At 67.8% G+C, this 56,622-nt stretch carries 57 protein-coding genes and 1 tRNA gene (2 of these 58 cut by a window edge); 31 read left to right on the top strand and 27 right to left on the bottom strand.

The genetic code is table 11. The features are described from left to right. Positions 1–327, top strand: the 3' end of a protein-coding gene (locus CEX88_RS08715; protein ID WP_094293182.1) for an aspartate aminotransferase type Ic. 954 nt of this gene lie to the left of the window's left edge; the window shows 327 of its 1,281 coding nt (coding positions 955–1,281); the start codon falls outside the window, past its left edge; its stop codon occupies positions 325–327. 62 nt (positions 328–389) lie between these two features. Here CEX88_RS08715 and CEX88_RS08720 read toward each other — a convergent pair whose 3' ends face one another. Continuing rightward, entirely contained in the window at positions 390–1,259 is an 870-nt protein-coding gene (locus CEX88_RS08720) for a hypothetical protein (RefSeq protein ID WP_094293183.1), read from the bottom strand. A 179-nt stretch (positions 1,260–1,438) separates the two neighbouring features. Between CEX88_RS08720 and CEX88_RS08725 the strand changes: the two genes are divergently transcribed. Further along, the gene (locus CEX88_RS08725; RefSeq protein WP_094293262.1) at positions 1,439–3,334 is read left to right on the top strand and encodes a DNA polymerase III subunits gamma/tau; all 1,896 of its coding nucleotides are present in this window, start codon (positions 1,439–1,441) and stop codon (positions 3,332–3,334) included. 14 nt (positions 3,335–3,348) lie between these two features. On the opposite strand, the gene CEX88_RS08730 is transcribed toward CEX88_RS08725, so the two are convergent. Together CEX88_RS08730 and CEX88_RS08735 are read right to left on the bottom strand one after the other, a co-directional pair. Beyond that, positions 3,349–4,662 carry a class I SAM-dependent methyltransferase gene (locus CEX88_RS08730; protein WP_094293184.1) on the bottom strand — a complete coding sequence of 438 codons (1,314 nt, stop codon included), beginning with the start codon at positions 4,660–4,662 and terminating at the stop codon, positions 3,349–3,351. Beyond that, the gene (locus CEX88_RS08735; protein WP_094293185.1) at positions 4,659–6,050 is read right to left on the bottom strand and encodes an FAD-binding oxidoreductase; all 1,392 of its coding nucleotides are present in this window, start codon (positions 6,048–6,050) and stop codon (positions 4,659–4,661) included. The genes CEX88_RS08730 and CEX88_RS08735 overlap by 4 nt, the downstream gene beginning before the upstream one ends. A 69-nt stretch (positions 6,051–6,119) precedes the next feature. Between CEX88_RS08735 and CEX88_RS08740 the strand changes: the two genes are divergently transcribed. Then, a complete protein-coding gene (locus CEX88_RS08740; RefSeq protein ID WP_094293186.1) occupies positions 6,120–6,557 on the top strand; it encodes an SRPBCC family protein in 438 nt (145 codons plus the stop codon). Positions 6,558–6,622: 65 nt separating this feature from the next. On the opposite strand, the gene CEX88_RS08745 is transcribed toward CEX88_RS08740, so the two are convergent. Beyond that, positions 6,623–7,396, bottom strand: coding sequence for an Rv3717 family N-acetylmuramoyl-L-alanine amidase (locus CEX88_RS08745; RefSeq protein WP_202931418.1), 774 nt, complete (start codon positions 7,394–7,396; stop codon positions 6,623–6,625). Between the two features lie 111 nt (positions 7,397–7,507). Here CEX88_RS08745 and CEX88_RS08750 point away from each other — a divergent pair, with 111 nt between their 5' ends. The 3 genes from CEX88_RS08750 to CEX88_RS08760 are packed head-to-tail and all read left to right on the top strand — an operon-like array spanning position 7,508 to position 8,864. Next, entirely contained in the window at positions 7,508–7,840 is a 333-nt protein-coding gene (locus CEX88_RS08750) for a YbaB/EbfC family nucleoid-associated protein (protein ID WP_064419215.1), read from the top strand. After that, positions 7,841–8,452: a recombination mediator RecR gene (recR, locus tag CEX88_RS08755; RefSeq protein ID WP_064397861.1), complete on the top strand. Its 612-nt coding sequence runs from the start codon at positions 7,841–7,843 to the stop codon at positions 8,450–8,452. 16 nt (positions 8,453–8,468) lie between these two features. Continuing rightward, positions 8,469–8,864 carry a hypothetical protein gene (locus tag CEX88_RS08760; RefSeq protein WP_094293187.1) on the top strand — a complete coding sequence of 132 codons (396 nt, stop codon included), beginning with the start codon at positions 8,469–8,471 and terminating at the stop codon, positions 8,862–8,864. 103 nt (positions 8,865–8,967) lie between these two features. On the opposite strand, the gene CEX88_RS08765 is transcribed toward CEX88_RS08760, so the two are convergent. Then, positions 8,968–9,684: a type 1 glutamine amidotransferase gene (locus tag CEX88_RS08765; RefSeq protein WP_094293188.1), complete on the bottom strand. Its 717-nt coding sequence runs from the start codon at positions 9,682–9,684 to the stop codon at positions 8,968–8,970. Then, on the bottom strand, positions 9,677–10,948 hold the full coding sequence (locus tag CEX88_RS08770; protein ID WP_094293189.1) for a Mur ligase family protein: 1,272 nt from the start codon (positions 10,946–10,948) through the stop codon (positions 9,677–9,679). The genes CEX88_RS08765 and CEX88_RS08770 overlap by 8 nt, the downstream gene beginning before the upstream one ends. A gap of 83 nt (positions 10,949–11,031) precedes the next feature. Here CEX88_RS08770 and CEX88_RS08775 point away from each other — a divergent pair, with 83 nt between their 5' ends. Continuing rightward, positions 11,032–12,072 carry a DEDDh family exonuclease gene (locus CEX88_RS08775; RefSeq protein ID WP_094293190.1) on the top strand — a complete coding sequence of 347 codons (1,041 nt, stop codon included), beginning with the start codon at positions 11,032–11,034 and terminating at the stop codon, positions 12,070–12,072. A gap of 13 nt (positions 12,073–12,085) precedes the next feature. On the opposite strand, the gene leuA is transcribed toward CEX88_RS08775, so the two are convergent. Further along, entirely contained in the window at positions 12,086–13,945 is a 1,860-nt protein-coding gene (gene leuA, locus CEX88_RS08780; protein ID WP_238382003.1) for a 2-isopropylmalate synthase, read from the bottom strand. Between the two features lie 173 nt (positions 13,946–14,118). On the opposite strand from leuA, the gene CEX88_RS08785 reads away from it, so the two are divergent. The 5 genes from CEX88_RS08785 (at position 14,119) to CEX88_RS08805 (ending at position 19,132) form a co-directional block, all read left to right on the top strand. Continuing rightward, positions 14,119–14,571, top strand: coding sequence for a hypothetical protein (locus CEX88_RS08785; RefSeq protein ID WP_231987826.1), 453 nt, complete (start codon positions 14,119–14,121; stop codon positions 14,569–14,571). Between the two features lie 21 nt (positions 14,572–14,592). Further along, a complete protein-coding gene (locus CEX88_RS08790) occupies positions 14,593–15,576 on the top strand; it encodes a linear amide C-N hydrolase (RefSeq protein WP_094293192.1) in 984 nt (327 codons plus the stop codon). Positions 15,577–15,678: 102 nt separating this feature from the next. Continuing rightward, positions 15,679–16,944 (top strand): aspartate kinase, encoded by a 1,266-nt coding sequence (locus CEX88_RS08795; protein WP_094293193.1) that lies wholly within the window; start codon positions 15,679–15,681, stop codon positions 16,942–16,944. Further along, a complete protein-coding gene (locus CEX88_RS08800; protein ID WP_094293194.1) occupies positions 16,944–17,984 on the top strand; it encodes an aspartate-semialdehyde dehydrogenase in 1,041 nt (346 codons plus the stop codon). Before CEX88_RS08795 ends, CEX88_RS08800 begins: the two co-directional genes overlap by 1 nt. 50 nt (positions 17,985–18,034) lie before the next feature. Continuing rightward, the gene (locus CEX88_RS08805) at positions 18,035–19,132 is read left to right on the top strand and encodes a DUF4185 domain-containing protein (RefSeq protein ID WP_094293195.1); all 1,098 of its coding nucleotides are present in this window, start codon (positions 18,035–18,037) and stop codon (positions 19,130–19,132) included. Between the two features lie 97 nt (positions 19,133–19,229). Here CEX88_RS08805 and CEX88_RS08810 read toward each other — a convergent pair whose 3' ends face one another. Then, complete coding sequence (locus CEX88_RS08810; protein ID WP_094293196.1) at positions 19,230–20,447, bottom strand: oxygenase MpaB family protein; 1,218 nt, start codon at positions 20,445–20,447, stop codon at positions 19,230–19,232. A 143-nt stretch (positions 20,448–20,590) separates the two neighbouring features. Between CEX88_RS08810 and CEX88_RS08815 the strand changes: the two genes are divergently transcribed. The 8 genes from CEX88_RS08815 (at position 20,591) to egtE (ending at position 27,751) form a co-directional block, all read left to right on the top strand. After that, positions 20,591–20,986: a hypothetical protein gene (locus CEX88_RS08815; protein WP_238382004.1), complete on the top strand. Its 396-nt coding sequence runs from the start codon at positions 20,591–20,593 to the stop codon at positions 20,984–20,986. Positions 20,987–21,192: 206 nt separating this feature from the next. Beyond that, positions 21,193–21,621: an organic hydroperoxide resistance protein gene (locus tag CEX88_RS08820; RefSeq protein ID WP_174523486.1), complete on the top strand. Its 429-nt coding sequence runs from the start codon at positions 21,193–21,195 to the stop codon at positions 21,619–21,621. A gap of 54 nt (positions 21,622–21,675) precedes the next feature. Then, a complete protein-coding gene (locus CEX88_RS08825) occupies positions 21,676–22,275 on the top strand; it encodes a sensor domain-containing protein (protein ID WP_094293264.1) in 600 nt (199 codons plus the stop codon). Between the two features lie 122 nt (positions 22,276–22,397). Then, positions 22,398–23,690 (top strand): ergothioneine biosynthesis glutamate--cysteine ligase EgtA, encoded by a 1,293-nt coding sequence (egtA, locus tag CEX88_RS08830; protein ID WP_094293198.1) that lies wholly within the window; start codon positions 22,398–22,400, stop codon positions 23,688–23,690. Next, positions 23,687–24,961, top strand: a complete 1,275-nt coding sequence (egtB, locus tag CEX88_RS08835; protein WP_094293199.1) for an ergothioneine biosynthesis protein EgtB — start codon at positions 23,687–23,689, stop codon at positions 24,959–24,961. Before egtA ends, egtB begins: the two co-directional genes overlap by 4 nt. Further along, on the top strand, positions 24,961–25,650 hold the full coding sequence (gene egtC / locus CEX88_RS08840; protein WP_094293200.1) for an ergothioneine biosynthesis protein EgtC: 690 nt from the start codon (positions 24,961–24,963) through the stop codon (positions 25,648–25,650). Before egtB ends, egtC begins: the two co-directional genes overlap by 1 nt. Next, positions 25,650–26,639, top strand: coding sequence for an L-histidine N(alpha)-methyltransferase (gene egtD / locus CEX88_RS08845; protein WP_094293201.1), 990 nt, complete (start codon positions 25,650–25,652; stop codon positions 26,637–26,639). The genes egtC and egtD overlap by 1 nt, the downstream gene beginning before the upstream one ends. Further along, positions 26,636–27,751: an ergothioneine biosynthesis PLP-dependent enzyme EgtE gene (egtE, locus tag CEX88_RS08850; RefSeq protein WP_094293202.1), complete on the top strand. Its 1,116-nt coding sequence runs from the start codon at positions 26,636–26,638 to the stop codon at positions 27,749–27,751. The genes egtD and egtE overlap by 4 nt, the downstream gene beginning before the upstream one ends. Positions 27,752–27,755: 4 nt before the next feature. Here egtE and CEX88_RS08855 read toward each other — a convergent pair whose 3' ends face one another. Together CEX88_RS08855 and CEX88_RS08860 are read right to left on the bottom strand one after the other, a co-directional pair. Continuing rightward, entirely contained in the window at positions 27,756–28,196 is a 441-nt protein-coding gene (locus CEX88_RS08855) for a hypothetical protein (RefSeq protein ID WP_238382005.1), read from the bottom strand. Between the two features lie 8 nt (positions 28,197–28,204). Further along, a complete protein-coding gene (locus CEX88_RS08860; RefSeq protein WP_202931419.1) occupies positions 28,205–29,689 on the bottom strand; it encodes a glutamate-cysteine ligase family protein in 1,485 nt (494 codons plus the stop codon). Between the two features lie 48 nt (positions 29,690–29,737). On the opposite strand from CEX88_RS08860, the gene CEX88_RS08865 reads away from it, so the two are divergent. Both CEX88_RS08865 and CEX88_RS08870 read left to right on the top strand, forming a co-directional pair. Next, on the top strand, positions 29,738–30,538 hold the full coding sequence (locus tag CEX88_RS08865; protein ID WP_094293204.1) for an MBL fold metallo-hydrolase: 801 nt from the start codon (positions 29,738–29,740) through the stop codon (positions 30,536–30,538). Positions 30,539–30,548: 10 nt separating this feature from the next. Beyond that, a complete protein-coding gene (locus CEX88_RS08870; protein ID WP_238382006.1) occupies positions 30,549–31,691 on the top strand; it encodes an acyltransferase family protein in 1,143 nt (380 codons plus the stop codon). Between the two features lie 127 nt (positions 31,692–31,818). Here CEX88_RS08870 and CEX88_RS08875 read toward each other — a convergent pair whose 3' ends face one another. Continuing rightward, positions 31,819–32,652, bottom strand: a complete 834-nt coding sequence (locus CEX88_RS08875; RefSeq protein ID WP_420799204.1) for a class I SAM-dependent methyltransferase — start codon at positions 32,650–32,652, stop codon at positions 31,819–31,821. Between the two features lie 96 nt (positions 32,653–32,748). Between CEX88_RS08875 and glpK the strand changes: the two genes are divergently transcribed. After that, on the top strand, positions 32,749–34,215 hold the full coding sequence (gene glpK, locus CEX88_RS08880) for a glycerol kinase GlpK (protein ID WP_238382018.1): 1,467 nt from the start codon (positions 32,749–32,751) through the stop codon (positions 34,213–34,215). Here glpK and CEX88_RS08885 read toward each other — a convergent pair. Then, a complete protein-coding gene (locus CEX88_RS08885) occupies positions 34,212–35,084 on the bottom strand; it encodes an oxidoreductase (protein WP_094293206.1) in 873 nt (290 codons plus the stop codon). The two genes, glpK and CEX88_RS08885, sit on opposite strands and share 4 nt — an antisense overlap. A gap of 29 nt (positions 35,085–35,113) precedes the next feature. Then, positions 35,114–35,671, bottom strand: a complete 558-nt coding sequence (locus tag CEX88_RS08890) for a PadR family transcriptional regulator (protein WP_094293268.1) — start codon at positions 35,669–35,671, stop codon at positions 35,114–35,116. Between the two features lie 79 nt (positions 35,672–35,750). Here CEX88_RS08890 and CEX88_RS08895 point away from each other — a divergent pair, with 79 nt between their 5' ends. Beyond that, positions 35,751–37,085 (top strand): carotenoid oxygenase family protein, encoded by a 1,335-nt coding sequence (locus CEX88_RS08895; protein ID WP_094293207.1) that lies wholly within the window; start codon positions 35,751–35,753, stop codon positions 37,083–37,085. A 16-nt stretch (positions 37,086–37,101) separates the two neighbouring features. Here CEX88_RS08895 and CEX88_RS08900 read toward each other — a convergent pair whose 3' ends face one another. Next, a complete protein-coding gene (locus tag CEX88_RS08900; RefSeq protein WP_094293208.1) occupies positions 37,102–37,965 on the bottom strand; it encodes an RDD family protein in 864 nt (287 codons plus the stop codon). 28 nt (positions 37,966–37,993) lie between these two features. On the opposite strand from CEX88_RS08900, the gene CEX88_RS08905 reads away from it, so the two are divergent. Next, positions 37,994–38,986: a stage II sporulation protein M gene (locus tag CEX88_RS08905; protein WP_066846973.1), complete on the top strand. Its 993-nt coding sequence runs from the start codon at positions 37,994–37,996 to the stop codon at positions 38,984–38,986. On the opposite strand, the gene CEX88_RS08910 is transcribed toward CEX88_RS08905, so the two are convergent. From CEX88_RS08910 to CEX88_RS08930, 5 genes are read right to left on the bottom strand one after another with little or no spacing between them, the layout of a single operon-like run. Continuing rightward, positions 38,983–40,305 carry a DUF58 domain-containing protein gene (locus CEX88_RS08910; RefSeq protein ID WP_094293209.1) on the bottom strand — a complete coding sequence of 441 codons (1,323 nt, stop codon included), beginning with the start codon at positions 40,303–40,305 and terminating at the stop codon, positions 38,983–38,985. The genes CEX88_RS08905 and CEX88_RS08910 overlap by 4 nt on opposite strands. Continuing rightward, complete coding sequence (locus CEX88_RS08915; protein ID WP_068195986.1) at positions 40,305–41,267, bottom strand: AAA family ATPase; 963 nt, start codon at positions 41,265–41,267, stop codon at positions 40,305–40,307. The genes CEX88_RS08910 and CEX88_RS08915 overlap by 1 nt, the downstream gene beginning before the upstream one ends. Beyond that, positions 41,264–42,409 (bottom strand): DUF4350 domain-containing protein, encoded by a 1,146-nt coding sequence (locus CEX88_RS08920; RefSeq protein ID WP_094293270.1) that lies wholly within the window; start codon positions 42,407–42,409, stop codon positions 41,264–41,266. Before CEX88_RS08920 ends, CEX88_RS08915 begins: the two co-directional genes overlap by 4 nt. Then, positions 42,406–43,059, bottom strand: coding sequence for a DUF4129 domain-containing protein (locus tag CEX88_RS08925; protein ID WP_094293210.1), 654 nt, complete (start codon positions 43,057–43,059; stop codon positions 42,406–42,408). Before CEX88_RS08925 ends, CEX88_RS08920 begins: the two co-directional genes overlap by 4 nt. Before the next feature lies 1 nt (position 43,060). After that, positions 43,061–44,287 carry a hypothetical protein gene (locus CEX88_RS08930; protein WP_202931428.1) on the bottom strand — a complete coding sequence of 409 codons (1,227 nt, stop codon included), beginning with the start codon at positions 44,285–44,287 and terminating at the stop codon, positions 43,061–43,063. A gap of 82 nt (positions 44,288–44,369) precedes the next feature. Here CEX88_RS08930 and CEX88_RS08935 point away from each other — a divergent pair, with 82 nt between their 5' ends. From CEX88_RS08935 to CEX88_RS26030, 3 genes are read left to right on the top strand one after another with little or no spacing between them, the layout of a single operon-like run. Further along, positions 44,370–44,834 carry a GatB/YqeY domain-containing protein gene (locus CEX88_RS08935; RefSeq protein WP_064399344.1) on the top strand — a complete coding sequence of 155 codons (465 nt, stop codon included), beginning with the start codon at positions 44,370–44,372 and terminating at the stop codon, positions 44,832–44,834. Between the two features lie 49 nt (positions 44,835–44,883). Beyond that, a complete protein-coding gene (locus CEX88_RS08940; RefSeq protein WP_094293211.1) occupies positions 44,884–45,870 on the top strand; it encodes an LLM class F420-dependent oxidoreductase in 987 nt (328 codons plus the stop codon). A gap of 11 nt (positions 45,871–45,881) precedes the next feature. Continuing rightward, positions 45,882–46,043 carry a hypothetical protein gene (locus tag CEX88_RS26030; RefSeq protein WP_164674022.1) on the top strand — a complete coding sequence of 54 codons (162 nt, stop codon included), beginning with the start codon at positions 45,882–45,884 and terminating at the stop codon, positions 46,041–46,043. Here CEX88_RS26030 and CEX88_RS08945 read toward each other — a convergent pair whose 3' ends face one another. Beyond that, the gene (locus tag CEX88_RS08945; protein ID WP_094293212.1) at positions 46,044–46,715 is read right to left on the bottom strand and encodes a phosphodiesterase; all 672 of its coding nucleotides are present in this window, start codon (positions 46,713–46,715) and stop codon (positions 46,044–46,046) included. 124 nt (positions 46,716–46,839) lie between these two features. Between CEX88_RS08945 and CEX88_RS08950 the strand changes: the two genes are divergently transcribed. After that, positions 46,840–47,535 (top strand): HemK2/MTQ2 family protein methyltransferase, encoded by a 696-nt coding sequence (locus CEX88_RS08950; protein ID WP_094293213.1) that lies wholly within the window; start codon positions 46,840–46,842, stop codon positions 47,533–47,535. Further along, positions 47,532–47,786 carry a CDGSH iron-sulfur domain-containing protein gene (locus CEX88_RS08955; protein WP_066847005.1) on the top strand — a complete coding sequence of 85 codons (255 nt, stop codon included), beginning with the start codon at positions 47,532–47,534 and terminating at the stop codon, positions 47,784–47,786. Before CEX88_RS08950 ends, CEX88_RS08955 begins: the two co-directional genes overlap by 4 nt. On the opposite strand, the gene CEX88_RS08960 is transcribed toward CEX88_RS08955, so the two are convergent. From CEX88_RS08960 to ponA2, 5 genes are all read right to left on the bottom strand, one after another. Next, a complete protein-coding gene (locus CEX88_RS08960) occupies positions 47,766–48,785 on the bottom strand; it encodes an iron-containing redox enzyme family protein (protein ID WP_202931421.1) in 1,020 nt (339 codons plus the stop codon). The genes CEX88_RS08955 and CEX88_RS08960 overlap by 21 nt on opposite strands. A 92-nt stretch (positions 48,786–48,877) precedes the next feature. After that, positions 48,878–48,951: transfer RNA gene (locus tag CEX88_RS08965), tRNA-Pro, on the bottom strand. A 344-nt stretch (positions 48,952–49,295) separates the two neighbouring features. Beyond that, the gene (gene cds1 / locus CEX88_RS08975; RefSeq protein ID WP_094293215.1) at positions 49,296–50,402 is read right to left on the bottom strand and encodes an L-cysteine desulfhydrase Cds1; all 1,107 of its coding nucleotides are present in this window, start codon (positions 50,400–50,402) and stop codon (positions 49,296–49,298) included. Then, a complete protein-coding gene (locus CEX88_RS08980) occupies positions 50,399–51,361 on the bottom strand; it encodes a metallophosphoesterase (protein WP_066847013.1) in 963 nt (320 codons plus the stop codon). Before CEX88_RS08980 ends, cds1 begins: the two co-directional genes overlap by 4 nt. Before the next feature lie 72 nt (positions 51,362–51,433). Further along, positions 51,434–53,896, bottom strand: a complete 2,463-nt coding sequence (gene ponA2, locus CEX88_RS08985; RefSeq protein ID WP_094293216.1) for a transglycosylase/D,D-transpeptidase PonA2 — start codon at positions 53,894–53,896, stop codon at positions 51,434–51,436. Positions 53,897–54,191: 295 nt separating this feature from the next. On the opposite strand from ponA2, the gene CEX88_RS08990 reads away from it, so the two are divergent. Continuing rightward, positions 54,192–54,548 carry a WhiB family transcriptional regulator gene (locus tag CEX88_RS08990; protein WP_066847020.1) on the top strand — a complete coding sequence of 119 codons (357 nt, stop codon included), beginning with the start codon at positions 54,192–54,194 and terminating at the stop codon, positions 54,546–54,548. Positions 54,549–54,569: 21 nt separating this feature from the next. Here the strand turns inward: CEX88_RS08990 and bagB are convergent, their stop codons facing one another. Then, positions 54,570–55,697 carry an ATPase BagB gene (gene bagB / locus CEX88_RS08995; protein ID WP_064425375.1) on the bottom strand — a complete coding sequence of 376 codons (1,128 nt, stop codon included), beginning with the start codon at positions 55,695–55,697 and terminating at the stop codon, positions 54,570–54,572. A 31-nt stretch (positions 55,698–55,728) separates the two neighbouring features. After that, positions 55,729–56,622, bottom strand: partial view of an ATPase BagA gene (bagA, locus tag CEX88_RS09000; RefSeq protein ID WP_094293217.1) — the 3' portion only. Its footprint extends 126 nt past the window's final position; only the last 894 of its 1,020 coding nucleotides appear in the window; the start codon falls outside the window, past its right edge; it ends in the stop codon at positions 55,729–55,731.

The raw sequence follows: 56,622 nt of genomic DNA on the forward strand, positions 1-56,622 counted from the left end.
GCCCCGAAGTTCGCCGCGGTGTTGGAGATTCTGTCCGAGCGTTTCGGCGATTCGAAGATCGCGTCGTGGACCGAACCCAAGGGCGGGTACTTCATCAGCCTCGACGTCCTGCCGGGGACGGCCAAGCGCACCGTGGCGCTCGCCAAGGATGCGGGCATCGCGGTGACGGAGGCGGGCGCCACGTTCCCGTATCGAAAAGACCCGGAAGACAAGAACATCCGCATCGCGCCGACCATGCCGCCCGAGCCCGAGCTGCGGGCGGCGATCGACGGGCTGGCCACCTGCGCACTGCTCTCGGCGACCGAGTCGTTGCTGAACGGCTCCTAGTCGGCCTCCGGGGCCCGTTTGGTGCATCTGACGACGGAATTCGCCGAAAAGCGTCGTCAGATTCACAACCGACACCCACGCGAGCGCAACACGCTTTCGACTCTGGCCACGTAGGTGGTGCGCCGGTAGCGCAGCAGGTCTCGGCTGACCCGGATGATCGACCAGCCGAGCTCGGTCAGGGCGAACTGTTTGTCGATGTCGCGCTGCCTCACCCTCGGATCGGTCCAGTGTTGCGGGCCGTCGTATCCGATACCGACCTGGAAGTCCTCATACGCCATGTCGAGCCGGGCGAGGAACTGCCTGTACCCGTCGAATACGCGAACCTGCGTCTGCGGCGGCGGAAGCCCCGCGTCGATCAGCGCCAGCCGGGCCACCGTCTCCTGTGGGGATTCCGCACCGGCGTCCATCAGCGGGAGCACGCGCCTCAGCCGAGGAAGGCCTCGGGCGCCCGCATGCGCGGCAATCACCGCCTCCACGTCGACGTGTTTGAGGCCGGTGGTGTTGGCGAGAGCGTCGAGACGCTGCACCGCGACGGTCCGGTCTTCGAGATGGCGACCGAGGTCGAACGCCGTGCGAGCCGCAGTTGTCACACGCATCGCAGACATGGTCAGGAGTTCGTTCGGCAGTACGCGTTCTGTCCGGACGACGAGTTTGGTTGGCGCCCTGCGGTTGTCGTGGATGAGTTCAGCGGGCTCCGACCCGTCGATGTACTTGGTGCCCAGTACCGCCGCTGCCGACAGGCCCGCGACGATTCCGCGCCGCTTCGACCACAGCCAGGCCGCTTGCGCCCGATCGCGCGCCGACACCGTGGCGTCGCGTGGGACGTAGACACCCGGATACATCGGGACGTACAGGCGGCGCATCGCGCGCTCGGAGATGGCGCCGGTCGCCAGCGCTTCGCTCCCGACGAAGGGCCACGGCAGCTCGGTCATGCTCGTACGGTGCATGCGGGGACCGACGGATCACGGCTGCGGTCGCGAGTCATCCACAGGGCCGCCACCGTTTGTGAACCTGACGACGCTTTGAGCGTCCAAACCGTCGCCAGATGCACAATCCAGCGACACCGTGGTGGCCCGTCGAGCCGTCACACCACGCCGGTAGCCTGCTGATCGTGGCGCTCTACCGCAAGTACCGGCCCGCGACCTTCGCCGAAGTCGTCGGCCAGGAACATGTCACCGAGCCGCTGTCGACGGCACTGACGTCGGGCCGGATCAACCACGCGTATCTGTTCTCCGGTCCGCGCGGGTGCGGCAAGACCTCGTCGGCGCGCATCCTGGCGCGGTCGCTGAACTGCGAGCAGGGCCCGACGGCCACCCCGTGCGGAGTGTGCGATTCGTGCGTGGCACTCGCACCGAACGGGCCCGGCAGCGTCGACGTCGTCGAACTCGACGCGGCCAGCCACGGCGGCGTGGACGACACCCGCGAGTTGCGTGACCGCGCGTTCTACGCCCCCGCGCAGTCGCGGTACCGGATCTTCATCGTCGACGAAGCGCACATGGTCACCACGGCGGGCTTCAACGCGCTGCTGAAGATCGTCGAGGAACCGCCCGAACATCTGATCTTCGTGTTCGCGACCACCGAGCCGGAGAAGGTGCTGCCGACCATCCGCTCGCGAACCCACCACTACCCGTTCCGGCTGCTGGCCCCGCGCACCATGCGCACGCTGCTGGAAGGCATCTGCGAGCAGGAGAACGTCACCGTCGACGACGCGGTGTACCCGCTGGTGATCCGCGCCGGCGGCGGGTCACCCCGCGACACCCTGTCGGTACTCGACCAATTGCTCGCCGGCGCCGAGGGCAACCACGTCAACTACACGCGGGCGTTAGCACTGCTGGGTGCGACGGACGTCGCGCTCATCGACGACGCGATCGACGCGCTCGCCGCCGGCGACGGCGCGGCGCTCTTCGGGGTCGTCGAGGCGGTGATCGACGCCGGTCACGACCCGCGCCGGTTCGCGACCGACCTGTTGGAGCGGTTACGCGACCTGATCATCCTGCAGTCGGTACCCGACGCCGCGGCGCGTGGAGTCGTCGACGGACCGGAGGATGTGCTCGACCGGATGCGCGAGCAGGCCACCCGCATCGGCATCGCGACGCTGACCCGCTACGCCGAAGTGGTACACGCCGGCCTCGGTGAGATGCGCGGCGCCACCGCACCCAGGCTGCTGCTCGAGGTGGTGTGCGCGCGGCTGCTGCTCCCGTCCGCTAGTGACACGGAATCGGCGCTGCTGCAACGGATCGAGCGCATCGAGACCAGGCTGGACATGTCGATACCGGCCGGGGAGGGCCAGTCGGTTCAGGCGGGTGGGCCGCCGCGGCAGTACGCCCGCAGGAGTAAGGCCGAGGCGCAGCCCGCCGATTCGTCGCCGCCGCCCCGTAGCGAGCCGTCGCCGCCCCGCAGCGAGCCGCGGCCCGAACCGAAACCCGAACCCAAGCCAGTACCCAAGGCCGAACCCAAGCCTGAATCCCCGCCGACAGCGCCGGCTGCCGAGAGCAAACCGCCGTCGCCGCCGCCGGTGCGGCCGCCGTCCGATCCGGTCGTGGCCGCGCCGCCGCCTGCCGCGGTGACCGGTGAGCCGAACGCCGCCGCCGTGCGCAGCATGTGGTCGACGGTGCGGGACAAGGTGCGCGAGCGCAGCCGCACCACCGAGGTGATGTTGTCGGGTGCGATCGTCCGCGCGCTCGAGGGTGACACGCTGGTGCTCAGCCACGACTCGGCGCCGCTGGCCAAGCGGTTGACCGAACAGCGCAACGCCGACGTCATCCGCGAAGCGCTGAAGGACGCCCTCGGGGTGAACTGGAAGATCCGCTGCGAGGCGGGTTCGGCCGCCGCGCCACCGCCGACGGAACCGGTCCCGGCCGGCCCGCCGCCCCGCAGCGACGACGACGAGGAAGCCATGCTGGCCGAGGCCGGCAGCGACACCTCGGACACACCGCGCCGCGATCCGGAGGAAGCCGCGCTCGAGCTACTGCAGAACGAGTTGGGCGCCCGGCGTATCGACGGCTGAAGCTACGGCCTCGACTATGGCGTCCACCACGGACGCAGCGGCAGCCCGCCGTCATAGCCGTCGCGATCCAGCTTGACCGCCAGGACCTGGTGCAGCTGAACGACATTCGTCTCGAAGCCCAGGCGCGAGCCGGCCATGTACAGACCCCACACCTTGGCCGTCGCCAGCCCGACCTCGGCCACGGCCTCGTCCCAGTGCTCCACCAGGTTGCGGCACCAGTCGCGCAGCGTCAGCGCGTAGTGGTGACGCAGGTTCTCCTCGTGGACCACTTCCAGGCCGACGTCCTGCGCCTCGGTGATGATGCGTCCGGAACCGGTGAGCTCCCCGTCCGGAAAGACGTAGCGGTCGATGAAACCGCCTGCGGTGGAGCCGGTTCGGTTGTCCGGTCGGGTGATGCAGTGGTTGAGCAGCAGCGCGCCGTGACGCATCTTCGACTGGAGGAATTCGAAGTAGGCGGGATAGTTGTGCACGCCGATGTGCTCGGTCAACCCGATCGAGGACACCGCGTCGAAATCGGATTCACGCACATCGCGGTAGTCGGCGTGACGGATTTCGGCCAGATCCTCGAGCCCGTCGCGAGCGATCGCCTCTCGTGCCCAGGACGCCTGCTCCTTCGACAGCGTGACCCCGAGCGCCTTGACCCCGTGCCGTGCGGCGTAGCGCACCATGCCACCCCACCCGCAGCCCACGTCGAGTAGGCGGTCGCCCGGCTTGAGGCGCAGTTTCTCGAACACCAGTCGGTACTTGTTCTCCTGGGCCTCTTCCAGCGTCGACCCGCTGTGCGGATAGCACGCGCACGTGTAGGTCATCGACGGGCCGAGCACCCACTCGTAGAACATGTTGGAGACGTCGTAGTGGTGATGGATCGCCTCGGCATCACGAGTCTTGCTGTGGCGCAGACCTTCTGCGATTCGACGCCACCGCGGCAGCGCCTCCTGCGGCGGCGGCGCGATCGGCTTGAGATGCTCGATGCCGATGGAGCGCACGATCTGGGCGAGCACCCGTGCCGGCGGACGTCTGAAGTCCATCTTGTGGGCGAGCGCCCTGAGCAACTCGTAGGGATCGCCGGGATGCACACCGTGTGTGGCCAGATCGCCCGATACGTAAGCCCGGGCCAGTCCCAGATCCCCAGACGCAGTAGCCAGATACGTCGTACCGCGCGGCGTCAACAGCTCCAAGCCGAGCGGGGCGTCCTCGGGTCCGGCCGTGCTTCCGTCGTAGGCGCTGAAGCGCAGCGGCAGGTTTCCACCGGCGAAGATTTCCAGAATCTCGGCCAGCGTGAGCTTTCCGGCCGGCGCCTGTGCCGCGTGTTCTTTGAAAGTCGTCATCGTCTCTGCACCGCCTTCGCATAAAGATCGAGCAGCCGTGAATCTGGATCGTATGCCTTCTTCACGATTTTGTAGGTTTCACCGCCGTACAGATCGTCGAACTCTTCGCGGCTGTAATACGAATCCGAGTACAACGATTTGTGACCGTCGAGTTGGCCGACCTTGTGTTCGATCAACCTGTTGGTATGGCCTTCGCCGGGGCCTTCCGGCACCGACGACCAGAACCCGACGTTGACGTAGGTGTGGTTCGGCCGAAGTGGGTACAGCGGCCACGCACCGTCTGACCCGGCGTCATCGCGAAGCCGCAACGGGCACAGCCAGATCGGTTCGATCGGAACATTGTCGAGGAACCAGTGCAGGAACGCCGCGACCCGTCCGACCGGCACCTCGACGTCTTGTACGACGCGTTCGCGCGGCGGTCGCCCGTTGCGCTGCTCGATCCGGTCGGCGATGTCGAACCGCTGGTCGAGCGCGATCAGCTTCCAGTAGAAGCTGCTGCGCCGGTACCGACGTGGCCACCACCGGCGGATCCGCGGATCCTGGACGCCGAACGCCCGTGAGCACCAGAACCAGTCGGTGTCCCAGCGCCACAGGTAGTCGTGGACCGTCAACCGGTCGTGCTTCTCGGCGCCGTCGTGCTGTATCGAGCGGTAGTAGATCTGCTGACCGGTGTAGTCGCTGACGGGCCCGGGTGTGGTGGTCTTGAATCCGAGTGTCAGGTAGGCCTCGTCGGCGGAGAACACCACACCGTCGAGGTAGTCGACTGGAATACCGTCGTAGCCGCGCGTCTCGACGATGCGATCCATCGCGGCGACGAGGTCCTCGATGGTTTTGAACCGCAGGTGGCGCAGCGCGACGAACGGTTGCACGGATTCCAGCTCGATCTTCAATCGAACCGAATAGCCCAACGTGCCATAAGAATTCGGAAACGCCCGGTACAGGTCGGTGTTCTGCTCCGGCGACGCGGTGACGACATCGCCGGTGCCGGTGAGGATGTCCATCTCCAGCACCGACTCATGTGGCAAGCCGTTGCGGAACGACGTGGACTCGATGCCGAGCCCGGTGACGGCTCCGCCGAGCGTGATCGTCTTCAGCTGCGGTACCACCAGCGGCGACAAGCCGTATGGCAGCGTCGCGGCGACCAGATCTTCGTAGGTGCACATACCGGCCACGTCGGCGGTGCACGCGTCAGGGTCCACAGCGATGACACCGGTCAACCCCGAGACGTCCAAGCCCTTCGCGGTGGTCTTGGCCCGCGCGCGGAACAGGTTCGACGTGGGTTTGGCCAGGCGAACGGTGGCATCGGGCGGAATTGCACGGTAGCTGTTCAGCAGCCGCTGCACGCCCGCGGCATGAACAGCCCGTGCGTCGGTTCGGGCAACAGACACGGATATACGCTAGTCCGCGGTCGCAGGCGATGCGACCGCATGGAACTTCTACCAAGGAGCGTGCACCCGATGGGACAGGTCAGCGCATCGAGCACCGTCTTGATCGACGCGGCACCGGAGGCGGTGCTCTCGGCCGTCGCGGACTACGCGAACGTGCGTCCGAAGATCCTGTCGCCGCAGTACAGCGACTACAAGGTGGTCGAGGGCGGACAGGGCGCGGGCACGGTGGCCAGCTGGAAGCTGCAGGCGACCAAGTCGCGGGTGCGCGACGTCAACGCCGAGGTCGACGTGGCCGGTCACACGGTCATCGAGAAGGACGCCAACTCCTCGATGATCACCAACTGGACCGTCGCGCCCGCCGGTAACGGGTCCTCGGTGACGGTCAAGACGTCCTGGCAGGGCGCGGGCGGGATCGGCGGCTTCTTCGAGAAGACGTTCGCGCCGCTGGGGCTGCGCAAGATCCAGTCCGAGGTGTTGGAGAACCTGAAGAAGCACCTCGAGGGATGACGCCTTAGCGGGTGGATTCCACGCACCTGGTGCGTGCGATCAACCCGTTAGAGGCCGCCGGAGGCTTAGGTCGACCCCAGGAACCCCGCGATGCCGCGCACGACGGCGTCGGCGTACTTCTGCCGCCCTTCCGGCGTCTTCATCAGCGCCGAGTCGACCGGGTTCTTCATATTGCCCAGCTCGACCAGGATCGACGGGTACTGGGCCAGGTTCAGTCCCGCGATGTCCGACCGCGGGTTGAGCCCGTTGGAGCCGATGTAGGTCGACGGCACGAAGCCGGACGCCTGCAACTGGTCGCGCATGATGCCCGCGAACCGGGGAGACGGCCCCGCCTGCGCGTCGTTGAGCGGCGGGGACGAGTACAGGACATGGAATCCGCGTCCGGTCGGCGGTCCGCCGTCGGCGTGGATGCTCACGATCGCGTTCGGCTTGATCGAGTTCGCCAGCGCGGCGCGTTCGTCGACGCACGGACCCAGCCTGGTGTCGTCGCCGCGCGACATGGCGGTGCGCACACCCAGCGCGTGCAGGGCCTGTCGGACCCGCAGCGTGGTCTCCCACGCGAACGTGTGCTCGGCGTAGCCGTCCTCGGTGGACGTGCCGCTGGCCTGGCAGTCCTTGGTGCCGCCGCGGCCGGTCGGCACCTGCTTGCTGATCGAGGCGTCGTTGGCGCCGTTGTGACCAGGGTCGAGGAACACGATCTTGCCCGCGATGTTGGCGGGCGCGGCCCCGGCCTCGAAGGCGGGGCTGACGAGCGTCGATGCGGCGACGAGTAATCCGGTCGCCACCGCGGCGCAGCCGCGCAATGCTCCGGTGGCGCCGACACGCAGGCGGGCAGGCACGGCCGTCACCGTAACCGCACCGACGACTACGCTGAAAGCTCAAACGGCCGCGAGCCGAGGACAGAAACCAAGTCGAGACCGGACCGCAACTAAGACGCAAGGGGACCACTCATGCAACCGCAAGGCCAACCCGATATGTCCGCGCTGCTCGCGCAGGCCCAGCAGGTCCAGCAGCAGCTGATGGAGGCGCAGGAGGCGCTGGCCAACGCCGAGGTGCACGGTCAGGCCGGCGGCGGCCTGGTGCAGGTCACGATGAGGGGCAGCGGCGAGGTGATCGCCGTGTCGATCGATCCGAAGGTCGTGGATCCCGAAGACATCGAGACGCTGCAGGATCTCGTGGTCGGCGCCATCTCCGATGCCTCCAAGCAGGTCACCATCCTCGCCCACGACCGGCTCGGGCCGCTCGCGGGCGGGATGGGCAACCTCGGTATCCCGGGAATGTAATTGTTCGAGGGACCCGTCCAGGATCTGATCGACGAGCTCGGCAAGTTGCCCGGCATCGGGCCGAAGAGCGCTCAGCGGATCGCCTTTCACCTGCTGTCGGTGGAGCCGCCCGACATCGACCGGTTGACCGCCGTGCTGAACAAGGTGCGCGACGGGGTGAAATTCTGCGCGGTGTGCGGCAACGTCTCCGACGACGACCGCTGCCGCATCTGCAGCGATTCCCGGCGCGATGCATCCTTGGTCTGCGTGGTCGAGGAACCGAAAGACGTGCAGGCCGTCGAGCGCACCCGCGAGTTCCGCGGGCGCTACCACGTGCTGGGCGGCGCCCTGGATCCGCTCTCCGGGGTGGGGCCCGAACAGCTGCGAATCCGGGAGCTGCTCAACAGGATCGGTGAGCGCGTCGACGGAGTGGACGTCACCGAGGTGATCATCGCGACTGACCCCAACACCGAGGGTGAGGCGACGGCGACGTATCTCGTGCGCATGCTGCGCGACATCCCGGGGCTGACGGTCACGCGGATCGCGTCCGGCCTGCCGATGGGCGGTGACCTGGAGTTCGCCGATGAGCTGACGCTCGGCCGCGCGCTGGCCGGCCGACGCGCGATGGCATAGCCGAGGAAGGAAGTTCATGCCGGACGACGAATTCAAGGTCGAGGTGGAGCTCGGCGCCGAGCACCAGCTCTCGTTCTGGGACAAGTTGCGAACCCTGGATCTGGACGACGATGCGCGCGAGCGGCTCGGATCGCGAGTCACCGTCACCCGCGACGGTGATCGCATCCAGCTGTACACCACGACCTTGGCCGACGCGCAGGAGGCCGAGCGCACGGTGCGCGCGTTGGTGGCCGACGACGGCGTGGACGCGCAGTACGCCCTGAGCCGGTGGGACGCCGCGAGCCAGGAATGGGTGGACCCGGTCAGCGGGCAGGAGGTGCCCGACGACGCGCCGGAGGTGCCGCCCCCGGATCCGGGCTACGTGATCCTCGAGGCGTACAAGCCCGAGTTCCTGCGCGACCTCGGGCTGTAACTTTCCGAGCCGCGAAATTGCATTCCAGCAGGCCTCTTCTCGCACTTTCGCTGCTGGAATACCATTTCGCGAAACGTTGTCGGTGGTCGCGGGCTTGACGGGCTCAGACTCGCCGGGGTGCGGCGAGTCGTTCGCGTCGAAGCTGTTCCACTTCGTCGATCTTCAGGGGTGCCAGCTCACCGACCACCCGGCTCAGCAGGTGGTCGGCCAGCTCCGGATTGCGGGCCAGGCACGGACCATGCATGTACGTCGCGACGACGCTGCCCTGCACCGCACCGTCGTAACCGTCACCGTCGCGGTTGCCCGCACCCTTGACGACCTTGCCGAGCGGGTGTGCCTCAGCACCGAGAACGGTTCCGCCGCGGTGGTTTTCGAAGCCGGTCAGCCGCTGTGAGAGCCCGGCGAGCAGCGGTTCGGACACCACTTCGCCGATCGTGCGCGTGTCCTGCGGTGAGGTCGTGACATCGAGCAGGCCGACGCCGTCGACGCGTTCACCCGACGAAGTCTCGTACCAGTGCCCCAGCACCTGGATGGCCGCGCAGATCGCCAGCACCGGCGCACCCCGCGCGGCCGCCTGTTGCAATCCGGGATACCGCAGCAGGTGTTTGGTCGCCAGGCGCTGCGCGTAGTCCTCCGCTCCGCCGAGCGTGTACAGGTCCAGCTCCGAAGGCACCGCGTCATCCAGGGTGATCTCGACGATCTCGGCCTCAAACCCGCGCAGCCGCAGGCGTTGTCGCAACACGACGGAATTGCCGCCGTCACCGTAGGTTCCCATCACATCGGGCAGCACCAACCCGATGCGCACCGCCGACTCACCCACCGCGACGCTCCAACGCCCGGTTCAACTGCAGGAACGCGGTGTAGTTGGCGATCACCTCGACGTGTCCGGGAGGGCACGACGCGATCGCCGCGAGGGTGTCGTGCACCAGCGTGTGCTCGACACCCGCGTAACCCAACCGCACCGCGAGGTCGGTGCCCCGCTCGCCTGCGGCCACCACGTGGGTGTCCTCGAAGTGCTCGAAGCGGACGTCCCACAGCCATGACAGGTCCTCACCGTCGGGCACCTGGCCGTTGACCGAGATCACCACGCCCGCACCGTGTTTGTCGACCATCGACAGCGCTTCCTGCCAGCCCGCCGGGTTCTTCGCCAACAGCACCCGCGCGGTGTGCTCGCCGAGGCGCACGGTGCGGTAGCGTCCGGCGACCTCGTCGACCTCCGATACCGCGGCCACCGCAGCCGCCGGATCGGCGCCCATCGCGACCGCCGCCGCCACGGCCTGTGTGGCGTTGCCGCGGTTGACCGAGCCGGGCAACGACAGCGTCATCGGCAGCGAAAACCCGTCCGGCCCATAGATGTTGGTGTCATCGAACCACCAGTGCGGGCTTGGCCGCTTGAAATCGGTTCCGGTGGAACGCCAGTCGCGGCTCTTACCGCCGTCGCGCAGGATGATCTCGCCGGACCGCGGGCAGCTGACCGAGTCGTTGGCCCAGCTTCCGCCGGCGGCGACCCACACCACGTTGGGGCTGTCGTATGCGGCCGAGGTCATCAACACGTCGTCACAGTTGGCGACCACGACGGCCGACGGGTGACGGGCCAGTCCGGCGCGCAGGGTGCGTTCGATGTGGTTGATCTCGCCGACGCGGTCCAGCTGATCGCGGGACAGGTTCAGCAGCACGATCACCTTCGGGGCGACCGCCTCGGCCACATGCGGCACGTGCATCTCGTCGACCTCGAGGGCGGCAAGGGGTGCCTCCCGTGCAGCGGCCAGCGCGGCCACCAGCCCGGCGTCCATGTTCGCGCCGGTGTCGTTGGTGGCGACGTTCGAGTGTCCCCGGCCTCCCGGCTCAGCGGGGGCGATGGTGCGCAGCGCCGCGGCGATCATCCGGGTGGTCGTCGACTTGCCGTTGGTTCCGGTGACCACCACGGTGCGACGGCCCGCGCCGAGCTGGCGCAGCAGCGACTTGTCGAGCGCCAGCGCGACCAGCCCGCCGATCATCGCGCCGGCACCGCGCCCGGTGACCCGCGACGCCCAGCGGGCGCCCGCGCCGGCCCCGAGGGCGAGCCGTCCACGTGTCGTGACCACCCCGGCAGTTTAGGTAGCCGACACGCTGACGGGCGATTCGGCGAGGTCCCGGCTTTGTCACACCACCGTGCGATCCTGACGACGTGGGCCTAACGGACGCCGGAGGTCACCGGCCGAGCGGCTCTGACGCCGAGAATCGGCCGGGCTGGGGCCGGCCGGCTGAACACGCCGGACCAGGCTGGGCGGTCGTCGACGTGGAGACCTCCGGGTTCCGACCGGGGCAGGCCCGCATCGTCAGCATCGCCGCGCTCGCCCTCGGCGACGACGGCAACGTCGAACAGAGCCTGTACAGCCTGCTCAACCCGGGTGTGGATCCTGGTCCGACACACGTACACGGTCTGACGGCCGACATGTTGGAGGGCCAGCCGACGTTCGGCGACATCGTCGACCACCTCGTCGAACTGCTCGACGGCCGCACGCTGGTCGCGCACAACGTCGGCTTCGACTACTCGTTCCTGGCCGCCGAGGCCGAGTTGGTCAACCGCGAGCTGCCCACCGACACCGTGATGTGCACGGTCGAGCTGGCGCGCAGGTTGGACCTGGGCACCGAGAACCTGCGGCTCGAGACGCTGGCCGCGCACTGGGGGATCAGCCAGATCCGGCCGCACGACGCCCTCGACGACGCCCTGGTGCTCGCCCAGATCCTCAAGCCGGTGCTGCTACGGGCGCGGGAACGCAAGGTCTGGCTGCCGGTGCACCCGGTATCCCGCAGGCGCTGGCCCAACGGCGTCGTCACCCACGACGAGCTGCGCCCGCTCAAGGCGGTCGCGTCCCGCCTTCCGTGCCCCTACCTCAACCCCGGCCGGTACGTCGCCGGGCGACCGCTGGTGCAGGGCATGCGGATCGCGCTGTCGGCCGAGGTCGGACGCACCCACGAAGAGCTCATCGAACGGATCCTGCATGCCGGGCTCGCCTACACCGACACCGTCGACACCGAGACCTCGCTGGTGCTGTGCAACGAGGCCCAACCCGCTCAGGGCAAGGGCTACCACGCCAGGGAGTTGGGTGTCCCGCTGGCCTCCGACGCCGAATTCATGCGCGGGATCGACGGCGTCGTCGGCGGTACCGGGATCGACGACTTCTACGACACCACCCTCGCAGGCGCCCAGTTCGCGCTGTTCTGACCGATCCCGGTGATCAGCGTGCGGCCCTGTTAACCGCCGAGACCACCGCCCGCAGCGATGCGGTGGTGATCGACGTCGCGATGCCGACACCCCAGACCGTCGTTCCACCGATCGACGCCTCGACATAGGCCGCGGCTTGCGCTTCTTCGCCCGCCGACAGCGCGTGCTCGGAGTAGTCGAGCACCGACACGTCGAACCCGATGGCGCCCAACGCATCAACGAACGCGGCCAGCGGACCGTTGCCCGCGCCGACGATTTCCCGCTCGACGCCGTCGACCATCACCACCGCCTCGATGGTGTCGGTGCCGCCATCCACCTCCGCTGCCGTCACCTTCTGGCGGATGCGTTCGAGTGGACGGATCGGCGCCAGGTACTCCTCGGCGAAGACGTCCCACATTTCCTTCGGGGACACCTCGCCGCCCTCGCCGTCGGTGATCTTCTGGATCGCCTGGCTGAACTCGATCTGCAGCCGCCGCGGAAGGGCCAGACCGTGATCGGCCTTCATGATGTAGGCGACGCCGCCCTTGCCGGACTGCGAGTTCACCCGGATGACGGCTTCGTAGGTGCGACCGACGTCCTTCGGGTCGATCGGCAGATACGGCACCTGCCACAGGATGTCGTCGACGTCCTTGTCCGCGGCGTCGGCGTCGACCTTCATCTGGTCCAGGCCCTTGTTGATGGCGTCCTGGTGGCTGCCCGAGAACGCGGTGTAGACCAGATCGCCGCCGTACGGGTGGCGTTCGTGCACCGGCAGTTGGTTGCAGTACTCGACGGTGCGACGGATCTCGTCGATGTTCGAGAAGTCGATCTGCGGGTCGACGCCGCGCGAGAACATGTTGAGTCCCAGTGTCACCAGGCATACGTTTCCGGTGCGCTCGCCGTTGCCGAACAGGCACCCCTCGATCCGGTCGGCGCCGGCTTGATAGCCCAATTCGGCTGCTGCAACGGCGGTCCCGCGATCATTGTGCGGATGCAGGCTCAAGATGATGCTGTCGCGGGGGGCCAGGTGCCGGTGCATCCACTCGATCGAGTCGGCGTACACGTTCGGGGTCGCCATCTCTACCGTCGCGGGCAGGTTGACGATCAGCGGCGCGTCGGGCGTCGGCTCGATGATCTCGGCGACGGCGTTGCACACGTCGACCGCGTACTCCAATTCGGTGCCCGTGTAGGACTCCGGCGAGTACTCGAACCGCCACTGGGTGCCCGGATACTTGTTGGCTTCCTCGACGCACACCCGCGCGCCGTCGGTGGCGATCGCCTTGACCGCGTCGCGCTCGGCGCGAAACACCACGCGCCGCTGCAGGATCGACGTCGAGTTGTAGAAATGCACGATCGCGCGGGGCGCGCCTTCGCAGGCCTGGAACGTCCGCTCGATCAGTTCCGGGCGGCACTGCGTCAGCACCTGGATGGTGACATCGTCGGGGATGACGCCTTCGGTGATGATCTCGCGGACGAAGTCGAAGTCGGTCTGGCTGGCCGACGGGAAGCCGACCTCGATCTCCTTGTAGCCCATGCGCACCAGCAGGTCGAACATGCGGCGCTTGCGTTGCGGGCTCATCGGGTCGATCAGCGCCTGGTTGCCGTCGCGCAGGTCGACCGCACACCACATCGGCGCGGAGTCGATGACCTTGTCCGGCCAGGTGCGGTCGGCCAGCGTGACCGCCTCGACCTCTTCGGCGAAGCTGCGATACCGGTTGATCGGCATCGCCGAACCGCGCTGGGTGTTCCACGGCGGCTGGCCGGGATTGGGCGGGCCGGACGGCTTGGTGATCTGGCGGACCGACGAGAACGCGTCAGGTGAGTCCGGTGATGGTTTCGAGAACGTGGTCACGGTATTGCTCCGGGAGTTTGAAGGGGGACTCGACCGGCGCATCGCGAACACCCGCGACGGGAAGCCGGTCTGATCAGACCCCGTCGCGGCTGCCGAGAAGGAGCACCCGCTGCACGTCGAACACTGTACTCCGCACCCGCGAGCGCACCAAAATGCAAATCCGCTAGACCTGCGTGAGCTGTGTGACGAATCCGGCGCTGGCTAGAGTTGCGGCGGTGAGGACTCTTGATCGGCGGTGGTGGGTGGCGATCGCCGTCGTCGTGATCGCGATCGTGTCCCTGGTCTACAGCCAACTGCAGCAACCGCCCGAAGAATGCCGTCCGGTGCTCGATTTCCTCGAATACAACAAGCAGCAGAACGACCTGATCAGCTCTAAGAGCGAGGGCGCCGAGGGGCCGCCGACCGCGGCCGAGGAGCTGGCCTACCGGGAGTGGGCCAACGGGCTCTCCGAGCGCGCACGCAAGATCGACACCCCCGAGCTGCGGTTCACCGCGGTGGAAGTCGCCGATCTCGCAGGCCTGTTCGTCCAGAAGATGCCTCAGGCGCGCGCGGAGACGGAGTCTCCGGCGCCCGGTGCGCCCGCGCCGCAGATCTACTACGAGATGTCGGCGCTCGACAGCCAGTTGCGGCGCAAGCTCGCCGAGCTGTCCGAGGCCTGCACCAACTGAGCACCTCCTACGATGCGGGGCATGTGCACCCGCGTCGTCTACCTCGGAACCGATAACCGCAACGTCACCGGTCGCTCCATGGACTGGAAGTCGGAGATCCAGACCAATCTGTGGGCGCTGCCGAGCGGCGTCCGCCGGACCGGCCAGGCCGGCCCCGACTCCGCGGAGTGGACGTCGAAGTACGGCAGCGTGGTCGCGACCGGCTACGACATCAGCACGACCGACGGCGTGAACGAGGCCGGACTCGTGGTCAACCTCCTGTGGCTGGCCGAATCGGTCTATCCCGCCCAGACCGCTCCGGGTCCCGCGGTCTCGTTGGCGCTGTGGGGCCAGTACGTGCTCGACAACTTCGCGACGGTGGCCGAGGCCGTGCAGGCATTGAGCGCGACCCCGCTGCGGGTGGCCACCGCCGCAGTACCCGGCGAGGAACGGATGGCGACGCTGCACCTGGCAGTGTCGGATGCCGGCGGCGACAGCGCGATCGTCGAGTACATCGACGGCGAGCAGGTCATCCACCACGGCCGCCAGTACCGGGTGATGACGAATTCGCCGACCTTCGACAAGCAGCTCGCGATCAGCGAGTACTGGAAGCAGATCGGCGGCACCGTGATGCTGCCGGGGACCAACCGCGCCGCGGACCGGTTCGTGCGGGCGTCGTTCTACATCGACGCGGTGCCCAAGACCGACGACCCGCTGCTGGCCGCCGCGACGGTGCTCAGCGTCGTCCGCAACGCGTCGGTGCCGTACGGAATCTCCACACCCGACGAGCCGAACATCTCGACCACCCGCTGGCGCACGGTCGTCGACCACAAGGCGCTGCGGTACTTCTTCGAGTCCGCGCTCTCGCCGAACACGTTCTGGGTCGAGCTGGGCAACCTCGACTTCTCACCCGGCGCCCCGACGCTGCGGCTGTCGCTCGGCGAAGGTGAGAAGACGATCTATGCCGGCGATGCCAGCGCGAACTTCGAGGAAGCCGACCCGTTCCCGTTCCTCGGAGTGCCCTGATCGCCGACGGTTCCTGTCGGGCCCACCACGGGTGAAAGAAATCCGGTGCGCATAGCCCTTATCCTTGTTGGGATCCTTCCCAGCACTTGAAAGGCTTGATCAGTGGCGCTCGTCGTGCAGAAGTACGGCGGATCCTCGGTTGCCGACGCCGAGCGGATCCGACGCGTGGCCGAGCGGATCGTCGAGACGAGGAAGCAGGGCAACGACGTCGTCGTGGTGGTCTCGGCGATGGGCGACACCACCGACGAACTGCTCGACCTGGCCAACCAGGTGTGCCCCGCGCCGCCGCCGCGCGAGATGGACATGCTGCTGACGGCCGGTGAGCGCATCTCCAACGCGCTGGTCGCGATGGCCATCCACTCGCTTGGCGCGCAGGCGCGCTCGTTCACCGGTTCGCAGGCCGGCGTGATCACCACCGGCATCCACGGCAACGCGAAGATCATCGACGTCACCCCCGGCCGGCTACGTGACGCGCTGGACGAGGGTGTGATCGTCCTGGTCGCCGGCTTCCAGGGCGTGAGTCAGGACAGCAAGGACGTTACGACGCTGGGGCGCGGCGGCTCCGACACCACCGCCGTGGCGCTCGCCGCGGCGCTGAAGGCCGACGTCTGCGAGATCTATACCGACGTCGACGGCATCTTCACCGCGGACCCGCGAATCGTGCCCAACGCCCACCACCTCGACCAGGTCAGCTTCGAAGAGATGCTGGAGATGGCCGCCGGCGGCGCCAAGGTGCTGATGCTGCGCTGCGTGGAGTACGCCCGTCGGTACAACGTGCCGATACGCGTGCGCTCGTCATACTCGGACAACCCCGGCACCCTGGTGACCGGATCAATGGAGGACATTCCCGTGGAAGACGCCATTCTGACCGGAGTCGCACACGACCGCAGTGAGGCCAAGGTCACCGTGGTCGGTATCCCCGACGTGCCGGGTTATGCCGCCAAGGTGTTCCGCGCCGTCGCCGACGCCGATATCAACATCGACATGGTGTTGCAGAACATCTCGAAGGTCGAGGACGGCAAGACCGACATCACGTTCACCTGCCCGCGGGACAACGGCCCGGCCGCGGTGCAGAAGCTCAGCTCGCTGCAGGGCGAGATCGGTTTCACCGGCGTGCTCTACGACGACCTCATCGGCAAGGTGTCGCTGGTGGGCGCCGGTATGAGGAGCCATCCCGGGGTGACCGCCAAGTTCTGCGAGACGTTGGCCGAAGTCGGGGTGAACATCGACCTGATCTCCACCTCGGAGATCCGGATCTCGGTCCTGGTCAAGGACACCGACCTGGACAAGGCCGTCGCCGCGCTGCACGAGGCGTTCGGCCTGGGCGGCGACGAGCAGGCCATGGTGTACGCGGGGACGGGACGATAATGGTCAATCTAGGTGTTGTCGGCGCGACCGGTCAGGTCGGCCAGGTGATGCGAACGCTGTTGGAAGAGCGGGACTTTCCGGCGACCAGTGTGCGGTTCTTCGCCTCGGCGCGGTCGCAGGGCAAGAAGCTCTCCTTCCGCGGGCAGGAGATCGAGGTCGAGGACGCCGCAAATGCCGATCCTGCGGGACTGGACATCGCGTTGTTCTCCGCAGGGGCGACGATGTCGCGCGTGCAGGCGCCGCGGTTCGCCGGAGCCGGTGCGATCGTGGTCGACAACTCCTCGGCCTGGCGCAAGGATCCCGACGTTCCGCTGGTGGTCAGCGAGGTGAACTTCGCGCGCGACGTGCGGGGCGTCACCCTCAAGAAGGGCATCATCGCGAACCCGAACTGCACCACGATGGCCGCGATGCCGGTGCTCAAGCCGTTGCACGACGAGGCGGGTCTGGTGCGGATGATCGCCTCGACGTATCAGGCGGTGTCGGGCAGCGGCGTGGCCGGTGTGGAGGAGTTGTTCGATCAGGCCAGCGCGGTGGTGAACAGCAGCCGGGACCTGGTCGCCGACGGGTCCGCGGTGGATTTCCCCGCGCCGTCGAAGTACGTGGCACCGATCGCGTTCAACGTCGTCCCGCTGGCCGGGTCGTACGTCGATGACGACTCCGGTGAAACCGACGAGGACCAGAAGCTGCGCAACGAGACCCGCAAGATCCTGGACATCGCGGACCTGGCGGTCAGCGGTACGTGCGTGCGGGTCCCGGTGTACACGGGCCATTCGCTGTCGCTGAACGTCGAATTCTCGCAACCGCTTTCAGTGCGGCGGGCGACCGAGTTGTTGGGTGCGGCGCCCGGCGTGACGCTCGTCGACGTCCCGACGCCGCTGGCCGCGGCCGGTGCGGACGACTCGCTGGTCGGACGCATCCGGCAGGATCCCGGCGTGCCCGACGGGCGCGGGCTGGCACTGTTCGTGTCCGGGGACAACCTTCGCAAGGGCGCGGCACTCAACACGATTCAGATCGCCGAACTGCTGGCCGCCGAACTCTGACGCCGCGGCGAGATTGCAACCACGCAGACAAAGTGCGAGTAACCGTCTGCATGAGTGCAATCTCGGTGGTGCTGGGCGTCTTGTCCGCAACGCCGTCCGCCGCTCAGCCCGCCCCTGTGCCCGATCCAGTGCTGCCGCCGCTGGCGCCCGGCCAGGTGATCAGGATCGGTCCGACGGCCGGAACCGGCACCCCGACACGCGATTACGGTATCGGCGCCACCGACCTGTGCGAGTTCATGGAGTTTCCAAGCGGCATCCTGCAGGTGTGCGGCGACAGTTTCGCCGGACAGGGAGTCGGCTACGGAGGGTGGTTCTCACCGATCGCGTTGCACGTCGAGACGGAGTCGATCGACGACCCGGGTGGTGTGCGCTACGACGGCGTGACCGGCACCGACCGTCCGCTGCTGGCCGATCCGACCCCTGCGGGCATGTCCCAACTGCCTGCGGGTGTCGTCCAGATCAACCGGCAGAACTACCTGATGGTCACCACTGTGCGGGAACTAGACCCGGAGACGTCGCGGCTGGTGAAAGCCGACCCGGCACAGGGGAACTGGCCGACGCTGCCAAACTCCGAGCGCGCCGCGTCCTACGCCGAGGGCAGGCAGTCGCAGATCAGCGGCTACTACGACCCGATTCCGCGCACCGACTCCGAAACCGGGTGGGTGTACATCGTGGCCAACAACTTCGACCGCAGTGCGCCGCTGGTGCTGTACCGGGCCACGCCCCAGGACTTCGAGGACCGGTCGAGTTGGCAGGGCTGGTCGGCTGATTCCGGTTGGGGCAACCCGCCGACACCGCTGTGGCCAGACGCGGTCGGCGAGATGAGCATCCGCCAGATCGACGGCAAAACCGTGCTGTCGTACTTCAACGCCACCACCGGGAACATGGAGATGCGGGTGGCCAACGACCCCACCGGGCTGGGCGCCGCGCCGGTGACGACCGTCGTCGTGGCGTCCGAATGGCCGGATCCCGCTGACCATCTCGGTCCTCCGGAGAGCAACCGGCTGGCCCAGCCGTACGGCGGCTACATCTCACCGGGTTCGACGCTCGACGAGGTGCGGGTGTTCGTCAGTCAGTGGAACACCGGACCGCGCGGCGGGTCGCCGTACCGGGTGATCCAGTTCGCGGCCAACCCGTTCAAGCCTTAATTAACGAGATCCGTGGCAGGCTACAGCCTTCCATCACGGTACGACACGTAAGCATGCGGATGTGCCAGGCCCGCGGGATTGTTGTGTCCTAGGTGGCTCAGGCGACGGTGCTGACATGCTCGGCCGACTCGCCAATGGTGGCGCCGGCGTCGCCGACGATCGTCCGCATCAAGGCCTGGTGCTCGCGGTCGCCGCGAGCGATCGCCCTGGCGATGCCGCCGGGCAGCGTGACCGCGGCCGCACTGCGCGTCAGGTTCACGGGTAGCCGCAGCACCGGGTACCACGGCACATGGGGGCGCAGGCCCAGTGCGCGCATCGTGCGGGCGCCCAGGAAGCCGCTGGTGACCGAAAGATGTTGCGCGCGTGCGATACGACGCCGGATCGCGGGCATGGTGTCGTAATGCCAGATCATCGGGTCGTCGGCCATCGGAACCGCAAGCTGCCTCGACGACTCGTCGGGCTCGGCGAGTGCGCCCAGGGTGTGATAGAGCACCCGGATGCTGTCGCGGAACCCGCGCGGCAGCCACTCGTCCTCCACACCCATCAACCATCCGACATAGCGGGTCAAGTGGGCGACGGCCTCGTAATCTCTGGGCCGCAATACGATTCCCATCCCCACGACACCGACGGCAGGTGCGACGAGCGCACCGATCAGCGTCGCCGCCATATCGGTCTGGTTGATCGGGACACCCCAGTCGTCGGCGCACCAGTCGGGCATCGCAAACACATGCCTGCGCACCAGGCCGTGAATCAGCCGAACCCGCAGAGTAGACCGGTAGCCGACGCCCAGGTGTTCGAGCCCACCGTCGGAGATGACGTCCATCGCCCACTGCATCGTCTCGGCGAAGCGCTTGTTCGAACCCTTCTCCAGGGCGCCGGTGCGCAACAGTGTCTTGTTGAAACCCGAGAACTGGTAGCCGCCGAGAAGCGATACGTCACGTGCGACGTACATGCCGTCGGCACCGCCGCGACGCAGCGCTTCTGCACCGCGGCGCAGCTTTACCGGGTCCACCCAGTCGGGCAGCGTCTCCACGGGCGTGAAGAACTCGCGCAACGGTTCCGGGGCGTCGGGAACCGCATCGATGCCGTAGGTGAGCGCCCGGTCGAACAACGGCCGCGCCTGCTTCACGCCGACGCCTGACATCCACTCGACGAGGCGGTCCATCGGTTCGTCTCCGACGGTCAACCGCTCGCCGAGCCTGCGCCACTGCGCCGGCGTGGGTCGACCGATGGCCAGCGCCTTGGCGATGACGCGGATGCCGGCGGGCACGGCGCGAGGCCGCGCCGGGTGTCGCGTCGGGATCGGACGCTGCATGGTCTCGGTTCCCCTCCAGGCAAAGTGACAACGCGTGTAGTCGAAGCTATTCGGCGGGGTGACCGGTGTCAATCGTCGCATTCACAGCCCGCTCATAGGTGCCACATGCCGGGCTCATCGAAACAGCTCGCATGATGGCAGCCATGACCGAAACACCATCCGAACCCGCCACCACTCCGGTGGTGGCGGCACCTCACGACGACCACGTCGCCCCCCGACGCTCCAAGCTCGGCGCCGCTGCCGCCTGGGTGGGCATCGCCGCCGGCGCCGTGTTCATCGTCGCGGTGATCTTCTTCTCCGGTTTCATCCTCGGTTCGCACTCGGGCGGCCATCACCGCGGCGGCCATCACAGCGGCCACGACCGCGACGTCGCGATCTTCCATCGCGGGCCGCCGCCGGGCGCCCCGATGGGTCCCGGCGGGTCGTTCGGCCGCCCGCCGTTCGGCGGACCGGGAAACACGCAGGGGCCGCGCTTCGCGCCACCCGAGCCGCCGCAGTCACCCGAGGCTCCGACCACCACGGCGCCGTCGCGCCCGTAGCGACTGGCTCGACGGATACCGTCGTTTCGACCGATATGCGGCTTTTATCGATCTGAATGCACACCAGAGCCGAGTAGTGACGGGAGCGGGAGTGCTTGGCCCACAACGCTATCGGCCATGCCTCGCAACGGTGTCAGAGCCGTGGCGGGGACGGCAACTGGGACGGGTCTCTTGCCGAATACCAGCAGACTGGCATGATCGAGCCCATGAGCATTGAGGTCAAGTACACCGCAGAGTCCACCGCGTCCGGAGGCGGCCGTGACGGCCACGTCCGGTCCTCCGACGGCAAGATCGATCTCGACACCCGCCCGCCCAAGGAGCTCGGCGGCAGCGGCGAGGGCGTCAACCCCGAGTTGCTGTTCTCGTCGGGTTACGCGGCATGCTTCCTCGGCGCGCTGCGGCTGCAGGCCAAGAACAACAAGATCGACATCGACGAAGCCACTTCGATCACCGCGCAGGTCGGCTTCGGACCGGACTCCGATGGCGGCTTCGGGCTCACGGCTCACCTAATCGGCTACCTGCCGGGCCTCGAGCAGAGCGTGGCCGATGACCTGATGGCCAAGGCACACGACTTCTGCCCGTACTCGAAGGCCACTCGCGGCAACATCGAAGTCAAGTTGTCCGCGAAGGTCTGACCGGTGCGGGCGGTCGCCGCGGCGAGCGTCGGCGTGGCCATCGGGCTGTCGGTCATGGCACCCGCCGGCCCCGCCGCAGCGCGCCCTTCCGATCCGGGCGTCGTCAACTACGCTGTGCTGCCGAAGGGCTCGGTGGGCAATATCGTCGGCGCCACAATGCGATTCGAGTCGTTGTTCACCGAGCCGGTGCAGACCTTCTCGGTCGACCTACCCGCGTGTAACAACTGGGCGGACATCGGCCTGCCCGACGTCTACGCCGACCCGGATCTGGCGTCGTTCAACGGCGCGGTGACCCAGGAGTCGCCGACGGACGCCACGCATGTGGTCAAACAGGCGGTCGGCGTGTTCGCGACGGCCGACGCCGCCGACCGCGCCTTCCGTCGCGTGGTCGACCGCACCGGCGGCTGCAACGGGCAGACCACCGCGATGCACCTGGACAACTTCACCACCCAGGTGTGGACCTTCACCGGCGGGCCGACCACGGCGACGGACGCCGACTGGGTCAAACAGGAGGCGGGCACGGACCGGCGCTGTTTCACCACCACGCGCAAGCGCGAGAACGTCCTGCTGCAGGCCAAGGTCTGCCAGTCCGGTAACGGCGGCCCAGCGGTCAATGCGCTGGCCGGGGCCATGCAGAACACCCTCGGCCAGTAACTCGGGGCGGGGTGAAGGTCCTCGTAACGAAGGCGTCATCCAAAAAGCGCTGGATTTGTCGGTCCCGTCTGGAAGATGGTTGAAGGGGCCGAGCGGTCCACTCCCGGAAGGGGATGGTTGGAATGACCTTCACCATCACGTCCGAGGTAAAGGACGCGCACCCGCTGCCGAGTAATTGCACCGAGCTGACCAGCGCTGATGCCGCTGCTCGCCAGGTCGGCGCCGGTTGTCTGCGCGAGGGCCCGGTGGGCCGGGTCGGACTCGAGATCGAGGCGCACTGCTTCGATCTGACCGATCCCGCGCGCAGGCCCGGCTGGGACGAGCTCACCGCCACCATCGCCGGCCTGCCACCACTACCGGGGGGCAGCCGGGTCACCGTCGAACCAGGTGGCGCCGTGGAATTGTCTGGTCCGCCGCTCGCGGGCCCGCTCGCCGCGATCGACGCGATGGTCGCCGACCGCACCGTGCTGTGCGCTGCGTTCGCCGGCGCCGGGTTCGGATTGGTGTCGCTGGGCGCCGATCCGCTGCGGCCACCACAGCGCATCAACTCGGGGGCGCGCTACCGGGCGATGGAAGCGTTCTTCGCCGCCAGCGGCACCCCCGCCGCCGGTGCGGCGATGATGACCTCGACCGCTTCGGTGCAGGTCAACCTCGATGCGGGCCCCCGTGACGGCTGGGCGGACCGGGTGCGGCTCGCGCATGCGCTCGGGCCGACGATGATCGCGATCACCGCGAACTCGCCGCTGCTGAGCGGACAAGACCCCGGCTGGCAGTCAACGAGGCAGCGCGTGTGGAGCCAACTGGATTCGGCGCGCTGCGGCCCGGTGCTAGGCGAGAACGGCGAAGATCCGGCCAGCGACTGGGCCCGGTACGCGCTGAAAGCTCCGGTGATGCTCGTCAACCACGCCGACGCCGACGCCGAACCGGTACTCGACTGGGTGCCGTTCGCCGACTGGGCCGACGGGCGGGTCGCGCTCGGCGGCCGCCGTCCCACCGCCGCCGACCTCGACTATCACCTGACCACGTTGTTCCCTCCGGTCCGCCCGCGGCAGTGGCTGGAGATCCGCTATCTCGACAGCGTGCCGGACACCGTCTGGCCTGCGGTCGCGTTCACGCTGGTCACCCTGCTCGACGACCCGACGGCCGCCGAGCTGGCCGCCGAAGCCACCCATCCCGTCGCCACCGCATGGGATCAGGCCGCCCACATCGGCCTGGCCGACCCCCGGTTGCAGGCGGCCGCGCAGCGGTGCGTGCGGGCGGCCGCCGAACGCGCGCCTGCCGAGCTCGCGGAATCGATGCAACGGTTGGTGCGTTCGGTCGAACAGGGACGCTGTCCAGCCGACGACTTCCGCGACCGCGCCGCACGACACGGGATCGCGCCCGCGGTCACGCAACTGGCACGAGGGGAACTGTGACACCTCGCGAAACGATCGCGCGCGAACTCACCAGGGCACGTCAGCGCACCCTGCGCCTCGTCGACTTCGACGACGCGGAGCTGGGCCGTCAGTACAGCCCGCTGATGAGCCCGTTGGTGTGGGACCTCGCGCACATCGGGCAGCAGGAGGAGCTGTGGCTGCTGCGCGACGGAAACCCGGACCGGCCCGGCATGCTGCGCCCCGACGTCGAACGTCTCTACGACGCGTTCGTCAACTCCCGCGCCAGCCGGGTGGACCTGCCGCTGCTCCCGCCCTCGGATGCCAGAGCGTATTGCGCCACCGTGCGCGACAAGGTGCTCGACACGCTGGACGTCCTACCCGACGACGAGCCCGGTTTCGCCTTCGGCCTGGTGATCAGCCACGAGAACCAGCACGACGAAACCATGCTGCAGGCGCTGAACCTGCGAACCGGCCCACCGTTGCTCGACACCGGAGCTGCGCTTCCCGAAGGCCGTCAGGACGTCGCGGGCACATCGGTGTCGGTGCCCGGGGGCGAGTTCGTGCTCGGCGTCGACGCGACCACCGAGCCATACTCTCTGGACAACGAACGCCCGGCACACGTCGTCGACGTACCCGCCTTCCGCATCGGACGCGTCCCGGTCACCAACGGCGAATGGCGCCGGTTCATCGACGACGGCGGGTACGACGAACCCCGCTGGTGGTCGGAGCGCGGTTGGAAGCACCGGACCGAAGCCGGTCTGACCGCGCCGCAGTTCTGGAATCCGGACGGAACCCGCACCCGGTTCGGCCACGCCGAGGAGATCCCCGAAACCGAGCCGGTCCAGCACGTCACGTTCTTCGAAGCCGAGGCCTACGCAGCGTGGGCGGGCGCCCGGCTGCCCACCGAGGTGGAATGGGAGAAGGCATGCGCGTGGGATCCGGCTGTCGGCGGGCGACGCCGTTATCCGTGGGGCGCAACCGAACCCACCGCCGCCCTGGCCAACCTCGGCGGCGACGCGCTGCGTCCAGCGCCCGTCGGTGCCTACCCGGCCGGCGCGTCGGCCTACGGCGCCGAACAGATGCTGGGCGACGTGTGGGAGTGGACGACGTCGCCGCTGCGCCCATGGCCGGGATTCACGCCGATGATCTACGACCGCTACTCTCAGCCCTTCTTCGACGGTGACTACAAAGTGCTGCGCGGCGGATCGTGGGCGGTCGCGTCGGCGATCCTGCGGCCCAGTTTCCGCAACTGGGACCACCCGATCCGACGTCAGATCTTCTCGGGCGTCCGACTGGCTTGGGACGCGTGATGTGCAGGCATGTCGGGTGGCTCGGCGAACCGGCCTCGGTGGCGTCGCTGACCCTTGAGCCCGCCAACGGCCTTCTGGTGCAGTCGTATTCACCGCGCAGGCAGAAGCACGGGCTGATGAACGCCGACGGGTGGGGTGTGGGTTTCTTCGACGGCGCGACACCGCGGCGCTGGCGCAGCGCGACGCCGATGTGGGGGGACGCCTCGCTCGCCTCGGTCGCGCCCGCGCTACGCAGCGGTTGTATCGTCGCCGCGGTGCGATCTGCGAGCATCGGCATGCCGATCGAGGCGACCGCGGTCGCACCGTTCACCGACGGGCATTGGCTGCTCTCCCACAACGGACTCGTCGATCGCGAGGTGCTCCCGCTGTCGGCCGCCGCCGAGTCCACCAACGACAGCGCCCTGCTCGCCGCGCTCATCTTCGACCGCGGGCTGGACGCGCTGGGGGACACCATCGTCGAGGTCGCCGCGGCCGACCCGAACGCGAGGCTGAACATCCTGGCGGGCAACGGATCACGCCTGGTCGCCACGACATGGGGCGACACGCTGTCCGTACTGCGACGTCCCGACGGCGTGGTCCTGGCCAGTGAGCCGTACGACGACGACCCCGCCTGGGCGGAGATCCCGGACCGACACCTCGTCGAAGTCACACCGTCGGGTGTGCAACTCGTCGCACTGAAAGGAGCCTGATGGCGCGGGGAGCCGATCACGCGGGCACGCTGTCGTTGTCGAACCACCTGTCGGCGGACTCGGCAGCGAACACGCTGCGCCGCGACGTTCTCGACGGCTTGTCGTCGAGACCGAAGTCATTGCCGCCCAAGTGGTTCTACGATGCGATCGGCAGTGACCTGTTCGATCAGATCACGCGGTTGCCGGAGTACTACCCGACGCGTGCCGAGGCCGAGATCCTCAGAAACCGATCTGCCGACATCGCCGCGGCTTCCGGCGCCGACACACTGGTCGAACTGGGCAGCGGCACGTCGGAAAAGACCCGCATGCTGCTCGACGCGCTACGTCGCCGCGGATCGTTGCGCCGGTTCATCCCGTTTGACGTCGACGCGAGCGTGCTGGCCGCCGCGGGCACGGCGTTACAGGCCGAGTATCCCGGCCTCGAGATCGAAGCCGTCTGTGGGGATTTCGAGAAGCACCTGGACAAGATCCCCCACGTCGGACGCCGCCTGGTCGCATTCCTCGGCTCGACGATCGGCAACCTCACCGCAGGCCCGCGCGGCGACTTCCTCGCCGCTCTTTCCGACACCCTGCAACCCGGCGACAGCCTGCTGCTGGGCACCGATCTGGTGAAGGACGCCGATCGTCTGGTGCGCGCGTACGACGACAGCGCGGGTGTGACCGCGCGCTTCAACCGCAACGTGCTCGCCGTCGTCAACCGTGAGCTGGACGCCGACTTCGACCTCGAGAAGTTCGCACACGTCGCGGTGTGGAACGCCGGTGACGAGCGCATCGAAATGTGGCTGCGCGCCACCGAAGCGCAGCGGGTGTGCGTGCGCGATCTCGGGCTGACAGTCGAGTTCGACGCCGATGAGGCGATGCTGACCGAGGTGTCCTGCAAATTCCGGCGCGAGGGTGTGGAAGCCGAACTCGGCGCCGCCGGGCTTCGGATGACCCACTGGTGGACCGACCCCGCAGGCGACTTCGGCCTGTCGCTGTCGACGAAATGAGCCTCGCCGATCGGTGGCGGGCGGCCAGGCCGGCGGTGGCCGGAATCCACCTGGACAGTGCCGCCTGTTCGCGTCAGAGCGTCGCGGCGACCGACGCGGCCGTGCAGCACGCGCGCCGCGAAGCAGAAGTCGGCGGCTACGTCGCAGCCGAGGCCGCCGTCCCGGTGCTCGACGCCGGACGCGCCGCGCTCGCCGCGCTGACCGGCTTGGCGAGCACCGACTTCGTGTTCACCACCGGCGCGAACAACGCGTTGGACCTGCTGCTCGGCGCGTGGCCCGGACAGCGGACCCTGGCCTGCCTGCCCGGCGAGTACGGGCCGAACCTGGCGATCATGGCCGCCAACGGTTTCGCCGTCCGCGCGCTGCCCGCCGACGACCACGGGCGACTCGACGTCCCGGCGGCAACGCGTCAACTGGCCGCCGACCCGCCCGCGCTGGTGCACCTGACGGCGCTGGCCAGTCACCGCGGGCTGGCGCAGCCGGTTTCGGCGCTGGCCGCCACGTGCCGCGAACTCGGTGTGCCGCTGATCGTCGACGCCGCCCAGGCGCTGGGGCATCTGGACTGCGCGGTCACACCTGCGGCGATCTACGGTTCATCGCGTAAGTGGATCGCCGGGCCGCGCGGAGTGGGGTTCCTCGGCGTCCATCGCGAGCTCGCGGAGCGGCTGCGCCCACGCCTGCCGCCGCCGGAGTGGAACCTGCCCCTGTCCGTCCTGCAGCGCTTGGAGCACGGCGAGGCGAATATCGCTGCCCGCGTGGGCTTCTCGGTGGCACTCGGAGAACATCTGGCCGACGGACCGGCCGCGGTGCGGGCCCGGCTGGCAGAGGTGGGCCGCATGACCCGCGACGCCGTGGCTGCCCTCGACCGATGGCGGGTCGTCGAATCGCGCGAAGAACCGACCGCGATCACCACGCTTGTCCCCACCGACGGCGCCGATCCGCGGAAGGTCCGCGACTGGATGATCGCCGAACACCGCATCGTCATCACGTTCGCCGATGTGCAGCGAGCCCCATTCGAGATGACCACGCCGGTGCTGCGGGCGTCACCGCACGTGGACGTCAACGAAGAGGAGCTCGCGCGGTTCGCCGCGGCCCTGGCGGCCGCGGGGTGAGGCGTCAACCGGTCCGGCGCACCAGCAGCGTCGCCCGGTAATCCGACAGGGGCGGGACGTCCTCGGGGGTGCGGGGATACGGGTCGAGCGCCTGCAACGTGAGTGAGTAATCGCCGGTCTGCACGGTCTGCCGGTTCTGCCCTGGCGCGGGGTTGGTGTTGAACTCGAGGGTCTGCTCGCCGGATCGCCCGTCGTCGACCACGACGACGACTCGCGCCTGCCCGGTCCAGAAGCACTCGACCTCGGTCGGGCACCGCGAATCCTCCGGTACCTCGGTGAACCGCAGTCGCAGCGGCTCGGCGGCGATCTCGGCCTGCTGTCCGCCGGCGAGCACGAAGGGGCGATCCAGCGCGGCGTCGACGGTGTCCGCGCGCGCGTGCTGACCGCCGTGGCAGCCGGCCGCCAGCGCCACCAGCACCAGTGACGGCAACAAGAAACCGCGCACGGCCACTCTCACTCGTCGAATCCCTCGCCCCAGGTGTGGACGGGTTCGTTGCTGTGCATGCGCTCGCAGTAGCGGCGCAGCATCTCCGCGAGCGCGACGGGCCGCGCCATACCGCGCTCCTGCAGCGCGCGCACCGTCGCGACCTGCCAGGTTGCGCCGTTGCGGCCGGTCTTGGCGCGTCCCTCGACGACCCCAAGGTACCGGTCGCGCACCTCGGACGCGACCTCCCAGCGGCGCAAGCCCTCGTCGGCCATGGGCAGCAGTTCGCGCAGTATCAACTCGTCGGCGGTCACCTCGCCGTAGCCGGGCCAGTACAGCCGGGCATCCATACCGTGCTGGGCGGCGGTGACGAAATTGTGTTGTGCCGCAGCAAAGCTCATCTTCGTCCACAGCGGCCGCTCCTCCTCGGACAGCGCGCGCAGCGTGCCGTAGTAGAAGGCGGCGTTGGCCATCATGTCGACGACGGTCGGCCCTGCGGGCAGCACCCGGTTTTCCACGCGCAGATGCGGGCGGCCGTTCACGACGTCGTACACCGGCCGGTTCCACCGGTAGATGGTGCCGTTGTGCAGCCGCAGCTCGGAAAGCCTGGGCGTGCGGCCCTCGGCGAGCTCACGGACCGGGTCCTCATCGGACAGCTCGGGCAGCAGCGAGGGGAAGTAGCGCACGTTCTCCTCGAACAGGTCGAAGATCGACGTGATCCAGCGTTCCCCGAACCACACTCGCGGCCGGACGCCTTGGGCCTTGAGTTCGTCGGGCCGGGTGTCGGTGGCCTGGGCGAACAGCTCGATGCGGGTCTCGGCCCACAGTTCGTGGCCGAAGAAGTACGGGGAGTTGGCGCCCAGCGCCACCTGCGGACCGGCCAGCACCTGAGCGGCGTTCCAGTTCTGCGCGAAGTCGCCCGGCGACACCTGAAGGTGCAATTGCATGCTTGTGCACGCCGACTCGGGTGCGATGGTGGCGGTCTGCAGGCTCAGCCGCTCCGGCCCGACGATGTCGATCAGGATGTCCTCGCCGCGGGCGGTGAAGATCGAGTCGTTGAGCGCCTGGTACCGCGTCGACTCGCTCATCCACCGGCCCGCGAGGTGCTCGGGCAGCAACGTCGGCAGGATCCCGATCATCACGATGTGCGCGTCGTGCCGGTTGGCCTTCGTCTCGGCCGCATTGAGGCTCGCCCGGACCTCGGTCTCCAGGTCGAGCGCGGCGCGCCCGGGCAACCGCCGCGGCGGCACATTGAATTCGATGTTGTAAGCGCCCAATTCGGTCTGATACGCCGGATCGGCGATCGCGCGCAGGACCTCGGCGTTGCTCATCGCGGGCTGATAGGCCGAGTCGACGAGATTGCACTCGATCTCCATCCCGGTCAGCGGCCGCTCGAAGTCGAAGCTCGACTGGGCGAGCATCGTCTCGAAGACGTCGAGGCACTGCTGCACCTTGCGGCGGTACTCCCGGCGGTGCGCGCCGCTGTAGCCGGTGCCCTTCACTTCCTCGCCCACACCGCCATTGTTCGGCATAAACCCGGCCGTGGTGGGTAGGTGAGGCAGATGGACGTCACCGTCACCTTCATCGGCACCGCCACCACGCTGATCTCCGGCGGCGGCATCACCCTGCTGACCGACCCGAACTTCCTGCACCAGGGGCAGCACGCGTACCTCGGATACGGGCTGCTGTCCAAGCGGCTCAAAGGACCGGCGCTGGACATCGAACAGCTGCCGGCCCTCGACGCGGTGGTGCTGTCGCATATGCACGGCGACCACTGGGACCGGGTGACGCAGAGCCGCCTCGACCACGATCTTCCGATCCTGACCACTCCGCACGCCGCCAAACGGCTGACCCATCGCGGGTTCGGCCGGTCGTTGGCGCTCGACACCTGGCAGCAGCACACGATCACCAAGGGCACGGTGAGCGCCACCGTCACCTCGCTGCCGGGTCGGCACGCTCCCACGCCGGTCGACCGGTTCCTGCCGCCGGTGATGGGCAGCATGATCGAGTTCTCCGACGGCGCTGCCCGCCGCAGGCTCTACGTCTCCGGCGACACCCTGTTCGTCGACGAATTACGGGAAATACCAGAGCGATTCGAATCGATCGACGTCGGCGTGCTGCACCTGGGCGGTACCCGGCTGCCGTTCGGCAGGCACCTGCCGTTCGGGCTGACCGTGACGATGGACGGACAACAGGGCGCCGACGTGGTCGAACTGCTGAACCTTCCCAAGATGATCCCGGTGCATTTCGACGACTACGGGGTGTTCGCGTCCCCGCTGTCCGACTTCGTCGACGAGATGAAGCGCCGCGGCCTGTCCGACCGGATCATCGAATTGGAGCGCGGTTCCTCGGTCACGGTTTGATACTTACGCAGTGTCAGCACAATGGCCGGGCGAGCTGGACCAAGGCGGTCTGGAACAGGTCTCGAGGGTCGATCGCGTCGCATCGCTCACGGGTATCCGAGCCGTCGCCGCACTGCTGGTCATGGCCACCCACGCCGCGTACGGCACCGGCGCCTACAACCGCGGATACGTCGGGCTGATGTTCGCACGTATGGAGATCGGCGTCGCGATCTTCTTCGTGTTGTCGGGATTTCTACTGTTCAACGGATGGGTGCGCTCGGCGGCGACCGGCGCCGCGCCGCCACCGATACGCCGGTACGCCCGAAATCGGGTGCGGCGCATCATGCCGGCCTATGTGGTGACGGTGTTGCTGGCGTTCGCGCTGTACGAGTTCCGGCCCATCGAGCCCAATCCCGGCCACACCTGGCACGGCCTGGTCCGCAACCTCACGCTCACCCAGATCTACAGCCGCGAGTACATCACGGCCTACATGCATCAGGGGTTGACCCAGATGTGGAGTCTCGCGGTCGAAGTGGCGTTCTACGCGGCGCTGCCGGTGTTGGCCTACCTACTGCTGGTCATCCTGTGCCGGCGCCAGTGGCGCCCCGGTGTACTGCTGGCCGCGCTGGCGGTGCTGGGTGCGCTGAGCCCGCTGTGGCTCTTGGTCATCCACAGAACGGACTGGCTGCCCAACGGCGCGGGGTTGTGGCTTCCGCACTACCTCGTGTGGTTCGTGGGCGGTATGGCCCTCAGCGTGCTGGCGCGCACCGGTTTTCGCTGTTATACCGTGATCGCGCTGCCGCTGGCGGTGGCGGCGTACCTGGTGGTGTCGACACCGATCGCCGGGCGCATCGACGCTCCTGCGCTCGATCTCGGCCAAGACATCGTCAAGGTGATGTTCTACGCGGCGATCGCAACGCTGGTTGTCGCGCCGTTGGCCCTCGGCGACACAGGCTGGTACGCAGGGCTACTCAGCAGCAGGCCGATGGTGTGGCTGGGTGAGATCTCCTACGAGATCTTCCTGCTGCACGTGATCGTGATGGAGATCGCGATGGTGTCGGTGCTGCAGTGGCGCGTGTACACCGGTTCGGTGGTGGTGCTGTTCGTCGTGACGCTGATACTGACGATTCCGGTTGCGTGGCTTCTGCATCGGCTCACCCGTCCGCGAACCTGACCTGCAACGATCGACGTTTGACAAGTGAAAAGACGGGTATCACCCTCGGCGTGAGGATGATTGGGTCTCTGCTGGCGCGCCATCCGGGTCTGTACGACGTGCTCGATGCCTTCATCGAGTTCGGCTATCAGCGTTGGCCGTTCGGTCGCAACGGATCCGGGGCGCCGCGTTGAGCCACGACGACCTGAGGGCTCAACAATCCGCCGCGTAGCTCGACCGCGATCGCGGGGTCGGCATACGCGGCCAGTGCCCGCAGCGCCGACGGACTGTAGGACCGCAGCGAGCTGATCACGCCGTCGTGTACGAACGGCAGCAATGGAACGAACGGCAGCATGGTCGCCAGGCGCACCAGATGCAGCGGCGACGGCGGTCGCGGCAGATCAATGACGACCAACTTGGCTGCCACCCGGGTGCCTTCCGAGATCGCTCGCGCGGCCGCGGCCGGCGGCAGGTGGTGAAACGACAGCGCGAAGACCGCGAGGTCGAACGAGGCGTCGGGGGCGTCGATCGCCGTGGCATCCATCTCACGGACGGTCGCGCGGGGGTTCTCCCCGAGGTCGCCGGCGGCCATCACCGTCACGTTCGCCGCGTCCACGTCGGTGACGGTCAACCGCGCTGAGGGGTGCCAGGCGAGCAGCGTGCGCGACAGCGCGCCGTGACCCGCCCCGAGTTCGAGGATCTTCGGGTCCGCGACGTCCTCGACCTCGGCGAGCGCGATCTCGGCGAACCGCTCGGTGCTGCCGAACCATCCGCCGGTCCACTCGAGCGCGCGGATCACGCTGCGCTTGCGGGCGGCGTCGACCGGCGCGTCGGAGTCGCAGTCCAGATACTCGAGCCGATCGGTCTGCAACAGGCGGTCCAGGCAGGACGCGTCGGGACCGCCGCGCGGCATGCGGTCGATCTTGGATGCGCTCAGCGTTCCGGCTTCAATCCCGGCGGGCTTTTCGGCCATGTAGTCCATGATGGACGACGGACCGCAGCAAGAGGGGAGCGCGAGTTGGCTGGAAACGCCGAGTTCATCGCCGCGATCGATCAGGGCACCACGAGTACTCGATGCATGATCTTCGACCACGGCGGCGTCGAGATCGGTCGCCATCAGCTCGAGCACGAACAGATCCTGCCGAAAGCCGGGTGGGTAGAGCACAATCCCGTCGAGATCTGGGAGCGCACCGCGGCCGTCATCATGTCCGCGCTCAACAAGACGAACTTGTCGGCGACCGACCTCGCCGCGCTCGGCATCACGAACCAGCGCGAGACGGCGCTGGTGTGGAACAAGCAGACGGGCAGACCGTATTACAACGCGATCGTGTGGCAGGACACCCGCACCGACCGCATCGCCTCGGCACTGGACCGCGACGGTCGCGGCGACGTGATCCGCGGCAAGGCCGGCCTGCCGCCGGCGACCTACTTCTCGGCAGGCAAGGTCCAATGGATTCTGGAGAACGTCGACGGCGTACGGCGCGACGCCGAGAACGGCGACGCGCTGTTCGGGACTCCGGACTCGTGGCTGTTGTGGAACCTGACCGGAGGGACCCGCGGCGGGGTGCACGTCACCGACGTCACCAACGCCAGCCGCACCATGCTGATGAATTTGGAAACGCTCGACTGGGACGACGAGTTGTTGTCGTTCTTCGACATACCGCGACAGATGCTGCCCGAGATCAAGCCGTCGTCATGCCCGGAGTCCTACGGCATCACCCGTGACAACGGGCCCCTTGCCGGCCAGGTGCCGCTGACCGGAGCGCTCGGTGACCAGCAGGCGGCCATGGTCGGGCAGGTGTGCCTGAGTGCGGGGGAGGCCAAGAACACCTACGGCACAGGCAATTTCCTTCTTCTCAACACCGGCGAGAAGATCGTCCGGTCGGAGAACGGGCTGTTGACCACGGTGTGCTACCAGTTCGGCGACGCGAAACCCGTTTATGCCCTTGAGGGTTCGATCGCGGTCACCGGTTCGGCTGTGCAGTGGCTGCGTGATCAGCTCGGCATCATCAGCGGCGCGGCGCAGAGCGAGTCTCTGGCGCGCCAGGTCGACGACAACGGGGGCGTCTACTTCGTTCCGGCGTTCTCCGGACTCTTTGCGCCGTACTGGCGTTCGGATGCCCGCGGCGCGATCGTCGGGCTGTCGCGGTACAACACGAACGCGCACCTGGCCCGCGCGACACTGGAGGCGATCTGCTACCAGAGCCGCGACGTCGTCGACGCGATGGAAGCCGACTCCGGTGTGCACATGGAGCTTCTCAAGGTCGACGGCGGTATCACCGCCAACGACCTGTGCATGCAGATCCAAGCCGACGTGCTCGGTGTCGACGTCGTCAAGCCCGTCGTCGCTGAAACCACTGCGCTGGGCGCGGCCTATGCCGCCGGCTTGGCGGTCGGGTTCTGGGAGAACGCGGACGACCTGCGGGCCAACTGGCAGGAAGGCAAGCGCTGGACGCCGTCGTGGAGCGACGAGCAGCGCGAATCCGGTTATGCCGGTTGGCAGAAGGCGGTGCAGCGCACGCTGGACTGGGTCGACGTCGATTAGCCGGCCGCGTCGAGGTCGCGTTTGGTTTCATCGTCGAGTTCGATGCCGGCGACCGCCGTGTTCTCCTCGAGATGGGCCACCGACGACGTGCCGGGGATCAGCAGCACGTTCGGTGCGACGTTCAGCGTCCACGCGAGCACGATCTGGGCCGGTGTGTGCCCGAGCTTTTCGGCCTCCCGCTTGACCGCCGGATGCCCCAGTACCGGGTTGTCGGCGACGAAGCCCGAGCCCAGCGGGAAGAACGGCACGAACGCGATACCGCGCTCGATACACGCGTCGAGCACCGGCTGCGAGCTGCGGTCGATGAGGTTGTAGGCGTTCTGCACACAGACGATCTCGGTGCGGTCCAGCGCGATCCGCAGATGGTCGACGCCGACGCCGCTCAACCCGATGCCGCCGATCAGACCTTCGTCGCGCGCCTTGATCATCGCGGTCAGCTGCCGGTCGAACAGCTCCCGGTCGACCGCAGCCGCCGCAGTGGGGTCGTCGGAATGGATGCGCAGGTTGACCGCCGTCAGTCGGTCGGTATCGAGCGTGCGGAGGTTCTTTTCGATGTCGGCCCGCAGCTCGTCGGGCTGCTGTGCAGGCAGCCACGCACCGACGTCGTCGCGGCGAGCACCCACCTTGCTGACCAGAGCGAGATCGGCGGGGTAAGGATGTAACGCCTCGCGAATCAGTTCATTGGCGACGTCGGGTCCGTAGAACTGCGAGGTATCGATGTGGTTGATGCCGAGCTCGACCACCCGCCGAAGCACGGCCAGCGCCTGCTCGCGATCGCGCGGAGGACCGAAGACACCCGGACCCGGCAGTTGCATCGCGCCGAAGCCGACGCGTCCGACATGGATTGAGCCCAGCGGCAAGGTTTGCATACACAATCCGTACACCCTGCCCGCCGGGCTTATTCGACGAGGCGGCTCCTCGGATCAGTCGATCTAGCCGATGTGGCGTCGATCTGCCCGATCACCGAACGGGCCCACTCCGCGTGCATCGTGTGCATACGCAGTCCGTAGTCGAGGGCCGCCAGCCCGAAGTCCGGTCCCTCGCCGTCGCCCCAGTCGATCGAGTCGCGCAGCGCTTCGAGCCGCGTGACCTCGGCGTCGGCACGCTCGGCCATCTCCGTCAATTGCGCGCGCGCCTGCTCGCGGGGGATCTCGCCGAGCAGGAAAACCCGCAGAAGGCTCGTACTGCGAAAAGGCGGATCGTCCTGGGGGTTGCTGATCCACCGCCGCAGTTCGGCTCGCCCCGCGTCGGTGATCTGGTACTCCTTGCGCCCCCGCGGGCCGATCGCGGCGACCTCGATCAGCCCGGCATCGGCGAGCTTGTTCAGCTCGCCGTAGAGCTGGCTCTGGGTGGCGGGCCAGACATTGGCCAGCGATTCCTCGAAGAGCTTCAGCAGGTCGTATCCGCTGCCCGGCTTCTCGGCGAGCAGGCCCAGCGCGGCGATTCGCAGACTCACCGCGTAATCGTACATCCACTATTGACAGGTCACTATTGACATGTCAGTGTGGCCCTATCGCAGCACGCAAGGAGATCCCATGACCGAGACGACGGAATCCACGCTCTTCGGCGCGGACGAATTCTTCAGGCGCGGCAACTATGCGCCCGTCGCAGACGAACTGACCGAGTACGACCTGCCCGTGGAGGGCGCCATCCCGGCCGAACTCGACGGTTGGTATCTGCGCAACGGCCCGAACCCGCGCCAGGCCGCCGCGCACTGGTTCACCGGCGACGGCATGATCCACGGCGTCCGCATCGAGGACGGCCGCGCCAAGTGGTATCGCAACCGCTGGGTGCGCACCGACAGCTTCATCGAGGACTTCGGACTTTACAACGCCGACGGCACCCGCAACCTGCGCTCGAGCGTGGCCAACACCCACGTCGTCAACCACGCGGGCAAAACGCTGGCACTCGTGGAATCGTCGCTGCCCTACGAGATCACCAACGATTTGGAGACGGTCGGGGCATACGATTTCGGCGGCAAGCTGCTGGACTCCATGACCGCTCACCCCAAGATCTGCCCGCGGACCGGCGAACTGCACTTCTTCGGATACGGCAACATCTTTGCGCCGCACGTCACCTACCACCGCGCCGATGCCAACGGCGAACTGACCGTCAACCGGCCGCTCGAGGTGCCCGCCCTGACGATGATGCACGATTTCGCCCTGACCGCTTCTCACGTGGTGTTCATGGATCTGCCGATCGTGTTCGACTTCGACGTCGCGACGAAGGGCAACGATGAGATGCCCTACCGCTGGAACGACGACTACGGCGCCCGCCTCGGTGTGCTGCGCCGCGATGACCCCTTCGGCGAGGTGCGGTGGTTCGACATCGCACCCTGCTACGTCTTCCACGTCGCCAACGCCTACGACGACGGGAATTCGATTGTGCTGCAGGCGGTCCGATATCCCGAGTTGTGGCGTGACACCGATGGTTTCGAGGCCGATGCTGTGCTGTGGACGTGGACGATCGACCTGTCGGCCGGCACCGTCACCGAGCGCCAACTCGACGACCGCCCGGTCGAGTTCCCGCGCATCGACGACCGCCTGGCGACACTGCCCGCGCGCTACACCGTGGTGGTCGGCGACGGTCGTCTACTGCGCTACGACCTGACCACGGGCGACGCGGTCGAGCACGCATTCGGGACCCCCGGTGCGCCCGGCGGCCCAGGTGAGGCGGTGTTCGTTCCGTCGTCATCGGGTGCCGCCGACGAGAGCAGCGGCTGGTACCTCGGCTATGTATACGATCCCGCGCGCGACGGCAGCGATCTCGTCATCATCGACGCCGCCGAATTCGCCGGTCCGCCGGTCGCGAGAATCGCGCTACCGCAACGTGTTCCCTACGGCTTCCACGGCAACTGGATCACCGGTTGATATCGGGTGGACTCCCTCATCCCGGTGGTGCGAAGCCGCCGGGATTGGGTGGCGCCGAATATCGCTGAGGTGGTGATGAATACCCACCGGGCGACGGTGGGGGTCCCGGCCATCGCGGCGGCGCAGGCGTCACCTGCAAACGCGCCAATTCCCGGCGGTGACGCTCGGCCAGCACCGCCGCGAGCACCATCTGCGGCGGTGTCCCCAGAGGCGGGGGCGGGGAGATCTGCGCGACGACGTCGGCGGTGATGCGGTACGCCATCTGATCGCGCACAGTCGGATGCAATTGCGCTGCGCGGCCGAGGAACTGGCGTGCCAGCTCGGCCTGCTCCGGCTGCAGCCCGGAGAGCTGCAACGACGATGCCCACCACGCCAACTGCGGCGGCATCGGCGGGGGAGGCGACATCCGTGGTGTGCGCTCACTGATCACAATGGTGCCCGCGAAGATGTCACCGAGCCGCTTCCCTTTGGCCGACAACAGGCTGCTGATCACCGCAGGACCACCGGCCAGCATCCAGATCTCGATCACTCCGGACAGCGCGCGGAAGAACGCCTGCCGGAACCGTTCTGGGCCGCCGTCTTCGGACACCACCCGAAGGCCCATCGCCATCTTGCCCAGCGAACGCCCCCGGGTGGCGGTCTCGAAAACGAGCGGATATCCGAGCAGGGCGAGCACGGTGAAGATGATCAGCACTGCCGCCGACAGCGCCGGGTCCAATTGGGTCAGCGTCAGGCTGAAGAGCAGGATGCCGATCAGGTAGAGCAGGAACACCACGGTGATGTCGATCAGCGCGGCGACGGCACGCACGGGGAGCTGGGCGATCTGGACGTCGAGGACCACCGCGTCGCCGGTCACGACGGGTTCCTGCTGCCAGACCATAAGGGTCAACGCTACTAGGATTCACCGCGTGGATGTCGACGCCTTCGTGCTCGCGCACCGTCCGACGTGGGACCGGCTCGAGCACCTGATCAAGCGGCGTCGAGAGCTCACCGGTCCCGAGGTCGACGAGCTGGTCGATCTCTACCAGCGCGTGTCGACGCATCTGTCGATCGTGCGCACCGCGAACGCGGAGCCGGTGATCGTCGGCCGGCTCTCGGGGCTGGTCGCGCAGGCGCGAGCCGCGGTGACGGGCGCGCACGCCCCGCTGTGGCGTGAGTTCGTGCGGTTCTGGACCGTGTCGTTCCCCGTCGTCGCCTATCGGTCGCGGTGGTGGTGGCTCAGTACGGCCTTCGCGTTCTTCGCGTTGGCCGCCATTATCGCGGTGTGGGTTTCGGGCAGCCCGGAGGTGCGGGCCATGATCGGAACGGCCGACGAGATCGATCAGATGGTCAACAACGACTTCGCGGCGTACTACAGCGAGCACCCGGCAGGCTCGTTCGCGCTGCAGGTTTGGGTGAACAACGCGTGGATTGCGTTGCAGTGCCTCGGCTTTGCGATCCTGCTTGGTATTCCGATTCCCTACGTGGTCTTCCAGAACGCCGCCAACCTCGGTGTGGCGGCGGGACTGATGTTCGGCGCGGGCAAGGGTGACATCTTCCTCGGCCTGATCACACCGCACGGGCTGCTCGAACTGACCGCGGTGTTTCTGGCTGCCGGCGCGGGTATGCGGCTGGGCTGGAACGTCATCTCACCGGGTGACCGGCCGCGCGGACAGGTGCTCGCCGAGCAGGGTCGTGCGATCGGCGCGGTGGCGGGCGGGCTGGTGGCGGTCCTGCTGATCTCGGGCCTCATCGAGGCGCTCGTGACGCCGTCGCCGTTGCCGACCGCCGCGCGCATCGCCATCGGTGTGGCCGCCGAGATCGCGTTCCTGGCCTACATCTTCTACTTCGGGCGCAAGGCCGAGCAGGCGGGGGAAACCGGAGACGTCGAGGACGCTCCCGACGTCGTCCCGGTGGGCTAGAGACGGCCGGTGGTCTTGAGGGCCAGGTAGTGGTCGGCCAAGGCGGGCGCCAGCTCCTCGGGTGCGGCGTCGACCACATCGACGCCCCGGCGCCGCAGCCGAGACGCGATGGCACGCCGCTCGTTGCGCGCCCGTTCGGCCGCTGCGGCGTCATAGACCTGCGGGGCGTCGGCGCGGCCTGCGGCAAGCGCCTCGACCCGGGGATCGGCCACTGCGGCGACGAGCACCGCGTGCTTGGCCGTCAGCTGCGGAAGCACATTCATCAGGCCCTCGTCGAGCGCTGACGCGTTGAGGTCGGTGAGCAGCACCACCAGCGCGTGCCTGCGGACGCGGCGCAGCACCGCGGCGGCCATCGCGCCCGCATCGGATTCGATCAGCGCCGGCTCGATCGGGGCCATCGCCGCGACCAGCTGAGCGAGCAGCTCGGTACGCGAAGCGTTGAACACCGCGGCCCTGGTGACCCGGTCGTGGGCCAGGAAGTCGACGTGGTCGCCTGCCCGCGAGGCCAGCGCGGCCAGCAGCAGCGCGGCGTCCATCGACCAGTCCAGCCGTGGCCACCCCGACGGATCGTTCGAGGTCGGATCGATGCCGACGCGGCCCGCCGATGTGCGAGAGGTGTCGAGCACGATCACCACGCGCTGGTCCCGTTCCGGGCGCCACGTTCTGACCACCACGTCGGCGCAGCGAGCGGAGGCCCGCCAGTCGATCGACCTGACGTCGTCGCCGATCACGTATTCGCGCAGCGAGTCGAACTCGGTGCCCTGCCCGCGAATCAGGACCGGTGTATTGCCTTCCAGCTCACGAAGTTTGGCCAGCCGTGAGGGAAGGTGCTTGCGCGACAGAAACGGCGGCAGAATCCGGATCCGCCACGGCACCCGGTGCGAGCTCTGCCGTCCGGCCAGCCCAAGCGGCCCCGTCGCGCGGACGGTGACCAACGACGATTCCTGGTCGCCTCGGCGCACCGGCCGCAGCGTCGTTTCGAATCGAAGTTGTTGACCCGCGGCCAGGTTCACCGGATGGAGACGGGGATGGGCCCGCGCGCTCGGTGGCCACGCGTCGCGCACGACGCCGTTGATGCGCCGGCTGCCGGAGTTATCGGTGTGCAGAACGGCCGTGACGTCTTGGCCAAGCCGGGCGGTGGTGTCGCCGGACCGGGTGAACCGCACGCGGCGGGTGTTGCCCGCCAGGGCGGCATCGAGCCCGATCAGTACGACAAGCGCACCGAGCAGGACGGCGAACGTGGACGCGGGCCGGGGAGAGACCGCGATCGGCAGGACGCACACCAGTGCGACCAGCGCGGAGCGCCCGGTGAGGATCACTAGCGTGGCACCGGTACTGCCGCGAGGGTCCCGTCGAGCACGCCGTCGGGTGTGACGCCCTCCAACTCGGCTTCCGGCCGGAGTTGGATGCGGTGGCGCAAGGTGGAACGGGCCATTGCCTTCACGTCGTCGGGAGTCACGTAGTTGCGTCCCGACAGCCAGGCCCACGACCTTGCCGTCGCCAACAGGGCGGTCGCCCCGCGCGGTGATACTCCCAACTGCAGCGACGGTGAATGCCTTGTCGCGGCGCAGATGTCGACGATGTAGCCGAGCACTTCGTCGGCGACCAGGACTTCGCGCACGGCGGCCCGCCCAGCCGCGAGCTCCGCCGCTCCCGCGACGGGTCGCACGTGGGACAGGTCCCGGGGGTCAAAACCGTGCGCGTGCCGATTCAGGATCGCGACCTCCTGCTCGCGTGTCGGCAGCGGCACGTTGAGCTTGAGCAGGAAGCGGTCCAACTGTGCCTCGGGCAGTTGGTAGGTGCCTTCGTACTCGATCGGGTTCTGGGTTGCGGCAACGATGAACGGATCCGGCAGGGGACGGGCTTGCCCCTCCACGCTGACCTGGCGTTCTTCCATGGCCTCCAGCAGCGCGGCCTGCGTCTTGGGTGGCGTCCGGTTGATCTCGTCGGCCAGCAGCAGGTTGGTGAACACGGGACCGGACCGGAACTCGAACTCCGCGGTGCGCGCGTCGTAGACCAGTGAGCCGGTGACGTCACCGGGCATCAGATCGGGCGTGAACTGCAGGCGTTTGAAGTCCAGCTGCAGTGCCGAGGCCAGCGTGCGCACCAGCAGCGTCTTGGCGACGCCGGGTACCCCCTCCAGGAGAACGTGGCCGCGGCACAGCAGCGCGATCACCAGTCCGCTGACCACGGCGTCCTGTCCGACGACCGCCTTGGCTATCTCGGCGCGCAGCGCCAGCAATGCGGTTCGCGCGGAATCGTTTCCGCCTGACTGAGTCACGAGTATGCGACCTGCCTTTCGATGTTGTCGAGTTCGCGTGCGAGGTTGACCAGTTCGACGTCGTCGCCGGGTGGCGGGCCGAACAAGGTGTGTGCGATCGCCTGGGGATGGACACCGCTGTGTGCGGCCACCGCCTGGACCACCGCGGCCGGATCGGGGTTGACGCCAAGGCCGAGGCGGGGCTGCATGCGCTGTAGCGCGGCGGTGCGCAACGCGTCTGCCGCACTGTCGCGGGCACGCCGCGAGCGGTAGAGACGGCCGCGCCCCTCCACGGTTTCGGAGGCTCGCACGACCACGGGCAGGCGTTCGGCGACCAGTGGACCGATGCGGCGGCCCTTCCAGAGCGCGAGTAGCACCACCACTGCGACCAGTTGCCACAGGATCCAGCCCACGTGTTCGGGTGCGAGATCGAACAGGCTTGCCGCGCCGTCGGATTCGCCCTCGGTGAACTGGGGCGCATACCAGATCATTCGCGGATTCGTGCCTGCGAGGTTCATCGCGAGCGCCGCGTTGCCCGCCTTGGGCAGGCCGCGGTTCGTCATGAACCCGGTATCGCCGACCAGCGTGATGTCCCGGCCGTCGGCGGTGTAGCGGACCAGCGCGCCTTCGTAACAGCGCGTCAGGTCAATGCCGTCGCCGGCGACCTCGTAGGCGTCGCTCACGCTGAACTGCACGGCCCCGGCGCGGGTGGCCTCACGAAGGTCGCAGTCAGGGCGTTCGCCGCCGCCGAACGTGGTGGCTCCGCTCAGCTTCACCTCGGGCGCCAGTGCTTCGCGAGTGCGTGAATTGGGTTGCACCAGCAGGCGATCACCCGGTAGCGCCGCAAGACGCTGGAGCACTCCCTCGTCGACGAGGTGATAGGTCTGCACCACGACAAGCAGGGTGTCGGGCCGCGCGGCCGCCTCCACCGCGGCCACGTCGGGCGCTTCGACGACGTCGACCCCGTTTTCGGCCAGCAACGTCATCAAGGCCCGCGCTCCGTCCGGCCCGGTGGAGTTCGGGTCCATCCATCCCCCGGGACGAGGTGCGGTCAGGTAGGCGCTGAGAACGGCGAATGCGACGATGACGGCCAACCCCAGCACGACCCAGCGCGCTCCGCGCCATCGTGTGCGCAGCGTGGGCTCCACGGCGGTGTCGGTCATCGGATCTCGGCCCACCCGTCAGACGCGGCGGGGGTGAAAGGGGTCGAGGCAGCCACCGGAGCACGCGACCTCACGTGGTCGTCGAGATCGGCGATGAGCCGGTAAGCCTTCTCGGTGCCCGGAATCTCGCCATACGTGACGTCATTGAATGCCGTTGAAGCAGCGACGAGTTCGTCACTCAGTTGCGGGAGCTGGCGGCCCGCGTCACGAGCAAGCTCGGTGGCGGTGCGGCCGGGGACCGGGTCGAGCACACCGGTCTCCTCTAACTGTCGGGCGACGGCCCGCAGGCGATGCCGGATCGCCGCGGCCCAGTCCGCTGCCGTCGCGCACTGTTCGGCGGTCGCCCGATGCTGTGCTGCCGTCATATCGTGCTCGCCGAACAACGCCTCGGTGTGGCCGCGGCCCGTTCGCATGGCCCGGCGCCCGATCCGGATCGCCAGGACCACCGCGACGGCCACGAGGATCAGCAGGACCGTGATCGTCACCCAGCCGCCCGGTATCGACGAGCCCTCCGCAGCCAGCCGGTAGATCAGATCGTCGACCCATTCACTGACCCGGTCGGTCAGGGAAGGCTTGGGATATATCGGTTTTGCGAGCTCGCGCTGCGCCGCCTCGTGCGCGGCATCGCTGTCGATGTCTATGGTCGGCACGTCAGTTCTGGCGGGTCAGCCACAGGTGGTCGGTGGAGTCGGACGGGGCGGTGGGACCGTAGCCGGCGCCGGTCTGCAACACCAGGTCGAAGGCCTCTCTGCGGATGCGGCCGTCGGTGTACTGCAGCGCCACCACACCCGCGCTGAAAGGTGCGGTGATGATCTGGCCGATCGCGCCTCCGACCGACACCATGACCAAGGCGAACAGCGCGGCCGTGGTGGTCGTGGCCGCCATCAGGATTATCTGCCCGCCGAGGCTGAACGGGAACGCGACGGCGCCGGCGACGAGTTGCGCGACGATCACGGCGAGCAGGCGAATACCCAATACCCGCCAGAAGTCTCGTTTGATCAAGGCGAACGACCGCTTGACCGCGTCGACGATGCCGAGTCGTTCGAGGACGATGATGACCGGAGTGAACGTGAGCATCGTCCCCAGGTACACCAACGCCGCAATCAACGCCAGTACCAAGGGGATTCCGATGAGCACCGCGGCCGCGCCACCCGCAGCGGCCCCGACCCCGAAGATGATGCCGACCACGGCAGCGATCAACAGCATCGCGCCGAGGACCTCCAGAACGGAGAAGCCGATCAGCGCCCACAGCCGGCCCTGAAGCCGTTGCCACGCTTGCCCGATGGTGATCCCAGAGCCGAAGACGGCCCTGCCCACGACGACGGTAAGCAGACCGCTCAGCAGAATCGCGGCCAACCCGGTCGCGACCGATCCGGCGAGGCTCGACAGCATGGTGCTCACCAGCACACCCGCCGACACCTCCTCCTCACCGCTGAGCGTGGGGATCAGTTGCCCGCCGACAGCGAGCGGGCCGACGGACAGAATCAGCGCGATCAGCTGGGTGGCGACCACCACGATGGTCGTCAACCCGAGCGTCGCTTTGGGATTCGCCCGGATGTAAGCGACCGCACCGTTGAAGATGTCCGACAGCGTCAGCGGGCGAAGGGGGATGACACCCGGCTTGAGTGCGGGCGGCCCGTAACCCTGGGGAGGCCCGTAACCCGGTGGCCCGTAACCCGGGGGCAGCCCGTAACCCGATTGGCCATAGCCGGAGCCGTAACCCGGCGGGCCGTACCCCGGCGGTGGCGCATAACCGGGCGGCGGATACCCCTGCGGTGGATAGCCCGGCGGCGGATACCCCGGCGGCGGATACCCCCGCGGTGGATAACCCGGCGGCGGTGGGCCTGCAAAACCGGACCCGCCGGCGTCGGTGCTCATGGCCACTATCCTGTCGAGGACGGTGCGAATTGACAACGTCGTCGGGCGGTCGTCGCGGCCGAGCGCAGCGTAGTTTTGGCTCATGGGCGAACTCAAAGAACGGTTGCGAAGCGACCTGACGGCGGCGATGAAGTCGCAGGACAAGCTGCGCACCGCGACGCTACGGATGCTGCTCGCAGCCATCACCACAGAAGAGGTCGCAGGCAAGGAGTCGCGCGAGCTGACCGACGCCGAGGTACTCAAGGTGCTGGCCAGAGAGTCCAAGAAACGTGGCGAGTCCGCACAGATCTACACGCAGAACGGGCGTGGTGAACTCGCCGCCAACGAGCATGCCGAAGCGCAGGTCATCGATGAGTACCTGCCGACTCCGTTGACCGAGGCAGAACTGGCCGACGTCGCCGACACCGCGATCGCACAGGTCGCCGAGGAGATTGGTGAGCGGCCCGGCACCAAGCAGATGGGGCTGGTGATGAAGGCCGCGACCGCCATCGCGGCCGGTAAGGCCGACGGTGCACGGCTCTCGGCGGCGGTGAAGGCCAGGCTGTAGCGAGCCGGGCACCCGTTTTCGCGGGGTGGGGCTCGGGTACCCCGCAGCCATGACGCGGTTCGGGTACACCCTGATGACAGAGCAGAGCGGGCCAAAAGAACTTGTCCGCTACGCGGTTTCGGCCGAACACGCGGGCTTCGACTTCGAGGTGTCCTCCGACCACTACTTCCCGTGGCTGTCTGCACAGGGACATGCGCCGTACGCGTGGTCGGTGCTGGGCGCGGTCGCCCACGCCACCGAGCGTGTGGAGCTGTTCACCTACGTCACCTGCCCCACGATGCGTTACCACCCGGCGATCGTCGCGCAGAAGGCCGCGACGCTGCAGATCCTCGCCGACGGCCGTTTCACGCTGGGTTTGGGCAGCGGTGAGAACCTCAACGAGCACGTCGTCGGCAAGCGCTGGCCGACGGTGGCGCGACGCCAGGAGATGCTGCGCGAAGCGATCCAGATCATCCGCGAGCTGTTCACCGGAGACCTCGTCGACTGGAAGGGCGAGTACTTCGAGGTCGACTCCGCACGCCTGTGGGACCTCCCTGAGACCCCCGTCGCGATCGCCACCGCGGTTTCGGGTGAGCGGTCGGTCGAGACGTTCGCGCCGCTGTCGGATCACCTGATCGCCGTCGAACCGAATAGGGATCTCGTCGATGCGTGGCACGAGGCCAGGCGCGCCACCGGCCTGCCCGGTGACGTGCGCGTCGTCGGGCAGATCCCGGTCTGCTGGGACACCGACAAAGACGCCGCGGTGCGTCGGGCGCACGACCAGTTCAGGTGGTTCAGCGGTGGGTGGGCGGTCAACTCCGACCTTCCGACCACCGCGGGCTTCGACGGTGCGACGCAATACGTGCGCCCGGAGGACGTGGCCGAATCCATCCCCTGCGGACCCGATCTCGATGCGATCGTCGAGGCGGTCAGCAAGTACTGGGAAGCCGGCTTCACCGATATCGCGCTCGTGCAGATCGGCGACGAGGGACAAGAGCAGTTCCTCAAGGAAGCCGCAGCGCCGCTGCTGGACAAGCTGCGTTCCGCAGCCAACTAGAAGGGACCGATATGCCGACCGGAAAAGGCATCTACGACGACGACGACGCCGACGAGCGCGACAAGCGCAAGGCGCAGCGCACCGGGCCGAAGGACGAGGGCGGCGACGGCGGCATGGCAACCCGCGAGAACGCCCCGGACGTCGCGGAATCCGGCGGGGAGCCTACGGCCTGATCACTCGGCGTCGCGGCCCTGCCTGCTGCGCTTGTACGCCGAACGCCGGAAGTCGCCGAGCCAGCGCGGGGCCAACTCGACCTCGGGATCGCTGTGCAGGGCCGGGTCGAACGCGATGTCGTCACAGCTCGGGTCGACGTGGCGAAGGGTCAACCGGGCCAGCGGGCGGAACCCGCCCTTGACCGGTGCCTGGTCGATAGTGAATGCCAGCCCGGACGAGTCGATCTGCTTTTCGACGGCGTCGAGCGACAGCCCCGGCGCGTCGATCCGGGTGGCCAGCCGGGCGCGCACCCACCACAGCGCGTCGTGATACCGCAGCGGCATCAGGCTGGAGAACGTCGCCCCGGACCACGACAGGACGGGGGCCAGGCCGACGCGCGTTCCCGAGAGCGTCGACGCCAACAGCACGTCCCACGGACTGCAGGCCCGAAGATCCGGCGGCGGCGGAATCCGAAAAGCCAGACCGGCGACGTCCGGAGCGGCGCCGGGCAAACCGATACCCTTGGAGACACGTGCGATGACGTCGCAGGAGTTCATCGGAAGCCCTTCACCCTCGGGGGCGATACGTTCGAGGATGCCCTCGGCCATCACCCCTGACGGATGAAACAGCCGCCGGTCCCGAATGGCGGCGCCGAGGCGGATGGGAAGCGAGGCGATATCGGAGGCTTGCACGGTAGAGGTGTGCCCCCGCGGCGTCGCAGCAAAACGAGCACCCACGTTTCAACACCCCCGATACCGGGCATTAATTCCGGGCAATGCTGCATTGCGCAGCAGAGGAACCTGTCGAAAGGCCGTTGTGACAACCGCATACACCGACGTCCGTGGGCCCCTGATCGCGGATGAGGGCGTCTACGCGCCGCAGGAAGATTCGCAGCTGCTCATCGAGGTCATGGACCAAATGGCGCTGGCACGCGGCCGGCACGTGGTCGATTTGTGTACCGGAAGCGGCGTCGTCGCAATCGGGGCCGCTGAACAGGGTGCCGCATCGGTGACCGCCTTCGACATCTGCCAACGCGCGGTGCGATGTGCGCGGGCAAACGCGGTCGCGTCCGGAGTCGACGTCGATGTGCATCTCGGATCATGGGCGCGGGCAGTCGAATTCGGACCGTTCGACCTGGTCGTCTGCAATCCGCCGTATGTACCGCACGATCCGAGCGCCGAATGCGAACCCCTCCCGGCCTACGTCGGACCCCCTCGGGCGTGGGATGCCGGATGCGACGGCCGGCTCGTACTCGACCCGCTGTGCGCGACGGTGCCCGACCTTCTCGACCACGGAGGCAGCCTGCTGCTGGTGCAGTCGGAGTTCGCCGATCCGCGGCAGACGCTCGGTGCACTTGCCTGCGCCGGTCTCGACGCGGAAATCGTTGCACGGCAGTGGATCCCATTCGGACCGGTGCTGTCGTCGCGGGCATTGTGGCTCGAGGAGTGCGGCCGCCTCGAACCGGGACGCCGCGAAGAGGAACTGCTGGTGATCCGGGCGGACAAGCCATGAGCGATGCCGAACCGCGCACCGTGCGGGTGGTGCCGAACGGCCCGCTGATGGTGCAGGGGCCGGTCCGCATCGAGATGCCCGACGGCCAAGTCGTGGAATCGGACCGGTTCATGGTCGCGGTGTGCACGTGCCGGCGCAGCAAGGACTATCCGTTGTGCGACACCAGTCACCGGCGTCGCAAGCGCGCCGACATGTCTACTAAGGGCGACGTGCCCGACGACAAAGTCGCGTCAGCTCAGCGGCCGGCGTAGCGACGAGCGGTTCTCGGTCCAGCAGTTCATCAGGTGCGTGGCCAGGCGGCCCTCGACCACGTCCAACGCCCGCATACCGAACACGACGTCGCGGTCCAGATGCGGCTCCCTGGCGACGAGATCGCCGACGACATCGGTGCGGACCACCTGCTCGTGCACGGCATCGGCCACCACATGTTCGTGGTAGAACGCCACGCAGGCGTCGGGAGCGCCCATCCGGCGCAACGCTTCCACCAGCCGCCGCGAGCCGGGCGACGAGGTGATCTCCGTCGACGCGAAATGCCCGATCGACGCGCCGCGCAGTTCGCGGTGCAACCCGAACAACGACATCAGGTTCACCGATGCCAATGCGTCGGCGGAGACGTGGTCGAGGTAGCCGAGGTACGACGAGTCGAGGCCCGCGGCATCCAGCAACTGCGCGTACAGGTGCTGATGCACGTGTTCGCCACGGCCACCGCCGAACTCGTCGAACTCGACTGCGACGAACGCCGCCTTGGAGTGTCCGGTAAGGCGAGGGATGGTCCAGGCGTGCGGGTCGCCCTCTTTGAGGTGATACACCGAGCGGTGCACGAAGTATTCGAGCATTTGCTCCCAGGTGCCCTTGTCGCGCAGGAAGTATGACGGACCCTCGCCGTCCACCGGTTCGATCGACAGCTTGTCCATCTCGGCTTCCGCGGTCTCGCCTTCGGCGATCTCGCCGACGTCCTCGCGAACCGCGTCCAGGAACGCCTCCTCGAACCGGCCGCGCAGGTGCAGCAGCGCGGGGTTCCACTCCCAGCGCGGGCTCACGTCGGCGAAGCCGCGGTAGTGCAGCTCGTAGCAGATGTAGAGCGCGAGTTGGAGATCGAGGCCGTACGGATCCGCGTCGAACATCGGCACGTCGATCGGACGCAGCGGCAACGACGGACGGCCGCGCTGCAGGAGATCGATGACGGCTGCAGACAGTGGCCCGGCGGCCTTCGGCAGGGCAGGTTCGACCCGCGTCGACGGTAAAGTCACGCCCTTCTCAATACCCTCATCCGCACCGGTCAAACGCATGTTCGGTATCAGTCGTTCGGCTCACAGCGAATCTGAAGCCGACACTTTCGCAGTCGGGGTGGCGGGATTCGAACCCACGACCTCTTCGTCCCGAACGAAGCGCGCTACCAAGCTGCGCCACACCCCGCGTGAAGCCACGACAGCGTATCGCACCAGCGGGTCGCCTAGCCAAACGCCTTCGGGCGTGCGGGCCTTCCCGTTCGCGAGAGCTACACCAGGGCTGCGATCCGCCACCGGATCGCGACCCTGGTGTACGCCTCGCGACGGCACAAGTGCTCGGCCGAAGTCGTGATTTGCGACACGCCGCGGGAAGCAACGAGTTGTCGGTGGCGTTGTTCATCATGTAACCAAACGACGAAGCGAGGACAAGATGACTGGCTTAGGCGCATCCATCTACCTGGGGTTCTTCGTTCTCGCCGCGGTGTGGCTTTTCCTCACCTCCGACGGCCCGCTGATCGGCGGTGACGACGATCAGGGCCAGCGCCCCGAGCGTTCGAACTCGGCCAATACCGACGCGAACTCCGAGGGGTCCAACCCCTGGCTGGTCAGCCACTCGTCGCAGAAGTAGGTCTCCGCGTAGCGGTCACCGCTGTCGGCGAGCAGTGTCACCACTGATCCGCTGCGACCCTCGTTCCTCATCTCGGCCAGCAGGCCGAACGCCCCCCACAGGTTCGTCCCCGTCGACGGTCCCACCCGCCGGCCCAGCACCGCGCTGGCGTGCCGGGCCGCGGCGACCGACGCGGCGTCCGGTACGACGACCATTCGGTCGACCACGCCAGGCAGAAACGACGGCTCCACCCGCGGTCGGCCGATCCCCTCGATGCGCGACGACATACCGGTGACGACGTCACCGCGGCCCTGCTCGTATGACGGGAAGAAGGCCGAGTTCTCCGGGTCGACCACGCAGAGCCGGGTGGCGTAGCGCCGGTAGCGGATGTAGCGGCCGATGGTGGCGCTTGTCCCGCCGGTGCCCGCGCCGACCACGATCCAGTCGGGCACGGGGTGCGCTTCGTCGCGCATCTGCTCGAAGATCGACTCGGCGATGTTGTTGTTGCCGCGCCAGTCGGTGGCCCGCTCGGCGTTGGTGAACTGATCGATGTAGTGTCCGCCGGTGGCTACGGCGAGCCGTTCGGCCTCGGCGTATACCTGACTGGACTCGGCGACGAAATGGCAACGGCCGCCCTGAGCTTCGATCAACGCGATCTTGCTGGTGCTCGTCGACGACGGCATCACGGCGATGAACGGCAGGCCGAGTAGCGCCGCGAAGTAAGCCTCGGACACCGCCGTCGACCCCGACGACGCCTCGATGATCGTGGTGTTCTCCTCGATCCACCCGTTGCACAGCGCGTAGAGGAACAGTGACCGCGCCAGCCGGTGTTTGAGGCTGCCGGTGATGTGGGTCGTCTCGTCCTTCAGGTACAGCTGCAGATCGCAGCCGTCACACCAGGCCGACGGCAACGGATAGCGCAACAGGTGGGTGTCTGCGCTGCGGCGTGCGTCGGCCTCGATCAACCGGACGGCGTCGTCGACCCACGCGCGTGGGCTACTCCGGCTTGCGGTGAGGGCCTTGTTGGTCACCGCACCGCGACGCTCGGATGGGACGTGCCCGCCCGAGCGTCCGCGTCCTGACCGCCGATCGGGGCAGCGACCAGTGTCAGCAGCGTGGCCTCGGGACGGCAGCAGAACCGCAGCGGCGCGTACGGCGAGGTGCCGATGCCCGCCGAGACGTGCAGTTGGGTGCGCGCACCCCAGCGCGACGGGCCCTTGACCCGCGACCGGTCCAGGCCGCAGTTCGTGACGAGGGCGCCGTAGAACGGCAAGCACAACTGGCCGCCGTGGGTGTGGCCCGCCATCACCAGCTGATAGCCGTCGGCGGCGAACCGGTCGAGGACCCGTGGCTCCGGCGAATGGGTCAGCCCCAGTGTGAGGTTCGCGGCGGGACTGGCCGGACCGGCGACGGTCTCGTAGCGGTCCCGCGACAGATGCGGGTCGTCGACGCCTGCGGCCGCGATCAACTGGCCGCGCACCTCCAACTCGCGGCGGGTGTGGGTCAGGTCCAGCCAGCCACGCTCGGTGAATGCCGCCCGCAGGTCCTGCCACGGCAGGGGTTCGCCGTGGACGCGATGGCCGGGCCGGGTGAGGTAGTTCAGCGGGTTCTTCGGCGTCGGCCCGAAATAGTCGTTGCTGCCGAACACGAACAGGCCCGGGACCGACAGCAACTCCGACAGCGACTGCACCACGGCGGGCACGGCCTTGGGGTGGGCGAGGTTGTCGCCGGTATTGATCACGAGATCGGGTTCCAAGGCGACCAGCTCGCGCAGCCAGGCCTGCTTGCGCCGCTGTCCGGGACGCATGTGGATGTCGCTTATGTGCAGCACCTTCAACGGTGAGGACCCGGGTGCCAGCACCGGCATCGTCACTTCTCGCACCACAAAGGCGTTGCGCTCGATCACCGCTGCGTAGCCGATGCCGGCGACCAGCGCGCCTGCGGACGCTGCGGCGGAGTTCTTCAAGATCGTCGTCGAACGGGCGGACATGCTGCAGAGCCTACTGCCAGTGGACCCGACGAAGCGCTCTCGACCGCTCGGGCGTGGGCAATTGCACGTCGATCACGGTGGAGGCGGTGGCGCAGGCGGAGGGGGCCCGAGTATCGGCACGGTGATCGGCGGTAGGCCGGGAATCTCGACCACCGTCTGGCCGACCGGCGCCGGTAGGCCGGGTATCGCGCCGGGCGGAGGCGGCGGCGGAGCCGGCGGAATGCCGTTGGAGACCTGGATCGTGATGATCGACCCCGGCACCGTCTGACCGCCCGGGGTCGTGCCGACCACGGAGCCGCGCGGCGCATTGCTGTTCACCGACGACGCCTGGTCGGCGACCTGGAAGCCGGAGTCACGCAACCGCTGTCGGGCCGCGCTCTCGGTCAGGCCGGAAACGCTGGGCACCCGCGAGCCCGGGCCGCCCTCGACGTACCGAGGATCGGTCGGGGGCAGTCGGACCTCGCCGAAGTTGTTGGCGATCGGTTTCATCGCGGCGAACCACGTCCTGGCCGGTTCGTTACCGCCGTACAGGTTGCCGTACCCGCACTTTCGCAGCGGGAACGAGCACAGTTCACCGGGTGCGGTGGAATCGTCGTAGATGTAGTTCCCGGCGGCGAGTGTGTTGGTGAAGCCGAGGAAGGCCGACGAGCGGTGGGCCTCGGTGGTGCCGGTCTTACCCGACATCGGCAGGTCCCATCCGACCGAACCGGCCGCTCCCGCGGCGGTGCCCGCCCCCTCGTCGTCCTTGCTCATGGCGTTGGCCAGCGTGTTCGCCAGGCCCTCGGGCACCGCCTGCTCGCAGGTCTCTGTGGTGACCGAGACCTCCTCGCCGTTCCGGTCGATGACCTGGGCGATCGGATTCGGCGGGCACCACACGCCGCCGGAGGCCAGCGTCGCTCCGACGTTGGAGAACTCGAGCGCGTTGATCTCGATCGGTCCCAGCACGAACGAGCCGAGGTTCTGCCGCTTGATGAAGTCGGCCAGGCTCTCGTTGCTGTCCGGGTCGTAGTCGCGCGCGGTACCCGGCAGCGCGTAGGAGCGCAGTCCTAGCCGAACCGCCATGTCCACGCTGCGCTGCACGCCGACCTGCGAGATCAGCTTGGCGAAGGCGGTGTTGGGCGAGGTGGCCAACGCGTCGGTGATGTTCATGGTGCCGCGGTAACCGCCCGCGTTCTTCACACACCACGTCGCGGCCGGGCAACCCGGGGTGTCGCTGCTGCCCAGGCCCTTGGCCTGGAACTGTGCGGGCACGTCGAGCTGGGCGTTGATGCCCATCCCCATCTCCAAGGCCGCCGCGGTGGTGAATAGCTTGAACGTCGACCCGGCACCGTCGCCCACCAGGGAGAACGGCTGCGGCTGCATGGTCTCACCGGCGTCGAGGTTGAGCCCGTAGGTGCGGCTGCTGGCCATCGCCAGCACGGGATGCGATTCCTTGCCCGGCTTGATCACGCTCATCACGCTGGCCACGCCGTCGAGGTCAGGGGCCGCGAACTGGTTGACCGCCGCCTTCACCGGACCCTGGACGTCGGGGTCGAGGGTGGTCCTGATCAGGTATCCGCCCCTGGCGACCTGTTCCTTGCTGATGCCTGCGCGCGCCAGGTATTCGAGCACGTAGTCGCAGAAGAACGCGCGGTCGCCGGCGGCGATACAGCCGCGCGGCAGTTCCTTGGGCTGCGGCAGGACACCCAGCGGTTCCTCCTTGGCCGCCCGCAACGCCTCAGCCTCCTCGGGGATGTTCTGAATCATGGTGTCCAGCACCAGGTTTCGCCGTGCCAGCGCACCCTCGGGGTTGGTGTAGGGGTTCAGCGTGCTGGTCGACTGGACCATGCCCGCCAGCAGAGCGGCCTGCTGCCAGTTCAACTCCGACGCGTTGACCCCGAAGTACGTCTGCGCGGCGTCCTGCACACCAAAGGCGCCGTTGCCGAACGACACCAGGTTCAGATAGCGGGTCAGGATCTCGGGTTTGGTGAACGTCTTGTCCAGCGTCAGCGCCATCCGGATCTCGCGCAGCTTGCGGGCCGGCGTGGTCTCGATGGCGGCGCGCTTCTCGGCGTCGGTCTGGGCGACGACCAGCAGTTGATAGTTCTTGACGTACTGCTGCTCGATCGTCGAACCGCCGCGCGTGTCCAGATTGCCCGACAGGTAACCGGACAGGCCGGTGAGCGTGCCCTGCCAGTCGACGCCGTTGTGTTCGGCGAACCGTTTGTCCTCGATCGAGACGATCGCCAGCTTCATCGTGTTGGCGATCTGGTCGGTGGGCACCTCGAAGCGGCGCTGATTGTAGAGCCAGGCGATCACGTTGCCCTTGGCGTCGACCATCGTCGACACCTGCGGCACCTCACCCTCGACGAGTTGGGCCGAACCGTTGGCAACCACATCGGAGGCCCGGTTGGACACCAGGCCGAAGCCACCGACGACCGGAAACATCAACGCCGCGGTGATCACGCTGGCCAGCAGAACGCACCAGGCGAGCTTGATCACCGTCACCGTCCGCGGAGGCGGGGTCGGCGGTCCACTCGGCGGACTGTCCGGCATGCCCTACAGACTAACGACGTCGCAAAACGGCAACGTCCCGCGGTCGATCACAGTGCCGAAACGTCCGCTTCGGCGGGCGCGGACGTCAATTTTGCACCCTGACGGCACGGGCGTCCCAAAATAGAGGGTTTTCATGTATTGCGCAGAACGGCTTTGACCATCTAATTTGGTCGGACAGTGCGATACAGGTCACACTGACCCCTCGCAATGTGGCGTAGATCGCATCAGCGTTCTACTACCAGGGAGTGCGCCGCACCGGAGGTGGCCGGAGGCGGTTGGAACGGAGGGAACTCTGGTGTCAGCTACTAAGCCCGCGGCGCGCAGGACCGCGATGACGTCGTCGGCTCACAGTGTCGTCCACGGTGCCGAGGCCGAAGCCCGCATCGCCTGGGTGTCGCAAGCCCGATGCCGCCAGACCGATCCTGATGAGCTGTTCGTCCGGGGGGCCGCACAGCGCAAAGCCGCAGTGATCTGTCGGCACTGTCCGGTGATCCTCGAGTGCGGCGCCGACGCGCTCGACAACCGGGTGGAGTTCGGAGTCTGGGGTGGGATGACCGAGCGGCAGCGCCGCGCTCTGCTCAAGCAGCACCCCGAGGTCGTCTCCTGGGCGGAGTTCTTCAACGCCCAGCGCAAGCATCGCAACGCGGTCTAGGCCGCGCCGGCATCTTTTTCGCTACGCGGCGGTCTCGCCGGTGATCTGATCGGCGATCGCCCGCAGCGCTTCCAGGTCCGAGACGTCGAACGGCAGCGAGGGCACGCCCACGATCGACACGTGCGGGTTGGCTCCGGTGAAGCGCGACAGCAGCCGGATCTCACGCTTGGCGGTCATGGCCCGGTCGGCGTGGATCCGCAACACCGCTGCCGTCACCGACTCCGGATCACTCTTCTCGATCGTCTCGGCGGCTTCCTCGGCCTTCTCGGCGTGCAGATCGCACAGCATCGGGTGGGTGCGGTTGAGGATCAGACCGGCCAGCGGCATGTGCTCCTCGGAAAGCCGGTCGACGAAGAACGATGCCTCGCGAAGGGCGTCCGGTTCGGCCGCCGAGACCACCACGAACTGCGTCCCGCGCCGCTTGAGCAGCTCATAGGTGCGGTCGGCCTTCTCGCGGAAGCCACCGAACGTCGAGTCCAGCGACTGTACGAAAGCCGCTGCGTCCGAGAGCATTTGCGATCCCAGAACCGTGGACAGCGCCTTCATCGCCAGGCCCATCGCCCCCGTGACCAACCGGCCGATGCCCCGTCCGGGCCCCAGCAGCAGCTTCCACAGCCTGCTGTCCATGAAGCCGCCCAACCGCTTTGGCGCGTCGAGAAAGTCCAACGCGTTGCGTGACGGTGGGGTGTCGACGACGACCAGGTCCCACCGGTCCTCGGCCAGGAGCTGGCCGAGCTTCTCCATGGCCATGTACTCCTGAGTGCCCGCCAGTGAGGTGGCCACGGTCTGATAGAACTGGTTGTCCAGGATCTCTTGTGCCCGTTGGGTTCCCGAGTACTGGATGACCATCTCGTCGAACGTTCGGCGCATGTCGAGCATCATCGCGTGCAGTTCGCCCGACACCTCGGGGGCCAGCGGAACCCGCTGCGGAGTGTTGCCGAGCGTCTTGATGCCCAGCGCCTGGGCGAGCCGCTTAGCCGGGTCGATGGTCAGCACCACGACGGTCCTGCCGTACTCCGCCGCGCGCAGCGCCATCGCCGCCGCCGTGGTGGTCTTGCCGACGCCTCCGGCGCCGCAGCACACCACGACGCGGTTCGACGTGTCCTTGAGAATCGAGCCCAAGTCGAGGGCCGGTGGAGTCGTACTCATCAATTCCGACCCTTCTTCGCGCGAGCGTTCATCAGCGCACCCCTTGGCGTTCGAGTTCTTCGGCGAGTTCGTACAGGCTGCCCAGATCGACACCGTCGACGATCTGCGGCAGCTGCAGGCGCGCCACGTCCAACGCGTCGAGTTGCTCCGCGCTTTCGGCGCGCGCCTGGATCCGGGTCGCATGCTGGATCGCCTCGGTCAACAGGCCGGCGAAATCGGAGTCCGACAACGTGATTCCGGCTTCGGCGAGGTCGGCTCGCACGGTGTCGGCGTCGATGTCACCTTCGGCCGCCTTGGTCAACGCATCGGCGGGCAAGTAGGCAGGAATGTCGCGGTTGACGATGACGCTGCCAATGGGCAGGCTGAGCTCCTTGAGCTCGTCGATCGCCTCCAGCGTCTCCTGAATGGGCAGCGCCTCCAGCAACGTGACCAGGTGGATCGCGGTCATGTCGGAGTGCAGCACCTTGACCACGCTTTCGGCCTGGCCGTGCACCGGGCCGCCCTTGGCCAGATCCGACACCGCCTTGGTGACGTCGAGGAAGCGCGCGATGCGACCCGTCGGCGGGGAGTCGACCACAACCGCGTCGTAGACGGGCTGTTTGCCCTTCTCGGCGCGGGTCACGATTTCGCGGATCTTGCCGGTCAGCAGCACATCGCGCAGACCCGGTGCGATCGTGGTCGCGAACTCGACGGCCCCGATCCGGCGCATCGCACGCCCGGCCAGACCCAGGTTGTAGAACATGTCGAGGTATTCAAGGAACGCGGCCTCGGTGTCGATGGCCAGCGCGTTGACCTGACCGCCGCCCTCGGCGGTGGCGATCTTGACCTCCTGGTAGGGCAGCGGCGGCACGTCGAACAGCTGCGCAATGCCTTGGCGCCCTTCGACTTCCACCAACAGCACCTTGCGGCCCCCGGCCGCGAGCGC

This window comes from Mycobacterium neumannii (assembly GCF_002245615.1).
Classification (GTDB): domain Bacteria; phylum Actinomycetota; class Actinomycetes; order Mycobacteriales; family Mycobacteriaceae; genus Mycobacterium; species Mycobacterium neumannii_A.

Coding starts and splice junctions, on each gene's coding strand:
- ponA2 (WP_094293216.1), bottom strand. CDS start 53,896: ATGCCGGACAGTCCGCCGAGTGGACCGCCGACCCCGCCTCCGCGGACG.
- CEX88_RS08865 (WP_094293204.1), top strand. CDS start 29,738: ATGGACGTCACCGTCACCTTCATCGGCACCGCCACCACGCTGATCTCC.
- CEX88_RS08740 (WP_094293186.1), top strand. CDS start 6,120: ATGGGACAGGTCAGCGCATCGAGCACCGTCTTGATCGACGCGGCACCG.
- CEX88_RS08815 (WP_238382004.1), top strand. CDS start 20,591: ATGACCGAAACACCATCCGAACCCGCCACCACTCCGGTGGTGGCGGCA.
- CEX88_RS08900 (WP_094293208.1), bottom strand. CDS start 37,965: ATGGTCTGGCAGCAGGAACCCGTCGTGACCGGCGACGCGGTGGTCCTC.
- CEX88_RS08805 (WP_094293195.1), top strand. CDS start 18,035: ATGAGTGCAATCTCGGTGGTGCTGGGCGTCTTGTCCGCAACGCCGTCC.
- CEX88_RS08800 (WP_094293194.1), top strand. CDS start 16,944: ATGGTCAATCTAGGTGTTGTCGGCGCGACCGGTCAGGTCGGCCAGGTG.
- CEX88_RS08750 (WP_064419215.1), top strand. CDS start 7,508: ATGCAACCGCAAGGCCAACCCGATATGTCCGCGCTGCTCGCGCAGGCC.
- CEX88_RS08825 (WP_094293264.1), top strand. CDS start 21,676: ATGGCACCCGCCGGCCCCGCCGCAGCGCGCCCTTCCGATCCGGGCGTC.
- CEX88_RS08920 (WP_094293270.1), bottom strand. CDS start 42,409: ATGACCGACACCGCCGTGGAGCCCACGCTGCGCACACGATGGCGCGGA.
- egtE (WP_094293202.1), top strand. CDS start 26,636: ATGAGCCTCGCCGATCGGTGGCGGGCGGCCAGGCCGGCGGTGGCCGGA.
- CEX88_RS08980 (WP_066847013.1), bottom strand. CDS start 51,361: ATGTCCGCCCGTTCGACGACGATCTTGAAGAACTCCGCCGCAGCGTCC.
- CEX88_RS08955 (WP_066847005.1), top strand. CDS start 47,532: ATGAGCGATGCCGAACCGCGCACCGTGCGGGTGGTGCCGAACGGCCCG.
- CEX88_RS08940 (WP_094293211.1), top strand. CDS start 44,884: ATGACGCGGTTCGGGTACACCCTGATGACAGAGCAGAGCGGGCCAAAA.
- glpK (WP_238382018.1), top strand. CDS start 32,749: ATGATCTTCGACCACGGCGGCGTCGAGATCGGTCGCCATCAGCTCGAG.
- CEX88_RS08935 (WP_064399344.1), top strand. CDS start 44,370: ATGGGCGAACTCAAAGAACGGTTGCGAAGCGACCTGACGGCGGCGATG.
- CEX88_RS08730 (WP_094293184.1), bottom strand. CDS start 4,662: ATGACGACTTTCAAAGAACACGCGGCACAGGCGCCGGCCGGAAAGCTC.
- CEX88_RS08820 (WP_174523486.1), top strand. CDS start 21,193: ATGAGCATTGAGGTCAAGTACACCGCAGAGTCCACCGCGTCCGGAGGC.
- CEX88_RS08790 (WP_094293192.1), top strand. CDS start 14,593: ATGTGCACCCGCGTCGTCTACCTCGGAACCGATAACCGCAACGTCACC.
- CEX88_RS08810 (WP_094293196.1), bottom strand. CDS start 20,447: ATGCAGCGTCCGATCCCGACGCGACACCCGGCGCGGCCTCGCGCCGTG.
- CEX88_RS26030 (WP_164674022.1), top strand. CDS start 45,882: ATGCCGACCGGAAAAGGCATCTACGACGACGACGACGCCGACGAGCGC.
- leuA (WP_238382003.1), bottom strand. CDS start 13,945: ATGCGCCGGTCGAGTCCCCCTTCAAACTCCCGGAGCAATACCGTGACC.
- CEX88_RS08875 (WP_420799204.1), bottom strand. CDS start 32,652: ATGGACTACATGGCCGAAAAGCCCGCCGGGATTGAAGCCGGAACGCTG.
- CEX88_RS08760 (WP_094293187.1), top strand. CDS start 8,469: ATGCCGGACGACGAATTCAAGGTCGAGGTGGAGCTCGGCGCCGAGCAC.
- CEX88_RS08885 (WP_094293206.1), bottom strand. CDS start 35,084: ATGCAAACCTTGCCGCTGGGCTCAATCCATGTCGGACGCGTCGGCTTC.
- egtD (WP_094293201.1), top strand. CDS start 25,650: ATGGCGCGGGGAGCCGATCACGCGGGCACGCTGTCGTTGTCGAACCAC.
- egtA (WP_094293198.1), top strand. CDS start 22,398: ATGACCTTCACCATCACGTCCGAGGTAAAGGACGCGCACCCGCTGCCG.
- CEX88_RS08930 (WP_202931428.1), bottom strand. CDS start 44,287: ATGAGCACCGACGCCGGCGGGTCCGGTTTTGCAGGCCCACCGCCGCCG.
- bagB (WP_064425375.1), bottom strand. CDS start 55,697: ATGAGTACGACTCCACCGGCCCTCGACTTGGGCTCGATTCTCAAGGAC.
- egtC (WP_094293200.1), top strand. CDS start 24,961: ATGTGCAGGCATGTCGGGTGGCTCGGCGAACCGGCCTCGGTGGCGTCG.
- CEX88_RS08720 (WP_094293183.1), bottom strand. CDS start 1,259: ATGACCGAGCTGCCGTGGCCCTTCGTCGGGAGCGAAGCGCTGGCGACC.
- CEX88_RS08895 (WP_094293207.1), top strand. CDS start 35,751: ATGACCGAGACGACGGAATCCACGCTCTTCGGCGCGGACGAATTCTTC.